This window comes from Vreelandella alkaliphila (genome assembly GCF_016107625.1).
Classification (GTDB): domain Bacteria; phylum Pseudomonadota; class Gammaproteobacteria; order Pseudomonadales; family Halomonadaceae; genus Vreelandella; species Vreelandella alkaliphila.
On the sequence record NZ_JABASV010000010.1, the window covers coordinates 1 to 56,407 of the forward strand.

General features: G+C 52.5%; 55 protein-coding genes, 3 tRNA genes and 1 rRNA gene (1 of these 59 cut by a window edge). 31 read left to right on the top strand and 28 right to left on the bottom strand.

All coding sequences use genetic code 11. The features are described from left to right. The first annotated feature begins 158 nt into the window (after window positions 1–158). A 5S ribosomal RNA gene (rrf, locus tag JFC11_RS14700) occupies window positions 159–274 on the top strand. 128 nt (window positions 275–402) lie between these two features. Here rrf and hisC read toward each other — a convergent pair. After that, window positions 403–1,464, bottom strand: coding sequence for a histidinol-phosphate transaminase (gene hisC / locus JFC11_RS14705; RefSeq protein WP_198349852.1), 1,062 nt, complete (start codon window positions 1,462–1,464; stop codon window positions 403–405). 164 nt (window positions 1,465–1,628) lie between these two features. Between hisC and JFC11_RS14710 the strand changes: the two genes are divergently transcribed. From JFC11_RS14710 to mnmH, 4 genes are all read left to right on the top strand, one after another. Beyond that, window positions 1,629–2,078: a copper resistance protein NlpE N-terminal domain-containing protein gene (locus JFC11_RS14710; protein ID WP_038478315.1), complete on the top strand. Its 450-nt coding sequence runs from the start codon at window positions 1,629–1,631 to the stop codon at window positions 2,076–2,078. Window positions 2,079–2,187: 109 nt separating this feature from the next. Then, window positions 2,188–3,558, top strand: a complete 1,371-nt coding sequence (radA, locus tag JFC11_RS14715; protein WP_038478312.1) for a DNA repair protein RadA — start codon at window positions 2,188–2,190, stop codon at window positions 3,556–3,558. A gap of 45 nt (window positions 3,559–3,603) precedes the next feature. Continuing rightward, a complete protein-coding gene (gene selD, locus JFC11_RS14720) occupies window positions 3,604–4,641 on the top strand; it encodes a selenide, water dikinase SelD (protein ID WP_095604463.1) in 1,038 nt (345 codons plus the stop codon). Next, complete coding sequence (gene mnmH / locus JFC11_RS14725; protein ID WP_198349853.1) at window positions 4,638–5,726, top strand: tRNA 2-selenouridine(34) synthase MnmH; 1,089 nt, start codon at window positions 4,638–4,640, stop codon at window positions 5,724–5,726. The genes selD and mnmH overlap by 4 nt, the downstream gene beginning before the upstream one ends. Before the next feature lie 22 nt (window positions 5,727–5,748). Here the strand turns inward: mnmH and JFC11_RS14730 are convergent, their stop codons facing one another. Next, a complete protein-coding gene (locus JFC11_RS14730) occupies window positions 5,749–6,441 on the bottom strand; it encodes a type 1 glutamine amidotransferase (protein WP_038478303.1) in 693 nt (230 codons plus the stop codon). A 112-nt stretch (window positions 6,442–6,553) separates the two neighbouring features. On the opposite strand from JFC11_RS14730, the gene JFC11_RS14735 reads away from it, so the two are divergent. Beyond that, window positions 6,554–7,156 (top strand): YjaG family protein, encoded by a 603-nt coding sequence (locus JFC11_RS14735; protein WP_038478301.1) that lies wholly within the window; start codon window positions 6,554–6,556, stop codon window positions 7,154–7,156. Window positions 7,157–7,169: 13 nt separating this feature from the next. On the opposite strand, the gene JFC11_RS14740 is transcribed toward JFC11_RS14735, so the two are convergent. The 5 genes from JFC11_RS14740 to hisB are packed head-to-tail and all read right to left on the bottom strand — an operon-like array spanning window position 7,170 to window position 10,550. Then, window positions 7,170–7,676, bottom strand: coding sequence for a hypothetical protein (locus tag JFC11_RS14740; RefSeq protein WP_051626361.1), 507 nt, complete (start codon window positions 7,674–7,676; stop codon window positions 7,170–7,172). A gap of 58 nt (window positions 7,677–7,734) precedes the next feature. Beyond that, complete coding sequence (gene hisF / locus JFC11_RS14745; RefSeq protein ID WP_038478299.1) at window positions 7,735–8,508, bottom strand: imidazole glycerol phosphate synthase subunit HisF; 774 nt, start codon at window positions 8,506–8,508, stop codon at window positions 7,735–7,737. Continuing rightward, a complete protein-coding gene (gene hisA / locus JFC11_RS14750) occupies window positions 8,505–9,251 on the bottom strand; it encodes a 1-(5-phosphoribosyl)-5-[(5-phosphoribosylamino)methylideneamino]imidazole-4-carboxamide isomerase (RefSeq protein WP_095604466.1) in 747 nt (248 codons plus the stop codon). Before hisA ends, hisF begins: the two co-directional genes overlap by 4 nt. Before the next feature lie 11 nt (window positions 9,252–9,262). Then, window positions 9,263–9,904, bottom strand: a complete 642-nt coding sequence (gene hisH, locus JFC11_RS14755; protein ID WP_038478294.1) for an imidazole glycerol phosphate synthase subunit HisH — start codon at window positions 9,902–9,904, stop codon at window positions 9,263–9,265. Window positions 9,905–9,956: 52 nt separating this feature from the next. Beyond that, on the bottom strand, window positions 9,957–10,550 hold the full coding sequence (hisB, locus tag JFC11_RS14760; protein WP_095604467.1) for an imidazoleglycerol-phosphate dehydratase HisB: 594 nt from the start codon (window positions 10,548–10,550) through the stop codon (window positions 9,957–9,959). Window positions 10,551–10,756: 206 nt separating this feature from the next. Between hisB and JFC11_RS14765 the strand changes: the two genes are divergently transcribed. The 7 genes from JFC11_RS14765 to JFC11_RS14795 all read left to right on the top strand — a co-directional run bounded on the left by JFC11_RS14765 (window position 10,757) and on the right by JFC11_RS14795 (window position 15,652). Continuing rightward, window positions 10,757–11,242: an acetyl-CoA sensor PanZ family protein gene (locus tag JFC11_RS14765; protein ID WP_120386330.1), complete on the top strand. Its 486-nt coding sequence runs from the start codon at window positions 10,757–10,759 to the stop codon at window positions 11,240–11,242. Then, entirely contained in the window at window positions 11,239–13,572 is a 2,334-nt protein-coding gene (locus JFC11_RS14770) for an AsmA family protein (RefSeq protein ID WP_198349854.1), read from the top strand. The genes JFC11_RS14765 and JFC11_RS14770 overlap by 4 nt, the downstream gene beginning before the upstream one ends. A gap of 143 nt (window positions 13,573–13,715) precedes the next feature. Further along, window positions 13,716–14,843, top strand: coding sequence for an A/G-specific adenine glycosylase (gene mutY / locus JFC11_RS14775; protein ID WP_198349855.1), 1,128 nt, complete (start codon window positions 13,716–13,718; stop codon window positions 14,841–14,843). Between the two features lie 55 nt (window positions 14,844–14,898). Next, entirely contained in the window at window positions 14,899–15,174 is a 276-nt protein-coding gene (locus JFC11_RS14780; RefSeq protein ID WP_083007102.1) for an oxidative damage protection protein, read from the top strand. A 174-nt stretch (window positions 15,175–15,348) separates the two neighbouring features. Continuing rightward, window positions 15,349–15,424, top strand: a tRNA-Phe gene (locus JFC11_RS14785). A gap of 5 nt (window positions 15,425–15,429) precedes the next feature. Next, window positions 15,430–15,504: transfer RNA gene (locus JFC11_RS14790), tRNA-Gln, on the top strand. A 72-nt stretch (window positions 15,505–15,576) separates the two neighbouring features. Further along, a tRNA-Thr gene (locus JFC11_RS14795) sits at window positions 15,577–15,652 on the top strand. Window positions 15,653–15,841: 189 nt separating this feature from the next. Here JFC11_RS14795 and JFC11_RS14800 read toward each other — a convergent pair. Together JFC11_RS14800 and JFC11_RS14805 are read right to left on the bottom strand one after the other, a co-directional pair. Next, window positions 15,842–16,705: an MBL fold metallo-hydrolase gene (locus JFC11_RS14800; protein WP_198349856.1), complete on the bottom strand. Its 864-nt coding sequence runs from the start codon at window positions 16,703–16,705 to the stop codon at window positions 15,842–15,844. Between the two features lie 104 nt (window positions 16,706–16,809). Further along, window positions 16,810–17,448 (bottom strand): DsbA family protein, encoded by a 639-nt coding sequence (locus JFC11_RS14805; RefSeq protein ID WP_038478275.1) that lies wholly within the window; start codon window positions 17,446–17,448, stop codon window positions 16,810–16,812. A gap of 77 nt (window positions 17,449–17,525) precedes the next feature. Here JFC11_RS14805 and JFC11_RS14810 point away from each other — a divergent pair, with 77 nt between their 5' ends. Beyond that, on the top strand, window positions 17,526–18,485 hold the full coding sequence (locus JFC11_RS14810; protein WP_198349857.1) for a LysR family transcriptional regulator: 960 nt from the start codon (window positions 17,526–17,528) through the stop codon (window positions 18,483–18,485). Between the two features lie 20 nt (window positions 18,486–18,505). Here the strand turns inward: JFC11_RS14810 and JFC11_RS14815 are convergent, their stop codons facing one another. Continuing rightward, window positions 18,506–18,955 (bottom strand): META domain-containing protein, encoded by a 450-nt coding sequence (locus JFC11_RS14815; RefSeq protein WP_038478271.1) that lies wholly within the window; start codon window positions 18,953–18,955, stop codon window positions 18,506–18,508. A 501-nt stretch (window positions 18,956–19,456) separates the two neighbouring features. On the opposite strand from JFC11_RS14815, the gene JFC11_RS14820 reads away from it, so the two are divergent. The 3 genes from JFC11_RS14820 (at window position 19,457) to JFC11_RS14830 (ending at window position 22,229) form a co-directional block, all read left to right on the top strand. Beyond that, the gene (locus tag JFC11_RS14820) at window positions 19,457–20,263 is read left to right on the top strand and encodes a Crp/Fnr family transcriptional regulator (RefSeq protein ID WP_198349858.1); all 807 of its coding nucleotides are present in this window, start codon (window positions 19,457–19,459) and stop codon (window positions 20,261–20,263) included. Between the two features lie 187 nt (window positions 20,264–20,450). Continuing rightward, the gene (gene thpD / locus JFC11_RS14825) at window positions 20,451–21,434 is read left to right on the top strand and encodes an ectoine hydroxylase (protein ID WP_198349859.1); all 984 of its coding nucleotides are present in this window, start codon (window positions 20,451–20,453) and stop codon (window positions 21,432–21,434) included. Window positions 21,435–21,563: 129 nt separating this feature from the next. Further along, complete coding sequence (locus JFC11_RS14830) at window positions 21,564–22,229, top strand: fumarylacetoacetate hydrolase family protein (RefSeq protein WP_038478261.1); 666 nt, start codon at window positions 21,564–21,566, stop codon at window positions 22,227–22,229. 146 nt (window positions 22,230–22,375) lie between these two features. Here JFC11_RS14830 and speA read toward each other — a convergent pair whose 3' ends face one another. Both speA and JFC11_RS14840 read right to left on the bottom strand, forming a co-directional pair. Continuing rightward, entirely contained in the window at window positions 22,376–24,295 is a 1,920-nt protein-coding gene (gene speA, locus JFC11_RS14835) for a biosynthetic arginine decarboxylase (protein WP_198349860.1), read from the bottom strand. Then, window positions 24,295–25,251 carry a homoserine kinase gene (locus JFC11_RS14840; protein WP_038486264.1) on the bottom strand — a complete coding sequence of 319 codons (957 nt, stop codon included), beginning with the start codon at window positions 25,249–25,251 and terminating at the stop codon, window positions 24,295–24,297. Before JFC11_RS14840 ends, speA begins: the two co-directional genes overlap by 1 nt. 173 nt (window positions 25,252–25,424) lie before the next feature. Between JFC11_RS14840 and polA the strand changes: the two genes are divergently transcribed. Beyond that, complete coding sequence (polA, locus tag JFC11_RS14845) at window positions 25,425–28,199, top strand: DNA polymerase I (protein ID WP_198349861.1); 2,775 nt, start codon at window positions 25,425–25,427, stop codon at window positions 28,197–28,199. A 167-nt stretch (window positions 28,200–28,366) separates the two neighbouring features. Here polA and JFC11_RS14850 read toward each other — a convergent pair whose 3' ends face one another. Next, window positions 28,367–29,392 carry a Fe(3+) ABC transporter substrate-binding protein gene (locus JFC11_RS14850; protein ID WP_198349862.1) on the bottom strand — a complete coding sequence of 342 codons (1,026 nt, stop codon included), beginning with the start codon at window positions 29,390–29,392 and terminating at the stop codon, window positions 28,367–28,369. A gap of 224 nt (window positions 29,393–29,616) precedes the next feature. On the opposite strand from JFC11_RS14850, the gene JFC11_RS14855 reads away from it, so the two are divergent. Then, window positions 29,617–30,714: an ABC transporter ATP-binding protein gene (locus JFC11_RS14855; RefSeq protein WP_038478249.1), complete on the top strand. Its 1,098-nt coding sequence runs from the start codon at window positions 29,617–29,619 to the stop codon at window positions 30,712–30,714. A 30-nt stretch (window positions 30,715–30,744) separates the two neighbouring features. Here JFC11_RS14855 and JFC11_RS14860 read toward each other — a convergent pair whose 3' ends face one another. The 4 genes from JFC11_RS14860 to dctP form a co-directional block, all read right to left on the bottom strand. Further along, window positions 30,745–32,445 (bottom strand): ABC transporter permease, encoded by a 1,701-nt coding sequence (locus tag JFC11_RS14860; RefSeq protein WP_120386339.1) that lies wholly within the window; start codon window positions 32,443–32,445, stop codon window positions 30,745–30,747. Between the two features lie 166 nt (window positions 32,446–32,611). Further along, a complete protein-coding gene (locus JFC11_RS14865; RefSeq protein ID WP_038478243.1) occupies window positions 32,612–33,943 on the bottom strand; it encodes a TRAP transporter large permease in 1,332 nt (443 codons plus the stop codon). After that, the gene (locus tag JFC11_RS14870; RefSeq protein ID WP_038478240.1) at window positions 33,940–34,443 is read right to left on the bottom strand and encodes a TRAP transporter small permease subunit; all 504 of its coding nucleotides are present in this window, start codon (window positions 34,441–34,443) and stop codon (window positions 33,940–33,942) included. Before JFC11_RS14870 ends, JFC11_RS14865 begins: the two co-directional genes overlap by 4 nt. A gap of 61 nt (window positions 34,444–34,504) precedes the next feature. After that, window positions 34,505–35,608 carry a TRAP transporter substrate-binding protein DctP gene (gene dctP, locus JFC11_RS14875; RefSeq protein ID WP_038478238.1) on the bottom strand — a complete coding sequence of 368 codons (1,104 nt, stop codon included), beginning with the start codon at window positions 35,606–35,608 and terminating at the stop codon, window positions 34,505–34,507. Between the two features lie 332 nt (window positions 35,609–35,940). Here dctP and JFC11_RS14880 point away from each other — a divergent pair, with 332 nt between their 5' ends. Continuing rightward, window positions 35,941–38,142 carry a tRNA(Met) cytidine acetyltransferase TmcA domain-containing protein gene (locus tag JFC11_RS14880; protein ID WP_120386340.1) on the top strand — a complete coding sequence of 734 codons (2,202 nt, stop codon included), beginning with the start codon at window positions 35,941–35,943 and terminating at the stop codon, window positions 38,140–38,142. A gap of 32 nt (window positions 38,143–38,174) precedes the next feature. Beyond that, a complete protein-coding gene (locus tag JFC11_RS14885) occupies window positions 38,175–39,638 on the top strand; it encodes an aminoacyl-histidine dipeptidase (RefSeq protein ID WP_198349863.1) in 1,464 nt (487 codons plus the stop codon). A 95-nt stretch (window positions 39,639–39,733) separates the two neighbouring features. Here the strand turns inward: JFC11_RS14885 and JFC11_RS14890 are convergent, their stop codons facing one another. Then, a complete protein-coding gene (locus JFC11_RS14890; RefSeq protein ID WP_009724882.1) occupies window positions 39,734–40,210 on the bottom strand; it encodes a Dps family protein in 477 nt (158 codons plus the stop codon). 282 nt (window positions 40,211–40,492) lie between these two features. Continuing rightward, window positions 40,493–41,623, bottom strand: coding sequence for a glycerate kinase (locus JFC11_RS14895; protein WP_120386342.1), 1,131 nt, complete (start codon window positions 41,621–41,623; stop codon window positions 40,493–40,495). Between the two features lie 134 nt (window positions 41,624–41,757). Here JFC11_RS14895 and JFC11_RS14900 point away from each other — a divergent pair, with 134 nt between their 5' ends. Genes JFC11_RS14900 through JFC11_RS14915 form a run of 4 tightly spaced genes read left to right on the top strand, consistent with a single transcriptional unit; the run spans window position 41,758 to window position 44,445 of the window. Beyond that, window positions 41,758–42,336, top strand: coding sequence for a hypothetical protein (locus tag JFC11_RS14900; protein ID WP_038478226.1), 579 nt, complete (start codon window positions 41,758–41,760; stop codon window positions 42,334–42,336). Continuing rightward, the gene (locus JFC11_RS14905) at window positions 42,333–42,707 is read left to right on the top strand and encodes a hypothetical protein (RefSeq protein ID WP_038478224.1); all 375 of its coding nucleotides are present in this window, start codon (window positions 42,333–42,335) and stop codon (window positions 42,705–42,707) included. Before JFC11_RS14900 ends, JFC11_RS14905 begins: the two co-directional genes overlap by 4 nt. Before the next feature lie 56 nt (window positions 42,708–42,763). Beyond that, window positions 42,764–43,399, top strand: a complete 636-nt coding sequence (locus JFC11_RS14910; RefSeq protein WP_038486261.1) for a DUF1007 family protein — start codon at window positions 42,764–42,766, stop codon at window positions 43,397–43,399. Window positions 43,400–43,458: 59 nt separating this feature from the next. After that, window positions 43,459–44,445, top strand: coding sequence for a nickel/cobalt transporter (locus tag JFC11_RS14915; protein WP_038478222.1), 987 nt, complete (start codon window positions 43,459–43,461; stop codon window positions 44,443–44,445). Between the two features lies 1 nt (window position 44,446). Here JFC11_RS14915 and JFC11_RS14920 read toward each other — a convergent pair whose 3' ends face one another. Then, a complete protein-coding gene (locus JFC11_RS14920) occupies window positions 44,447–44,866 on the bottom strand; it encodes an HIT domain-containing protein (RefSeq protein WP_120386346.1) in 420 nt (139 codons plus the stop codon). A 202-nt stretch (window positions 44,867–45,068) separates the two neighbouring features. On the opposite strand from JFC11_RS14920, the gene JFC11_RS14925 reads away from it, so the two are divergent. Together JFC11_RS14925 and JFC11_RS14930 are read left to right on the top strand one after the other, a co-directional pair. After that, entirely contained in the window at window positions 45,069–45,200 is a 132-nt protein-coding gene (locus tag JFC11_RS14925) for an entericidin A/B family lipoprotein (protein WP_038478218.1), read from the top strand. 107 nt (window positions 45,201–45,307) lie between these two features. Continuing rightward, window positions 45,308–45,676: an I78 family peptidase inhibitor gene (locus tag JFC11_RS14930; protein WP_095604490.1), complete on the top strand. Its 369-nt coding sequence runs from the start codon at window positions 45,308–45,310 to the stop codon at window positions 45,674–45,676. On the opposite strand, the gene JFC11_RS14935 is transcribed toward JFC11_RS14930, so the two are convergent. Beyond that, the gene (locus JFC11_RS14935) at window positions 45,673–46,278 is read right to left on the bottom strand and encodes a LysE family translocator (RefSeq protein WP_038478214.1); all 606 of its coding nucleotides are present in this window, start codon (window positions 46,276–46,278) and stop codon (window positions 45,673–45,675) included. The two genes, JFC11_RS14930 and JFC11_RS14935, sit on opposite strands and share 4 nt — an antisense overlap. 95 nt (window positions 46,279–46,373) lie before the next feature. Between JFC11_RS14935 and JFC11_RS14940 the strand changes: the two genes are divergently transcribed. Then, window positions 46,374–47,768: an aminotransferase-like domain-containing protein gene (locus JFC11_RS14940; RefSeq protein ID WP_198349864.1), complete on the top strand. Its 1,395-nt coding sequence runs from the start codon at window positions 46,374–46,376 to the stop codon at window positions 47,766–47,768. Window positions 47,769–47,803: 35 nt separating this feature from the next. Here JFC11_RS14940 and JFC11_RS14945 read toward each other — a convergent pair whose 3' ends face one another. The 7 genes from JFC11_RS14945 to JFC11_RS14975 all read right to left on the bottom strand — a co-directional run bounded on the left by JFC11_RS14945 (window position 47,804) and on the right by JFC11_RS14975 (window position 54,975). Then, window positions 47,804–48,808, bottom strand: coding sequence for an ion transporter (locus JFC11_RS14945; RefSeq protein WP_198349865.1), 1,005 nt, complete (start codon window positions 48,806–48,808; stop codon window positions 47,804–47,806). A 32-nt stretch (window positions 48,809–48,840) separates the two neighbouring features. Next, window positions 48,841–49,368, bottom strand: coding sequence for an acyl-CoA thioesterase (locus tag JFC11_RS14950; protein WP_038478207.1), 528 nt, complete (start codon window positions 49,366–49,368; stop codon window positions 48,841–48,843). A gap of 80 nt (window positions 49,369–49,448) precedes the next feature. Then, complete coding sequence (locus JFC11_RS14955) at window positions 49,449–50,759, bottom strand: short-chain fatty acid transporter (RefSeq protein ID WP_038478204.1); 1,311 nt, start codon at window positions 50,757–50,759, stop codon at window positions 49,449–49,451. A gap of 206 nt (window positions 50,760–50,965) precedes the next feature. Further along, entirely contained in the window at window positions 50,966–52,264 is a 1,299-nt protein-coding gene (locus JFC11_RS14960) for an MATE family efflux transporter (RefSeq protein ID WP_198349866.1), read from the bottom strand. A gap of 12 nt (window positions 52,265–52,276) precedes the next feature. Further along, a complete protein-coding gene (locus tag JFC11_RS14965; RefSeq protein ID WP_038478199.1) occupies window positions 52,277–52,525 on the bottom strand; it encodes a YfhL family 4Fe-4S dicluster ferredoxin in 249 nt (82 codons plus the stop codon). Window positions 52,526–52,597: 72 nt separating this feature from the next. Further along, window positions 52,598–53,092 carry a pantetheine-phosphate adenylyltransferase gene (coaD, locus tag JFC11_RS14970; RefSeq protein WP_038478195.1) on the bottom strand — a complete coding sequence of 165 codons (495 nt, stop codon included), beginning with the start codon at window positions 53,090–53,092 and terminating at the stop codon, window positions 52,598–52,600. Further along, the gene (locus JFC11_RS14975; protein WP_198349891.1) at window positions 53,089–54,975 is read right to left on the bottom strand and encodes a beta-ketoacyl synthase; all 1,887 of its coding nucleotides are present in this window, start codon (window positions 54,973–54,975) and stop codon (window positions 53,089–53,091) included. The genes coaD and JFC11_RS14975 overlap by 4 nt, the downstream gene beginning before the upstream one ends. A gap of 210 nt (window positions 54,976–55,185) precedes the next feature. Here JFC11_RS14975 and trmB point away from each other — a divergent pair, with 210 nt between their 5' ends. The 3 genes from trmB to dacB form a co-directional block, all read left to right on the top strand. Beyond that, complete coding sequence (gene trmB / locus JFC11_RS14980; protein ID WP_038478192.1) at window positions 55,186–55,851, top strand: tRNA (guanine(46)-N(7))-methyltransferase TrmB; 666 nt, start codon at window positions 55,186–55,188, stop codon at window positions 55,849–55,851. Further along, on the top strand, window positions 55,848–56,177 hold the full coding sequence (locus JFC11_RS14985; protein ID WP_038478189.1) for a DMT family transporter: 330 nt from the start codon (window positions 55,848–55,850) through the stop codon (window positions 56,175–56,177). Before trmB ends, JFC11_RS14985 begins: the two co-directional genes overlap by 4 nt. Window positions 56,178–56,335: 158 nt before the next feature. After that, a protein-coding gene (dacB, locus tag JFC11_RS14990) for a D-alanyl-D-alanine carboxypeptidase/D-alanyl-D-alanine endopeptidase (RefSeq protein ID WP_198349892.1) crosses the window boundary here: on the top strand, window positions 56,336–56,407 show its 5' end (the start). The gene runs 1,350 nt beyond the window's last position; only the first 72 of its 1,422 coding nucleotides appear in the window; its start codon is at window positions 56,336–56,338; its stop codon lies off the right edge, out of view.

Here is a 56,407-nt window from a genome sequence, read left to right on the forward strand (position 1 = left end):
GTGTACTAATGGCCCGTGAGGCTTGACCCTATAACACCCAAGGGGTCTGGTCGTAGTGATAATGAAAACCGGATACGCGCTTCCTGTCAGCGACAGGAGACGAGAGACGCCACAAAACATCAGTGACATGTTCAGCATGATATGCATTAAAAGTTACGCCTGACGACCATAGCACGCGTGAACCACCTGATCCCATGCCGAACTCAGAAGTGAAACCGCTTAGCGCCGATGGTAGTGTGGGGTCTCCCCATGCGAGAGTAGGTCATTGTCAGGCACTTATTTAACAAAAAACCCAGCCCATCGGCTGGGTTTTTTGTTTGCGCTATTGGTTATAGACTATTCGAAAAAATCCCCCAGGGCTGATGCCTTGGGGGATTTTTTTATGCTTTGAAAATGTGAGAATTAGCGGCAGATTGCTTCCAGTGCCTCTATTAAACTATCCATTTCATCATCTGTACCGATTGTGATGCGTAAGAAGTTGTTGAGCGCGTCAGTATTAAAGTGACGTACCAAAACTCCTCGCTCGCGGAGGCCTGCAAACAGCTGAGCGCCTTCAAAATCGTGATGCTGGGTAAGCACGAAGTTGGCCTTTGAAGGCAGTACTTCAAAACCTAGCTGCTCAAGTCGCTGACGTGTGCGCTCACGGGTCGAGATCACATTATTTCGGCAAGCGTTAAAGTGTTCTTCATCTTTCAGAGCTTCAATGCCGATGAGGCTCGCTAGGCTATCCACTGGATAGGAATTAAACGAGTCCTTGACCCGCTGGAGGCCATCAATCAGCTCAGGGGAGCCAATGGCATAGCCCAAGCGTAAACCAGCCAAGCTACGTGACTTAGAGAACGTTCCCGTGACTAGCAGGTTAGGGTAGCGCTTAACTAAGGCGACAGCGCTTTCAGCGCCGAAATCAACATAAGCCTCATCAATTAATACAACCCGGTTTGTCACGCGCTTAAGCAGAGCTTCAATGGTTTCGAGGGAGTGCGCATGCCCAGTCGGCGCGTTTGGGTTGGCAAAAATAACGCCGCTGCGCTCTGATGCACTCGCCAGGGCATCAATATCAACTTCCCACTGGGCATTTAGTGGGTGTTTGCGAAGCGTGACGCCATAAAGATTGGCGTAAACAGGATAGAAGCTATAGGTGATTGAGGGGACATCCAGCGGTGCGTCATGGCAGAAGAAGGCCTGAAACGCAAACGCGAGTACTTCATCTGACCCATTGCCGACGAAGGTTTCTGCCACGCTAACCCCATAGCTTTCAGCCAGCGCAGTACGCAATGCGTAAGAGGTAGGGTCAGGATACAAGCGCAAATGATCGGTGGCATAATTGCGCAGCGCCTTGCTCACCCCTGGCGCAGGTGGGTAAGGGTTTTCATTGGTGTTGAGTTTAATAACCTGTTCGCGGGGCTGCTCACCTGGCACATAGGGGGTAAGCTCCCGAACAGCTGGACTCCAGTATTGGCTCATGGGGGTAACCTGATTATCCTAATGTTAATACCCCATGGTCACCCGATGGCTGCCCGAGCGCAAGCATTCAAGTAAGCAAGGGGGTGGGCGTCGCACCTTGTAGCGGTTATGCTGTCATAAGCGCGCGAAAGAAATGTATGTCCAACACGATAAGGAGACACTCAATGCAATTTAGGAGTTTGCTAGCCGGCTCGGCTATGTTGGCACTGCTGGCGGGCTGTGCAGCTGGCCCGACGGGCCAGGGGGAAGATGCAGGAATGACTGCTTCTCAAGTCAATTACCAAGGTACGCTGCCTTGCCGCAACTGCGATGGTATCGACTTGGATGTGACGATGATAGGCGAAGAAATGAGTGCTCCTGAAGAGCGGACGTTCACGTTAAACGCCACTTATCGTAATCATCCACAAACACCACCAGACGAAAACTATGCAGGGAACTGGGAAGTGTTGACGGGCACGCCGTCTGATCCAGATGCTACTGTCTATGAATTAACGCCGAATGGCGATGGTCAGATTTACTACTTCCAGCGTATCAGTGAGCGCACGTTGGAGCTGATCGACCCAGAGCGTCGTCGTTTCGAGAATGGCGAGATGCTGCAGTTACAGCGTCAATAAAGTGTGAAGCGACGCTCAAAGGCGGCCATTGGCCGCCTTTTGCATTTCTAGCTATCTGATGCATAAATCTCAGTGGCGACATCAAGATATCAACAGGAGCAATAGGGCGGTGGCGAAAGCGAAGAGTGCCTTTGTATGTACCGAGTGCGGTGCAGAGTATCGGAAGTGGCAAGGCCAGTGCTCCAGCTGCCAGGAGTGGAACACGCTAAGTGAGATTCGTTTGGCCAGTGCGCGACCTGGAGGTGGTACTGCGACGGGACGAGCGGGCTATGCTGGAGACCTGTCGCGAGACGTGGTGGATCTTGGTAATGTGGATCTCAGTGAGGTTCCTCGTCTTACCTCGACCTTTGCCGAGTTTGACCGTGTGCTGGGTGGCGGCTTAGTGCCGGGTTCCGCTGTGTTACTGGGGGGGAATCCAGGCGCTGGTAAATCTACACTGCTTCTACAAACTGCCTGCAAGCTCGCCCAGCAGCGGCGTATTCTATATGTCACTGGGGAGGAGTCGCTTTCCCAAGTCGCCATGCGCGCCCACCGCTTACAGCTGCCTACTAATGGCTTGAAAATGTTGGCCGAGACCAGTGTAGAAACCATCTTGGCGGTGTCTGAACGGGAGAAGCCAGAGATTCTGGTGATTGACTCCATCCAGACTATGCATCTGGAAGATATCAGCTCTGCGCCGGGGGGCGTTGCCCAGGTACGGGAGTCTGCGGCAGCGCTGACACGCTTCGCTAAGCAAACGAACACGGTTCTTTTGCTGGTTGGACATGTGACCAAAGATGGCACGCTGGCGGGTCCTAAAGTGCTGGAGCATATGATTGATGCTTCGTTGCTATTAGAGGGCGGAGCTGATTCTCGATTTAGAACGCTCCGCGGCCAGAAAAACCGCTTCGGCGCGGTGAATGAGCTGGGTGTGTTTGCAATGCTCGAGCAAGGTCTGAAAGAGGTTAAAAACCCCAGCGCGATTTTCCTCTCACGCCAAGAAGAGCAGGCACCCGGTAGTTTGGTCATGGTGGTGTGGGAAGGCACTCGGCCCATTCTCGTGGAAGTGCAGGCATTGGTAGATGAGTCTGCCCTGGGGAATCCTCGCCGTGTTGCCGTTGGCGTCGATCAAAACCGACTTGCCATGCTGCTAGCCGTATTAAATCGCCACGGTGGTCTGTTTACCGGTGATCAAGATGTTTTCCTTAACGTGGTGGGTGGAGTGAAAGTGCTCGAAACCAGTGCTGACTTAGCGGTGCTGTTAGCCGTGGTGTCCAGTCTGCAAAATCGTGCACTGCCAAAAGAGCTAGTGGTGTTTGGCGAAGTGGGGCTTTCAGGAGAAATTCGGCCAGTGCCCAGTGGGCAAGAACGCATTGCTGAAGCGGCTAAGCACGGTTTTCTAAGGGCAATTGTTCCGCGCGGCAACGCACCTAAGCAGGCTCCGAAGGGAATGGAGGTTATTCCTGTTGATAAATTGAGCGATGCCCTGGAAGCGTTGTAGCGTAAGCTATGCTAAGGAAAAGCATTAAGACTAAGGAGATGCGCCATGAGTGCAATTCGGTTAACCCAATATAGTCACGGAGCGGGTTGCGGCTGCAAAATTGCACCAGATGTACTGGATGGGATTCTTGCTAAAGCTGGGCCTGCCGCGGGCCATAAACGACTCATTGTCGGTAACAAGGGACGCGAAGACGCAGCGGTGTATGATTTGGGTGATGGCCGCGGCATGATTGCGACCACCGACTTCTTTATGCCGATTGTCGATGACCCCTTTGATTTTGGTCGTATTGCTGCCACTAACGCGATTAGCGATGTGTATGCCATGGGTGGCACGCCGGTCATGGCATTGGGAATTTTAGGTTGGCCGCTGGATAAACTCAGCGCAGAAATCGCGGGTGATGTTGTTGCCGGTGCCCAGGCTGTTTGTCGTGAGCTAGGGGTAGCGTTAGCGGGCGGTCACTCGATCGACGCTCCTGAGCCGATGTTTGGTTTGGCGGTCAACGGGTTAGTCGATTTAGCGCATCTAAAGCTCAACAGCCAAGCAAAGCCTAATGACCTATTATTCCTAACCAAGCCACTTGGCGTAGGGCTACTAACCACAGCCGAAAAACGGGGTTTGTTAGAGGCTGGCCATCACGGCCTTGCCCGTGAAACGATGCTCAAGCCCAATCATATCGGTGTTGAGTTAGCTAAGGTGAAAGGCGTTAACGCTATGACGGATGTCACTGGGTTTGGCCTTGCTGGACACCTAGCTGAAATGTGCAGCGCAAGCGGTGTGATGGCGCAGATCGATTTTCGCCGCTTACCCCGTTTAGCAGAAGCCGAAGCCTACCGTCGGCAGGGCGCTGTCCCCGGAGGTTCGCTGCGCAATCGCGAAGCCCTTGGTAAAGCGTTGCCTGTGATGGACGATGCTCACTGGCAATGGCTGTGTGATCCTCAGACGTCAGGTGGTTTGCTGATCAGTGTCGACCCTGCCTGGGAAGATGATGTAGAGCGTATTGGTCGTGAGCACAGTCTTACCTTGGTACCGTTTGGTACCATGAAGGCAGCTCAAGGCGACGTTTTGATTGAGGTTATTGGATGACGCTAGCCACTGTTCCGGCATCATTGAACTTAATCGCGCAAACAACACCGCTGATAGATGTGCGCGCCCCGGTTGAATTTATTCAAGGCAGTTTGCCTGGCGCGGTTAACTTACCGTTAATGGTTGATGATGAGCGCCATCAAGTGGGCATTGCTTATAAACAGCACGGACAGCAGGCAGCAATCGGATTAGGTGAACGTTTAGTCAGCGGTGGCACTAAGCAAGCACGCGTTGACGCGTGGCTGGGATACGTAGCGCGTCAACCAGACGCTATTATCTACTGTTTTCGCGGAGGGCTGCGTTCGCAAATTGCACAGCAATGGCTTGCTGATGCAGGCATCAACCGGCCGCGCATTGACGGTGGCTGGAAAGCGATGCGGCAACGGCTATGTCAGCGCATTGATGAGGTTTCCAGCCAGCCGATGCTGGTCGTGGCGGGGCTGACAGGTTGCGCGAAAACGACGCTAATTAATCAATTGAGTAACGGCATTGATTTAGAGGCTTTTGCCAACCATAAAGGATCGGCTTTTGGGAGGCAGCCAGAAGAACCGACAACACAAATTGATTTTGAGCATGCCTTAGCCAAGCGCTTAATTGGGCTGACGGGAAGCTTAGTGGTAGAAGATGAGTCGCGGCAAATCGGTAATGCCAATATTCCGCTTACCTTTTGGCATGCCCTGCAACGTGCGCCGCGAATACGCATTGAGATGCCCTTGGATTGGCGTTTAGAGCAGTTGCGCCGCGACTATATCGAAGCACTTGAACAGCGCTACACTGTCCGTTACGGCCCACAAGAGGGCTGGCAACGTATGCGACTCCAATTAGCCAATGCCCTGGAGCGTTTGGCGAAACGCTTAGGCAATGCCCGATTGCAGCGTCTACAGCGATTACAAGGTATGGCTTTTGATGCCCATGCACTAGGGAATATTCAAGCCCACGAAGCATGGCTTGCGCCACTGTTGACCGAATATTACGACCCACTTTATCGCTATCATCTTGAAAAGCAGCGAGATAACCGCCCTGTGGAACTGCATGTTGGCGATTGGGAAAGCTGCTTTGAAGCCGCTAGGCAGTGGAGCGCTTAGCGGCGTTGTATTCATCTATAGATTATGCCGCTTTCAGCCATTGGGTCATCACGCGGTCTAGCAGCGGGGCTAACTGATGAAAGCGTCCAGCATTTTCTAGGATCTGTTCACTGGTTTGTATAAAGCGCCCTGCTGCGGCAGTTTTGGGCTGTGGCCATTCATCGGCATTGAGCAGTGGTGATACGCTGGAAGCCGTCGATTCGAAATGACACAGTAAACCGACGACACGCCCGGCGTCCCACGAAAAACCTTGCAGTGGTGCTGCTGCACTGCCGCCTAGCGGTAGTGCGCTTTCCGGTAAGCTAAACACGAGGCGGTGCATCATAAATGCCTCAAATTGTTCGGGTAGGTCAAAGGTGCTTTCCGGGGCAAGTGTTATTTGGTGCCAGCCAATTTCAGGGTAGGTGCCTGGTGCAATAACGGCATCCAGCGCCTCCGCTATCCACAGTGCGCCCAAGCCAATACCCAATAATGGTTTCTGCCCATCCAGATAGCGGTTAATCAGCTTGCGTTCGGCTTTAAACCAATCGGGTGGATCATTTACTAGACGTTCAGGGCCATCCAGTATAATTAGCGCGTCGCACTCACCTGGTCGTGGAGTTAGCTCGCCCGCATAAAGATGAAAAACGGTGTAACTATGGCCCATACTCTCAAGCCAGTCAGTTAGACGAGCGGGACCATGGTCAGGGCCGTGCTGTAGCAGATGAATATGCATGGTAATCTCCTCGCCGGCCGATGTTAATAACGCGATAGGGATCTCCTGCCGCGTTTGTGCGACGATAACGTATCGCGTTCATTTCACCAATATTGTGACCCAGGAAATCAGCATGGTGGCTAAACCCCTAGGATTTTACCAGCGGCTTCAACAGTTGCCGTTGCCCGCTCAGCAAGCGTTTATGGCAGCCCTGTGTGAACGTCTGCTACCTAACTACGCGCTTTATCAACAAACCACGGGGTTAGGTGACGAGCATACACTGCGTACTGTGCTGAGCCTGGTGTGGGAACGTCTGAGCGTTTCTAATGCTAGCATTGACTTTGCTCGGCAAGCGGAAAAGCTAGCTGAGTGCGAACCTCCGGAAGATGATGAGAGCTTTGGAGCGCGCCGAGCGTTAGATGCTGTTGTGTCGGTATCCGCGCTGCTGGATACGCTGCTGGGGGAGTCGCCTGAAGCCGTGTTAGATGTCAGCCGCACCTCGCGAGCGGGCGTTCGCGCTTTTATCGAGCTAACGGAAGGTGAAGAAGATGCCCAGGCGCTTGCGCTGATCATTCGCGACCATCCCTTGATGGCCGACGAAAATGATTTCCAGGACGCTGTTTTGGACGCCGTGAGTGAGCCAATTACTAAAGCCTACCTAAAAGAAATTCGTCAGCTAGGGCGTAATAACGGCATTAGTAATCTTGGTTTAACCTTAGACGAGGGCAAGGAGTAGCTGTCGAAGCTGGTTAAAACCGCAGGCCCGCCGTCACCATCATGCCGGCGGTGCCGAAGATGATGAGATCTGATTCTACGCGCCCCCATTGCACGCCAATGCTGGGTAGCAGTGCAGGCGCCGTGCCTAAATGGTTAAAGGGAATCTTGTCGCGATATTCACCTTTATAGCCGTGTAGTAGCCCGCCAGTTAGCTTGGCGCGTACGTTGATCTCTTCGGCAAATTGCCAAAGCGGGAATTCACGCCCTGCATAAAAATACCAGGTTGGTTGATCAAACGAGTTTTTAAACCATGCCGCCCCTGTTAACCAGCGGTCTGGATTATGTAGTTCAATGCTTACCAGTTTTTGCTGATTGGTATGGTCAGGGTCAGGATCGAAGTGGCGCGTTAGCAAACTGGTTTGCACCAGTGTGTGATCGAGTTCTAAGGTGGGAGGCCAATCTGGCAAAGAAAAGGCTGAGACGGTAGTGCTCAGCCAAATCCCTGCTATCCCTCCTGCCCATTGATAATAACGAGGCATGTCACTGTTCCTGAGAGAAGGGCTTTTTGCTAAGTGATTTCACTACTAAGTGGTTTCGCTAAAGGCGCATTTCGATGCCACGTTCCGCCATGTAACGTTTTGCTTCTGGTATCGTATATTCACCGAAATGGAAGATGCTTGCTGCCAATACTGCATCGGCACCACCTTTGAGTACGCCGTCTACTAAGTGATCCAAGTTTCCTACACCGCCAGAGGCAATTACCGGCACGCTGACGGCTTCAGAAATAGCATGGGTAACCCCCAGATCAAAGCCCACTTTAGTGCCGTCGCGATCCATACTGGTGAGCAATAACTCGCCAGCACCAAACTCTACCATCTTTTTGGCCCACTCGATGGCATCCAGTCCCGTTGGTCGACGCCCACCATGAGTGAATATTTCCCAGCGAGGAGGCTCGCCTTCTTTAGACACCTTCTTAGCGTCAATCGCCACCACAATACATTGGCTGCCAAAGCGCTCGGCGGCTTCGCGAACAAACTCAGGGTTGGTCACCGCGGCGGTATTGATGGAGACTTTATCAGCCCCTGCATTCAGCATCGTGCGAATATCATCGCAGCTGCGGATGCCTCCCCCCACGGTGAGGGGAATAAACACTTCACCGGCAATGCGCTCTACCATGTCGACCGTTGTGTCACGGTTTTCATGGCTGGCGGTAATGTCGAGGAAGGTGATTTCATCGGCACCCTGCTGGTTATAGCGCTGGGCAATTTCGACCGGATCGCCTGCATCACGGATGCCTACAAAGTTAACGCCTTTCACCACGCGTCCGGCATCGACATCTAAGCAAGGGATAATACGTTTCGCTAAACTCATTTGTCGCCTCCGCTAAGCTGATCGCTCAAGCGCTGAGCTTCTGCCACATCGAGGCTGCCTTCATAGATCGCGCGGCCGGTAATCGCGCCTAAAATGCCGCTGTCAGCGACATCACAAAGCGCACGAATGTCGTCTAAATTGGTGACGCCGCCGGAAGCAATCACCGGTAAGCCACCTTCGCGGGCTAGCGCAGCCGTGGCTTCTACATTGACGCCTTGCATCATGCCATCGCGGGCAATGTCGGTATAGACAATGCTGGAAACGCCGTCATTGGCAAAGCGCTTGGCGAGCTCGGTCGCCTTTAAAGTGGATACTTCCGCCCAGCCATCGGTGGCCACATAGCCATCTTTAGCATCCAGGCCAACAATAATGTGGCCTGGGAACGCACGGCACATTTCGCCCACGAAGTTCGGCTCTTTAACCGCTTTAGTGCCAATAATGACGTAAGAAACCCCGGCATTTAAATAATGCTCAATGGTTTCCGCTGAGCGGATACCACCGCCAATTTGGATGGGCAGTTTAGGGTAGGCGCGCGCAATTGCGGTGACTGCCTCGCCGTTCATCGGCTTGCCTTCAAAAGCGCCGTTTAGATCAACCAAGTGCAGGCGGCGAGCACCCGCTTCTACCCAGCGAGCGGCCATGGCAACAGGGTCATCGCCGTAGGACGTTGAATCTTCCATGCGGCCTTGCTTCAAGCGCACACACTGGCCGTCTTTGAGATCAATCGCGGGAATTACCAACATTGTGAAACCTCTCAGGGCGTCCAGGTGACAAAGTTTTCTAGCAGGCGAAGGCCCGCGCGGGAGCTTTTTTCAGGATGGAACTGCACAGCGAAGGTGGCATCACGGCCAATCGCTACATGGGCGCAAACCTTGCCGTACTGGGTAGTACCAAACACTTGGGCATCGTCGGTCGCATTAACGTAGTAGCTGTGCACAAAATAGAAGTGTTCGTTATCGTCAATGCCTGACCATAGCGGGTGATCGTGATGTTGCGCCACAAGGTTCCAGCCCATGTGCGGAACTTTTAAGCGCTGTTCGTAATCATCGCGCATATTGGCCGGAAAACGATCAACGCTGCCATGGAAAAAGCCCAGGCAATCTACGCCGCCGTTCTCTTCGCTACGCTCCATCAGCATTTGCTGGCCCACGCAAATACCCAATAGTGGTTTAGCTTGACGGGTAAGGATGTCATCGACTAGACCGCGTAGCTCGGTACGTTCCAGCTCGCCTACACAGTCCCGAATAGCCCCTTGGCCCGGGAGTACTAGGCGCGTAGCACCTAAAATACGCCGAGGGTCGCGGGTAATAATCACATTTTCGTGGGTGACATGCTCAAGCGCTTTTGCCACAGAGTGCAGGTTGCCCATTCCATAATCGATTACCGCGATGGTCATAAAGCGCTCCTTGTTATCGTTGGCGAGCTACCACTCGCTGCAATACTCGGCATTATAGGCTTCCTTTGGTAGACGGCATTTGTCCCGCCATACGCGGGTCTTCTGCCACCGCCATGCGCAGCGCGCGGCCAAACGCTTTAAATATAGTCTCAGCCTGATGGTGAGCATTAAAGCCTTTTACATTGTCAATATGCAGGGTGACGCGCGCATGGTTGACGAAGCCTTGGAAAAATTCCCAAAACAGCTGGGTATCCATACTGCCAATGGTATCGCGGGTGAAGTCGACATTCATATAGAGACCTGGACGGCCTGAGAAGTCGATAACCACACGGGACAACGCTTCATCAAGAGGAACGTAAGCATGCCCGTAGCGATAGATGCCGCGTTTATCGCCGATCGCTTGGTGAAATGCTTGGCCTAGGGTAATGCCTAGATCTTCAACTGTATGGTGATCATCGATGTGCAGATCGCCTTTTGCGTCAATGTCGAGATCCACCATCCCATGACGAGCCACTTGATCAAGCATATGGTCAAGAAACGGAACGCCGGTGTCGCTGCGGAGACGGCCTTCGCCATCAAGGTTGACGCTGACCGTAATCTGCGTTTCGTTGGTGTCACGGCTTACCGTGGCAATACGCGCTGACATGTTGCATCTCCTGCGCTGATGCGCACTCTGAGGGGGTATTGGTGGATCGTCGGGTAATGTTAACACCGCTAGATCAAAGCATAACCTGTGCCAAAAGCGACCATTATAGTGAATCGGTGCCCCCATCCGCTACAATGCGCGAAAGGTAGCCGCCTTTGCTGGCGGTAGAATAGCAGCCTTGCTGCTTTGGCAAAGAGGATTTCACCATGCCGGTGACATTGCATTACGTCGACCAGGCCCGTTGGGAAGCAGAGGAGCAGGTGCGTATTGACCTAATACGCATTTATGAAGATGCGCCCCAAGAGCGAATGCCTACACCAACGGTCGCCCCTTTTATCGAACAGCATTTAAAAGGGCAGCACTTTTTTGCCTGCGCACATTTTAACGATCGACTGCTCGGTGCGGTGGCAATAAAAGAGGCAGCTGACCGCGCGTGGTGGCTCTCCGAGCTGTGCGTGCGTAAACCCACCCGACGGCGTGGCGTAGGCGCGCGACTAATGGCACTGTTAGGAGAGCAGGCAAAACAAGAAGGACGTGTGCTGCGCATCGAAACGTCGTCGCTGCCGTTAGCAGATCGAGTACTGCTCTCAAAGCTTGGTTATCGCCCCGTAGCCCCTGGATCATCCGCACAGTCGGATGATTCCATCACCAGTGATTTTGTTGAGCTAGACCCACAAGGAAAAGGGCTATGAATCATCTACTACGTATTTTGCTGGCTGCGGTAGGTATTTTAGCGATTGTTGCCGTTGCCGCAGTGGTGTATGTCACCACTTTTCTTGACCCAGAAGATTTCAAGCCTCGGCTAACTGCGGTGGTAGAAGAACAAACTGGCCTGAATCTAGCGTTGGAAGGCCCAATCACATGGTCATTTTATCCGCGTATAGGGGTCAGTGTTGAGCAGGCAAAAGCGTGGCTGCCAGAGCAAGCTCAGGACGAGAGTGCGTTTGCCGCCATTGAGCGAGCTGAAGTTAGCGTAGCCTTTGCCCCTTTATTACGCGGCGAAATAGCGGTTGACGGCTTAACCCTAGATGGCATGCGCTTAAACCTTGAAAAGGATGAGCAGGGCGAAGGTAATTGGCAGCCGTTACTAGAGCGCCTCGCTGAGCAGGGTAACGAAACAGCGGAAACGGTACTGGCGCCTGCAAGCGCTGGCCCCAACGCAGATGCTGGTAATTTGTCGGTGGTGCTGAATATTGCCAGTGTAGAAGTGAAAAATGCTGATATTCGTTTTCGTGATGAGCAAAGCCAAGCACTTTGGCGTGTGCAGTCGCTCAATATTTCAGGCGCCAACGTCAATCCGTTACGCTCCTTCCCTTTAAAAACCATGTTCACATTAACTAAGCATAATCGCTTAGATGCAGAGGTGTTGGAGCGTACGCCCGACCTGAGCAGCGAAGTGAATCTCGAAACTCGTCTTCGTTTAGGTTTGAAAGATGAGCAGCTGGTTTTTGAAAATATCCAGTTGACGACTCGTACGAGACGCTCTGGAGAAAGTGATCCGCAGCAGCTTAGTTTGAAAGCAGCTGAAATAGTTGCCCGAATGGGTGAGCAGCAACTTACGATTCGCGAGGGTGTCGTTGACGCGGGCTTACGTCATCCAGACAATTGGCAGGGTAGCCTCGCGCTTTCGTTGGCATTTGGTTTGGAAAGTGACTGGGCGGCGCAAACTGCTCAGTTTAAAGATGCTCAGTTAACCGGGCCGGATGGACTGAGAGTCAGCGGCCATCTCAATGTCGAAAAACTTTTAGACTCTCCTCAGTACAGCGGCCAACTCACCGCAGCGCCTTTTACATTGCGGCCTTGGTTATCTCGCGCAGGCATTACTCTCAATACGGCCAATGAAAGTGCCCTGAGAGATGTGGCGATGACTAGCCCAATTGAAGGCGATATGACGAGTATTGCACTGCCGCGTCTTTCCTTAGTAGTGGACGACAGTACCTTTACAGGTAATATTTCCGCCGCGCTGGACGGTACTCGGCTCGCCTTTAATCTGGAAGGCGATCAACTGAATATTGATCATTATCTGCCTGGTCCGGAAACCGCTCAACAAGCTAGCCGAGGCATGCTGCGCAAAGCCTTCGCCCAAACCGATGGGGCACTATTACCTCAGGAATGGCTGAGCACGCTATCGCTAGAGGGGGACTTAAGCGTCGACCAGCTTGTGCTGGCTGGATTAACGTTCGATGGCACTTCGCTAAGCTTGCGCGGCGAGAATGGAGTGCACCAACTGACAGCCTTTGAGTCGCGTTTTTATGAGGGCGAGCTTAATTCGACTGGCCGTCTAGATGCGACAGCAAACGTACTGGAATGGCAGATTTCTCCACGTGTCAGTGATGTTCAGGTCGCACCGCTCATTGAAACCTTTAGCGAAGAGGCGTCACCGTTACGAGGCCGCTTCAACTTGGAAGGCGCACTGACTACCCAAGGCAATCGCCGTGATGTGCTCACCAATAATCTTAACGGCGAGCTAAGTGCACAACTGAACGACGGCGCTATTCTGCAAACGAATATCTCTCAGCAAATGTGTGAGATAGTGGCGCAGCTAGAGGGCGAAGGCACCCTGCGCGAATGGGAACCTGATACGCGCTTTGAACGGTTTGACGCGACCTTCCAAGTGCGTAATGGCGTAGTAAACAGTGACGATTTGCTTATCACCCTTCCTGGCATTGACGTACAAGGTGAAGGCGAATTCAATCTCAATACGCTGAATTTTACGACTGAGGCAAATGCTAGGCTGGTCGACACAGCAGATGCTGCCTGTAACGTGAACCCGCGTTTAGAGCAGTTGCCTCTTCCTGTTCGCTGTGAAGGCCATGTGGGCGACGATAAAACCCAGTGGTGCCGATTTGATCGTTCGGCTTTCCAAGCAGCGGTGATAGACCTACTACGTAATGAAGCAGGCAGCCGTCTTGAAGAAGAGCTTGAGGAACGGCTGGGCGATTCGCTTGATCAAATTGACGAACGCCTAGGAGAAGGTGCTGGTCAGGAACTTCGTGAGGGGATTCGTCGTCTATTTAACTGAGCATTCATGCACGTTTTGAATCGATACAATAAGTGCGCGCCGGCCTTACCGCCGGCGCTTTTTTGCGTGTTAGTTAGCCACATAATAGCAAGGCCAACTGACGGCTAATTGCAGGGTGCCGTTTTACTGTTTAAGGAAATCCTATGGCCGACATGTTTACACCGTGCCTCGCGGCGGAAGAGTTTCAACGTCGCTTGCTTACCTGGTTCGATCAGTATGGACGGCATGACCTGCCTTGGCAGTCGCCCCGAAGTGCCTACCGGGTATGGGTATCTGAAATTATGCTCCAACAAACCCAGGTCGCTACGGTCATTCCCTATTTCAAACGCTTTATGACGCGCTTTCCCACGTTAGAAGCACTGGCCAACGCACCTCAGGACGACGTGCTGCATCTTTGGACCGGGCTGGGTTACTACGCCCGTGCCCGTAATTTGCATAAAGCGGCTCAAGTGGCGTTAGCGTCCCATGGGGGAGAGCTGCCAACGGACAGTGTCGAAGCGTTAATGGCGCTGCCGGGTATAGGCCGTTCCACTGCTGGCGCGATCATCGCGCAAAGTTCTGATAAACATAGCTCTGATAAACAACGTTCTGGTCAACAGGCCGCGATTTTAGATGGCAATGTAAAACGATCGCTGACTCGCTTGCATGCCATTGCTGGCTGGCCAGGCAAGCCAGCAGTAGAGCGTTCACTATGGACACTGGCTGAGTATTTCACGCCCAATACCCGTCTTGCCGACTATACCCAAGCCATCATGGATTTCGGCGCCACGCTATGTAAGCGCAGCAAACCTGATTGCCTGATCTGTCCGTTTAACGACGTATGCCGTGCCTATGCCCAAGGTGAGCCGCAACGCTTTCCCGAATCCAAGCCTAAAAAAGCCTTGCCGACGCGTGAAACCATTATGCTGATGCTACGAGACAGGCAAGGGCGGGTGTGGTTAGAGCAACGGCCACCCAGCGGCTTGTGGGGAGGCTTATGGAGCCTGCCTCAATTTGAGCAGCATAGTGAACTGAACGATTGGCTGGCTGATCATGTGACGTCCCCCGAACGCCATGCGCCACTGCCCAGCTTTACTCATACGTTTAGTCATTTTCGGCTATTGATTACGCCTCAGCCCGTCAGTTGCGATAGGCTGAACGGCGTAAGAGAAGATGGCGTGTGGTATGACGTTGACGAACCGCCCACGCTTGGCTTGGCTGCGCCGGTTAAATCGCTGCTGAGCCAGCTGGCGCCTTTTTCCTTAGATCCAACGCCAGGGCCGTCGCGCTAACCTCACTCGCGTTATTACTTTTATATTCGCACCGTTATTCATAAAGGAGCACACCATGAGCACCACCGTTTTCTGCCGCAAGTACCAACAAGAGCTGCCCGCCCTGCCATTTCCACCATTACCAGGTAAGCAGGGACAAGAGATTCAAGCCACCGTGTCTAAGCAGGCCTGGGAAGAGTGGCAGTCGTTGCAAACGCGCTTGATTAATGAAAAGCACCTCAACATGTTAGAGCCTGAGGCGCGCGCCTATTTGATGGATCAAATGCAGCGTTTTCTAAATAACGAAGCAACGGATCAAGCTGAAGGTTACGTGCCGCCTACCCAGGCTTAAGCGTTCAGGAAGCAAGGCTGTAAGAAGTGAAACTCGGTGCAGCCCACGGATGGCGCGGCTTTTGCACGTTTTGAGCCCTGCAAAGAAGTGCCCTAAGCACGTGACTAGAAAGAAAGTTTCACGAAAGTGTTGACGAAAAGCTGAGTTTTTAGTTTAATACGCACCGTTGGCAGCGGCCAGATAGCTCAGTTGGTAGAGCAGGGGATTGAAAATCCCCGTGTCGGCGGTTCGATTCCGTCTCTGGCCACCAAACGTTGGGGTATCGCCAAGTGGTAAGGCACCGGTTTTTGGTATCGGCATTCCCAGGTTCGAATCCTGGTACCCCAGCCATTGCCAACAAGATTTCTTGTTGATTGCAAAGCTTAACAGTGAAGCAATCATATTCTCAAGAAAGCGCGAAGAGCCGACATAGCTCAGTTGGTAGAGCAACTGACTTGTAATCAGTAGGTCCCGGGTTCGACTCCTGGTGTCGGCACCAATTAAGAGTGGTTAAAATCGAAGCGTTAGAGAATTAGATCAAGCCGTCCGAAAGGGCGGCTTTTTCGTATGTGTCTATAAAGTGTCTACAGCGTGGGCACCTTCACAACTGAACCTTGCAAGTTGGGTGACCAAGCTGCCATTACAGAAAGATAGTCATCGGCCACCTCTATACTACAGGGAAAAATGACTATCCCCAGTCCATTTCCCCCATAGCTACTTTAGCGCCAATCTGTAGTGCAACGCTTAGCTTTGCATTTGGGTAGCGACGGGTCATTGCTTCAATGAGTTCATCGCTGTTATTCGCTTTGGCGAGCTCTTCTTCAAATGCTAATAGGTAGTCACGTGTATATTGAATCGCGGAAGCATCAATAGCTGCGTCAGGTTGCATGTGACCGGGTATAACGACCTTGGGAAAGCGTGCTGCCATTTCATCAAGCGCTTGTATCCAAGCCGCTCGCTGTTCAGCAGTAGGGGTGTCTGCTATCCACACATGTAGGTCTGAGAATACCAGCACACCTCCAAAAACAGCATTTAAGGAAGGAGCCCAAAGATAGCGACGATTAGGTAAACCCTCCACGTCAACAATCTGGATATCTTCACCATCGACTTGCAATAAATGGCCGTCGAAAACCTCAGGCATAACGATATCATCAAGTGACTGAGGGCCATTGTCTTGAAGTTGGGGTGACCATGTAGAGATTTTTTTCTCTACATTAGCTTCGATAGCATCAACGGTAGCTGAAGCTGCGACAATGCGAGCATCAGGGAAGGCTGCTTTTATCGCGCCAAGGCCAAAATAGTAATCAGGATCGCTTTGGCTAATGTAGACGGTGGTTAGCTGCTTACCGCTCTGTTGGACTGCCTCGGCAACGGCACGTCCGTCAGATAAGGTAAAGCCGCTGTCAATTAATACTGCCTCTGTTGCTCCCGTCACCAGTACGGGCGCTCGGAAAAAGCCATGCTCTCCAGCAGGAAAGTGCTGCCAACTTAATTGATCATCAGACGCGAGGCTCTTTTTTATGCCACTTAGGTTACCAGTGCTTATAGCCATGGATAATCCTAAGGCAGTTAATGACTTTAAAAACATACGCCGAGTAGCCATTTTTTCTTCCTTCTGCAATTTTGTTTAGAGGGTCAATTGATTAAGTTGGTGCGTTATAGCGCGCGTATCTGTTGGGCTAGCGCACTGGGGTTGGCATACAACTCATTCGTGGAAAGAGCCTTTAGGTTTTCACTCGACTGAGCGATGAACGTGGGCACTCCTCGAACGTTAAGCTTCTGCATTAGTGTTTGAGCCTGTGAAATTCGAGAACGATTGGAATGCATAAGTGTTTCACTGGCACTTGTCATTAACTCTGCCGCTTGTGTCAGCTCAAGTCCTTGTAGAATCTCAACCAACGTGACTTGAGATGTCACGTCTCGACCCTGTACGTAGCGTGCGTATTGGATTGCTTTTAAAGCCTCGAACTCATCGGCGGGTGCGGCAAGCGATACTGCCGTTAGCGCTAGCGTAGCGGCACTACTATCAAACCGCTGATGATGATCGCTTAACACGTGATCGCGATATAGTTGAGTGAATAGTTGTCCCGTTAGGCGCTCAATCCGCTGATCGTTACTCCAGGCATAGGCCGCGAATTCATGATCCATTTGCCTTCCGCCACGGCCTGTGAAAAGGCCGCTGGGTAACAGAACCACTTTTATATCGTCTGCCGCGATCACGTCTGAAACAGATGATGTTGCGCCATAGCACCAGCCACACAAAGGATCGAATAGGTAATACAAAGTGTTATTCATAGTCGAGTCTCTCTATACATGATTGACTCGCATGCTAAAGAGATTGTATTGACGGATAAATACATACGAAGCATATTATGCGTATGGAAAAAGCATACAGTCGAAGTGGAAGTAAACTAGGCGGATTTAATAACTTGCGGCGCTTAGCGTATTTTTCTGCTGTGGTTGAAACGGGGTCTTTTACGGCCGCCGCAGAGCGTCTGGGTATCACCAAGGCGGTGGTTAGCCAGCAGGTGGCACGTCTTGAACAAGAATTTAGAACCTCTCTCCTTACGCGTACGACGCGATCGGTACAAGTTACCTCCGCTGGAAAAGTGTTTTACCAACGCTGTGCCTTGATTCTCCGTGAAGCTGAAGATGCTTTTGATGAGTTAGGCGAAATAGCCCAGGAGCCGACAGGCACATTACGGTTGACCGCCCCTTTCGATTACGGTGTCACCTTTGTGGTGCCTGCGATTGCTGCATATACCCAGCAATATCCCGATTGCCGGGTCGATGCAACGCTGCGGGATCAAAAAGTCGATCTGATGGCTGAGGATATCGAACTGGCTATCCGTGTTGGTTGGCTAACAGAGGCAAGCGTGCAGGCAAGGAAAATAGGCTCTTTTCAGCAACTGCTCGTTGCATCGCCAAGCCTTGAAAAAGAGGTGGCGCAGCTCTCTCAGCCGGAAGAGTTATTGAAATTCCCGTTCATTGCTAATAAAGCGCTGCCCCATCCATTGCAGTGGGAGTTTTCACTCAGTAAGGGTGAACGCAGAACCATCCACGTGCGCGCCTCAATCTTTCTTGATGCGACACTCGCGGTACGCGAAGCGTTGTACGCTGGTGCAGGAATCTCGGTATTGCCGGATTATGTCATTGCAGGCGACATAGCCGCCGGACGCCTTATACATATTTTACCCCAGTGGAGTTTGCCCTCCGGCGGCATACATGTCGTTTTCCCATTAGCACGTTTTCGTCCTGCGAAAGTGCGTGCATTTGTCGACATACTTGCGCATAGAGAGCAGCAGCGACAAGAGGGCGCTTTCATTAAGTGAGTTTGCCTCCAAACCGATGGCTAATAAAGATGCACGGCCTCAAATACTGCCACTGGTTTGCCATTGGCATTGTTAAGTGACAAGGAACCACCGTCTACTTGCCAAGTGTCTACGTTATTAAGTGTGCTTAGCATTGCCTGCTCGTTACGCATTTGAGTGTCGGGGCAGGCCATCATCGTGGTACCAACTTGTTCAAATGCTATTTGCTTACCATCAACACGGTAACTGCCAATCAAGGTATTGCAGCCAGTTGAGCCAGCAAGCCGTGTATCTTCTTCATGGAGCACAAGGTGAGGCTCGCGAAAGTTCTCAGCGGTGATGATGGGTTGCCCTTCAAGCGTGACCAGTTTCCAGTACGTATTGGTTAGCGTTTCGTCAGGCTTGGCTGCTTGATGAGGCGCTGAGTGTGATTGGCACCCGCTAGCTAACAGGATAATAAGAGTAGATGCGATAAGGGAAAATTTTTTCATAAAGCGTTTCTCTAGGTTTGCGTCATAAAATAATAATCGGATTGATAATGTTTTGCTACCTTGGTTTATGGCCGATATTTTTTTGCTAACCTGAATCTGTTCCTTTTTTAATGTTTTATATAAATAGTAAACCTCATGTTTTATGTGCCCTTGCTTGATTATTTTTTTCTGCCTAATCTACTGGTTTAATGAGACCATGAGAGGCGGCATGCGATGTGAAGATAATACGATGGAAAAATATTATTAATTTCGTTTCTATTTTCTCAATTGATAATAGGGGTCTAATGTAAGAGTGTTATCTATTATTAGTGTTTTATGGTTGTTTTTTAACAAATGTCAATTCTTTATTTTTAATACGCTCCGCGTTTCTGTTATAAAAGTACCTTGTTTGTTAATTCAGTATTGACTATATTTTCTGTCGGAAAAAGTATTTAATATTTATTTGCTTGTACTTTTATACCGAGGTGCACAATTTTTGTCTAGCTACAATGGAGTGTAGAGATGAAAGGGCTTACTGTGGATCGAGTTCCCCCAGCGAACGATATAAGTCGTAAGAGTAAGCTTGGAAGCTTGGGTAATATTAATGCGGCATGTATTAATATATCGCAGGTGCTGGGTCTATATGGCGAAATGGGAGAAAGGTCTCTCAATATGCTGTCAACAATGCCTCAGAAGCCTATGGAGCTAAAGAAAAGTCAGCGGTTTTTCGCTGTAAGTGACGGTCGTTCCGATATTTTTGTTATAAAAGAGGGGTGGGCAAGTCTAGCTCATTCAACGAATACAAGTGGGCAGGGTATTTGTAATATTTTTATGCCTGGCGATATTATTGGTATGCGTGAAAGTTTTTTTGAATGCCATGATTTAATTATCTTTCCTATTACTAATTGTGAACTTATAAAATTTTCTGGTGATTATCTTCATGCGCTTTGTAAAGAAAATGAGGAGATTAGAAAGGCAATTACGTCTTATGTCATGGTGAATGACAATGTTACGATAGAACGCCTTAGAAGTTGTACGCATCATCAGTCAATAGAAAGAGTTGCACACTTTTTACTTGAAATTTACGCACGTTTCAAATTTAAGGGGCTTTTAGAAGGCGATGTTTTTGATTTTCCTGTTACACAAGAAATTGTTGGGGAGCTTTTAGGTATGACGAGTGTTCATGTGAGTCGCTGTATGACGGCGCTTGAACAGAAAAAAATTATTCGTAAAAATCGGAGTAGTATCAAGCTGTTAAAGCCAGATGAAATGGCAGAAAATACTGGTTTTGATAGTGATTTTATTTATGGGAATATTTGTCTGGGTTAGTTTTTAAAAGTTATTGCTAGTTATTTTTTTAGAGGGGTTAAAGAAATTTCATAACACACGTTGTGAATTAAGGTATATAGGTTGAAATGGCTAAGTGTTTAGCTATCCTGTTGGCTGTGTTATGTGAAAGTGAAAGCCGCTACATGTTTTATCGATCTGAAATTTAATCATACAAGGAGTGGATTAGATGACAGTCAGCAACAACTCTCTCAAAACGATTACTGTCTATAAGCAATATAATGAAATGTTAGATATGCCGTCGGCGCAACGTACAGCGGGGAAAGATGAGTACCCAACGCGCCTAGCGGCAGCCCCAGCTTCGCTAACTCAGCCGCGTCGCGATGCGGTGGTTAAAGGTTGGAACTTATCAGGGCCGCTATCCCCAGAGCAGCTTGATGAGTTTGAGCGCAAAGGTTTTTTGTTTATTCCAAGCCTCATTTCAGGTGAAGAGCTAGAGGCACTTCGCCATGAAATGAGATTATTGATGAGTAATAATGCTTATCGCGATCAAGAATTCAGCGTTACTGAGCCAGAAAGCCACGATATTCGTTCGTTATTTGCCGTGCATAGGCTTTCTGAGCGATTAGGTCAACTGGCCAATGACAAACGCTTAGCGGGTGCAGCCCGGCAGATCATTGGCGCTAATCCTTACGTGCACCAGTCACGGATTAATTATAAGCCAGGCTTTGCGGGTAAAGGGTTCAATTGGCACTCTGATTTCGAGACGTGGCACGCGGAAGATGGTATGCCGAATATGCATGCTGTTAGCGCTTCACTAATCTTGACCGATAACCATGAATTTAATGGTCCGCTTATGCTGATTCCAGGCTCCCATTTAGAATTTGTGCCCTGCTTGGGGGAAACACCGGAGGATAACCACAAAAGCTCGCTTAAAGCACAGGAGATTGGCGTACCCAGCCAAGAAGCGCTGACTCAGTTAGTAGCAAAATATGGCATTGAAGCGCCGAAGGGTAGGGCTGGTGGCCTGTTGCTATTTGATTGCAACACGTTGCATGCATCTAATGCCAATTTGTCGCCTGACCCCCGCAGCAACGTGTTCTTTGTATTTAATCGTCCGGATAATCGCTGTGTTGCACCGTTTGCTGCTCCCAAGCAGCGCCCTAGCTTTTTGGCGCATGGGCCCGAGGATCGCTGGACCCCCGACGCATAATCTAACGTATCGCTAGTAGTATGTATAAAATGCTATAGAAGAGGTTGTGGAACATACGCATAGCTGGGGTAGACTGTTGCGCCTGTCGTTGCGAATGCGGCACGCATAATGAGAAGGAGAGGACCCGCCATGTGTTTTGTTCCCCAGTTTACCGATGGTCAGGAGTTTCCCCACGCGTTGGGCAAAATCGTCTGCGTTGGCCGCAACTATGCCGACCATGCCAAAGAACTGGATAATCCGGTCCCCAGTGAGCCACTGTTATTTATGAAGCCCGCCACCAGTGTGGTGGACTTGACTAAACCTCTTGATCCGCCGTTTTCACGGGGTGATGTACATTATGAAGTCGAACTTGCGCTTTTGGTTGGAGAGACACTGACTCACGCTACTCAAGATGAAGCAGAGCGTGCCATTGTGGGTATTGGCCTGGCGATGGATTTAACGCTGCGAGATGTGCAAACCAAGCTGAAAGAGAAAGGGCACCCGTGGGAAATAGCAAAAGCATTTGATGGTGCTTGCCCACTATCACCGTTTTTGCCGCTAAGCCGCATCCCCAATTGGAACGCGCTGGTGTTCACCCTTGAGATTGATGGTGAAGAGCGTCAACACGGAGAAGGTGCCGATATGATCTTCGCGATCCCGACGTTGGTGGCAGAGATGAGTCGTCACTTCACGCTAGAGCCGGGTGACGTCATTTTGACAGGCACACCTGCGGGTGTGGGCGAATTGCCCCGTGGAGCTTCGCTGCGTTTAACGTTGACCGGCGGGTTAGAAATCACCACTAGCGTAGTAGAGTAGTTGGATGGCGATGACGCCAAAACCAACAATAGGTAAGCGTTAGCAGTTATGCGAAAAGCCACTGACGATGTCAGTGGCTTTTTCGTTGGCCTATTCTAAAAGCACTATTTTATAAGCACGGTTCTATAAACACAGTTCTATAAGCACTATTCTAAATAGGTGTAGCCATCCAGGCCTTCGCTCAGGCTAGCGGCAAACTTTGCCTGCTCTTGGGTCGAAAAGCCGCTAGTGATTAGTTGCTCGGTGAGCTTTTGCTTAAGCACTCGAGCATCAAAATTCACGTAGGCTAAAACATCGGCCACCGTATCGCCTGCCTGTAGGTTAGAAAGGACCCACTCGCCATCTTCACCCAGTGCGGCATCGACTGAGTCGGTATCGCCGAACAGGTTGTGCAAGTCGCCGAGAATTTCCTGATAGGCACCTACCAGGAAGAAGCCTAGCCAACGCTCGTCGTCGCTCGCCCACTCGGGCAGCGGTAGTGTGCTTTCCACGCCTTGGCCATCCACGTAGCTATCAATGCGGCCATCTGAATCGCAGGTAATATCCTGAATGACTGCGCGACGAGTGGGGGGTTGGTCTAACCCGCTCAACGGCAGAACAGGGAATATCTGTTCGATTCCCCAAACGTCAGGCACCGACTGGAATAATGAGAAATTGACAAACAGCTTGTCGGCTAGCTTTTCGGCCAGTTCGTCCATAATTTCCCGGTGCGCGCGATTACGGGTATCGAGTTGACCGCGTAGGCGTGCACAGGCTGCCATATAAAGTCGTTCACCTTCGGCACGGGCATTGATATCACTTAAGCCCATTACGAAACGGTCTTGCAGCTCACTAACCGCCTGCAGAAGATCATGCCAGGCTTCCACCAAAACACGGGGCTCCTGGCTTTCGGCTAACTGCTCAAAAACCCGCCATAGGGCTTCCACCTGGAGGTCTTCCTGAGAAGAGCGCTCTGGAGGCGAATCGTTAACGCGCTCTTCGCCAATTACGTTGGTGATCAACACGGCATGATGAGCCGTTAGCGCACGGCCTGACTCGCTGATCAGATGAGGCTGGGGAAGGTCAGCCTCCTGACACAGCTGCGCAAAGGCGCTAACGACGTTACGTGCATACTCCTGCATGGAGTAGTTGGCTGAGCAGTAGCTACGTGAGCGGGTGCCTTCGTAGTCGATTCCTAGACCGCCACCCACATCGACGGTATCAATCGGTGCCCCTAGGCTCATCAGGTTTTGGTAAAAACGGGCGCATTCCCGCAGACCGCGCTGAATGTCGCGAATATTGGCAATTTGCGAGCCGAGATGAAAGTGCACTAACTGTAGGCTCTCTAACGCATTTTGAGCGCGCAAGGTCGCGACTACGTCAAGAATTTGACTGGCAGTCAGACCAAACTTCGACTTCTCGCCGCCGGTATTTTGCCATTTACCCTTACCCACTGAGGCAAGCCGTGCCCGCAAACCAATACGCGGGGTGACTTCCAACTCACGCGCCTCTTCTAATATAAGCTCTAGCTCAGACAGCTTCTCAACGACCAGGTAAACGCGATGCCCCAGCTTTTCACCCAGCAGCGCTAGGCGAACGTACTCGCGGTCTTTATAACCATTGCAGACGATCAGCGAGGAGCCGCCATCAGACAGCGCCAGCACTGCCAGCAGCTCCGGTTTACTGCCTGCTTCTAAGCCTACGCGACCATTGCCTCGCTCGGAGGTGGCGAGGATCTCTTCCACCACGCGGCGCTGCTGATTCACTTTGATCGGATAAACGGCTGTGTAGCCGCCCTGATAGTCGATGTCCTGCATCGCGATATCAAACGCACCGCACAGCTGTTCTACGCGGTCGTGCAGAATGTCGCTAAACCTTACCAGTACCGGCAACCGCAGACCCGCAGTCTGCAACTGACGCACAAGCCCGCTAAGTGGCAATGCTGGGCCTTCTGCGTCGCTACCTAGCGGACGAACCAAGGCTTGCCCGTGGTCGTTCACATCAAAGTAGCCACTGCCCCATTGGTCAATATTCCATGTGCGTCGGGCGCGTAAGGCCTGGGCGCTGGTGGTCACCGATTCGATCATCAAGAAACCTCTGGGAGCGGTAGTGCGCCAAATGCAATGCGCGCTTTTAAAATGGTTCGGAAACGCTCAGGGTCATGAGGCGTTAGGTCATGGGCAGGTGGGTCAACATAGACAACCAGCAGGCGCGATAGCCAATATCGCAATGCCGTCATGCGCAACATGGTTGGCCATAATTCACGTTCATCTGCGGTGAGAGGGCGACGTGCTTGGTAAGCGCTCAGAATGGCTTCATAACGCTCAGCATTCAGCGTGCCATCCTCATTGGTTGCCCAGTCGTTAATGACGATGGCGAGATCAAATAGCAAATCGCCGGTACAACCGTTGTAAAAATCGATAACACCGCCTAATTGGTCGCCCTCAAACAGCGTGTTGTCACGGAATAAGTCGCCGTGAAGCGCTCCTTGCGGTAGCTCGCCGTGCTGGCTAAAGGCACCTTCGAAGTCATCGACTTCATTTTTCATCAGCGTTTGGTCGTCAGGGCTAATATACGTTAGCACCTTGTGATGCACTGCTCGCAGCCAGTGAAGGTCGCGCGGGTTTGGCCGATGGCCAGGAAAACGCTGGGAGACAACATGCAAATGCCCCAACGTATTGCCCAGCGCTTGGCATTGGGCAAGGTTAGGGGCGCTAGGATGCTTGCCTGGTAGGCGTGGAAACAGTAAGGCAGGCTTGCCTGCCAAACTGTGTAGCGCAATCCCTTCGCGGTCGTGAATAGTACCGGGCACCGGCAGACGGTGCTCATCCAGGTAATCCAACAACTCGACAAAAAACGGCAGCTCTTCATGTTCGCCCTGTTCAAACAGGGTTAACACCAGCTCACGACGATCGGTGGTCACAAAAAACGTCGAGTTTTCTGTGCCACCGGCAACGCCGTGTAGCGAAACGAAGCTGCCTACATCAAATTTTTCCAAAAACGCGGCGACCTGAACGTCGCTCAGCGGAGTAAATACAGCCATGAGAATCTCGCCCAGGTTGCTAAGCCCATTATTGTAGCGGCTTGCAGGGTCAGTTGGCAGCGTTGTGTGAGTTTGAAATACGTTATTCGTAACGGTTGTTTCTGCAGCCATTGCCGTGAACGCGTATCATAGCTAATAGACTTCTTACTGTGTTGCTAACAATGGAATTGGTTATGGCCCGTGCCCCAATCGTGCTTGTCGATGGCTCATCGTACCTATATCGCGCTTTTCACGCGCTGCCACCGTTAACGACCTCCAACGGCCAGCCTACGGGGGCCGTGAAAGGCGTATTAAATATGCTCAAGCGGTTGATCAAAGACTACCCAGAAAGCCCAATGGCGGTGGTGTTTGATGCACCAGGAAAAACCTTTCGCGATGAGATGTACAGCGACTATAAAGCTCATCGGCCGCCCATGCCGGATGACCTGCGCAGCCAAATTAAGCCGCTGCACGCTTGTGTAAAAGCGCTAGGCTTACCGCTGCTGTGCATTGAGGGCGTTGAAGCCGACGATGTGATTGGTACCCTGGCCCATCATGCCACCCAGGCTGGCCGTGATGCGGTGATCTCAACTGGCGATAAAGATATGGCGCAGTTGGTGAATGACCACATCACACTGGTCAATACCATGAAAGAAGAAACCCTCGATGAAGCGGGTGTCAAAGAGAAATTTGGGCTGCCGCCCTCGCTGATCATTGATTTTCTGGCCTTGATGGGTGACAAGGTTGATAACATTCCCGGCGTGCCGGGGGTGGGCGAAAAGACTGCCATAGGTCTGTTGCAAGGCATGGAAGGTGGTTTAGAGACAATTTATGGTGATCTTGAGCGCGTCAAGACACTTAGCTTTCGTGGTGCGAAAACGTTACCGAAGAAGCTGGAAGAGCACCGTGACCAGGCCTTTCTCTCTTATCAGTTAGCAACCATTAAGACCGACTGCGAACTGCCCGTGGGGCTGGATGACTTGGATATTGCGCATCCCGACCGCGAGGCGCTGGTAGAACTCTATAAAGAAATGGAGTTCAAGCAATGGTTGGCTGAGCTACTGGCAGGTACCGATGAGGGCGTCGATGATGTAAAAGGGGGCGAGCCTGCGCCTGATAACGCTGCTAATGACGTGACTGATAGCGCCGCGGCTTCCAGCCAGCGAAACGACCATGTCATCGTTGAGCAAGCTGAGTTTGATGCGTGGCTAGCGCGACTGAAAAAAGCCGAGCGCTTTTGCTTCGACTTAGAAACGACCAGCCTGAATTATATGGACGCCGATATTGTCGGCGTTGGCCTGGCACTGGAGGCTGGTGAAGCGGCCTATATTCCACTGGCCCATGACTATCTGGATGCGCCCGCACAGCTTGATCGTCAACAGGTCCTGCAGGCATTAAAGCCGCTGCTGGAAGATCCTGAAAAAACCAAAGTTGGCCAGAACCTTAAGTACGATATTTCCGTGCTGGCAAACTATGATATTCGCGTAGTGGGGCCGCTGGCCGACACTATGCTAGCCTCGTACGTGTTGAATTCCACCGCCACGCGTCACGACATGGATTCGCTGGCACTGAAGTATTTGGGCGAAAAAACCATCTCTTTCGAAGAGATCGCTGGAAAGGGTGCCAAGCAGCTCACGTTTAACCAGATTGCCCTAGAGCAAGCGGTTCCTTATGCCTGTGAAGATGTAGATATCACGCTACGGCTGCAAGAAATACTGCGTCCTCAGGTGGAGCGGGAAGGGCGTTTAGCGGACGTGCTGGATCATCTTGAACTGCCGCTGATTAACGTGTTGTCGCGGATTGAACGCAATGGTGTCGCACTGGATGCCGAACGTCTGCACGAGCAAAGCCAGCAGCTAGAGCGCCGTATTCGTGAGCTTGAAAGCGAGGCATTCGAGTTAGCCGGTCGTGAGTTTAATCTCGGTTCGCCCAAACAGCTGGGGCAGATTCTGTTCGAAGAGCAGAAAATTCCGGTGATCAAGAAAACTCCCAAAGGCGCACCTTCGACAGCAGAGGCGGTGCTAGAGGAGTTGGCGCTGGATTACCCCTTGCCCAAGGTGATTATGCAGCACCGGGGGCTGGCGAAGCTAAAATCCACCTATACCGATAAGCTACCGCGCCTGCTCAATAAAACCACTGGCCGAGTGCATACCAGCTATCACCAAGCGGTGACGGCGACAGGGCGTCTCTCGTCGTCCGACCCGAATCTGCAAAACATCCCGATTCGCACAGAAGAGGGGCGTAAAATCCGTCAAGCGTTTGTGGCACGCCCAGGCTATCGCATTGTGGCGGCAGACTACTCGCAAATTGAGCTGCGTATTATGGCGCACCTCTCAGAAGATAAAGGGCTTTTAGAGGCGTTTGCGGAAGGGCGCGATATCCACACTGCGACCGCTGCCGAAGTGTTTGGTACTGCGCTTGAAAAGGTCTCTGCCGACCAGCGGCGCAGCGCTAAAGCGATCAACTTTGGCCTAATTTACGGCATGAGCGCTTGGGGCTTATCACGCCAGCTGCATATTGATCGCAATCAGGCGCAAACCTACATCGACCGCTATTTTGACCGTTATCCTGGCGTTGCTCGCTATATGGATCGTATTCGCACCCAGGCCGCAGAAGATGGCTTTGTGGAAACCGTGCTAGGGCGGCGCTTGTATCTACCAGAGATCCACTCGCAAAACCGCAACCGCCGCCAGGGCGCTGAGCGCACCGCCATTAACGCGCCTATGCAGGGCACGGCAGCGGATATCATCAAGCAGGCGATGATTGATGTCGATGCATGGCTTGCTGAAGGGGAGTTTGACGCCCTCATGGTTATGCAGGTGCACGATGAGCTAGTGTTTGAGGTGGCCGAAGGGCAAGTTGAGGCGTTTATTGAGCAAGTTCAGGCGCGTATGCAAGCCGCTGCCACGCTTAGCGTGCCGCTGATTGTTGAAGCCGAAAGCGGCGCCAACTGGGATGAAGCCCACTAGTATTAACCACTAGCATGAAGCCCGCTAGGCTAAGGCCTCTAGGCTAAGTAAGGCTTAAATGACGTTACGGGGTCGTGACCGACAGCCCAATAAAAAACACCTGCAGCTGAGCTGCAGGTGTTTTTTTAGTTATGCTTGCGGCTCATGAGTCCTAAGAGCCGCAGAGCTTAACGCCAGCTTACGCGATCGAAAATACGAATCGCTTCTGGGTTATTTTCACCCAGGATGCTGATGTTGATATCGTCTTTGGCGAAATCACCCCAAGATTCAAGCACCGGGTTTTTCTTGATGCCTTCCACGACGGGGAACTCGTAGTTACGGTCAGCCAGTACTTCCTGAGCTTCGTCAGAGGCTAAGAACTCCAGGAAGCGAATGCCGTTTTCTGGGTTTTGCGCGTTAGCCACTAAGCCAGCGCCGCCAACGTTAACGTGGGTGCCACGATCATCCTGGTTGGGGAAAATCATCCCCACTTTGCGCGCGGCTTCGCGGTCGGCATCTTCATCGGAATGCAGTAAACGAACGTAGTAGTAGTGGTTCGCAACTGCTAAGTCGCACTCACCACTCGCAACGCCAAGAATCTGATCGGTATCACCGCCTTCTGGGGCGCGCGCCATATTATTCACAACACCTTGAGCCCACTCTTCCGCGCCTTCTTCACCGTGATGCTCAATCAGTGAGGCGAGTAGCGACTGGTTGTAAATGTTGTTGGAAGAGCGAATGCATACTTGGCCTTCAAACTGCGGATCGGCCAGGTCTTCATAGGAGGTGATTTGGCTGGGGTCAAAGTTCTCACGGTTGTAGAAAATAACCCGTGCGCGCTGGCTAAAGCCAAACCACAGGCCGTCAGGGTGGCGCATTGATTCTGGCAGGCGCTCGTTAAGCACGTCAGAGTCTACGCTTTGAAAAAGGCCGTCTTGCTCGGCGCGCCATAGGCGGCCTGCATCAACGGTAAGCATTACGTCAGCAGGGCTAGCAATGCCTTCACGCTGCATGCGCTCCATCAACTGGTCGGAGTCGCCTTCCAGTACATTAACTTCGATGCCGGTCTCTTCAGTGAACGCTTTGTAGAGAATCTCATCAGAGTCGTAATGGCGGGCGGAGTAAATGTTGACCTCGTTAGCGAGCGCGCTACCTGCAAAAGCAGAACCTCCCATGATGGCAGCTACGGTAGCCGTAAGACGTGCTTTTTTCATAACAAATACCCTGAATGTTTATGATAATAAGTTGCATTAGCGACGTGACGTATTGAAACGCTTCTCTTGGTTGACGTCAAGTTAAATGCTAATGAAACGCATCTGCTGTTTGGCAAGAAACGTGCATCTCTACTCAATAGAAAATAGAATGCAAATAACTTTCAACCGTGTTCGCAGCGGCATGCGTTTATCATGTCGCGGGTGGACGAGACAATGGTGAAATAATGACGGCAACTGTGTCACTTTCCGATGTGTCGGCGCCTGCATCAGCACTGTCGCTTCGTGGTATTCAGCACACGTTTGCGGCTAATAAAGTGGTGAAAGGCATTGATCTTGATATCGCTCCAGGCGAGGTTGTGTGTTTACTGGGCCCTTCTGGTTGCGGCAAAACCACACTGCTTCGGATTGCTGCGGGCTTAGAGGTCGTGCAGGAAGGCTCGGTTAGTCTTGATGGTTTATCCATTGCGGCACCCGGTAAGCGTCATGTGCCACCGGAAAAGCGCAATGTTGGGCTTGCTTTCCAAGACTCAGCCTTGTTCCCACACCTTAGCGTGCTGGAAAATGTTACCTTCGGTCTGAAAAATTTGCCCTCTAGCCAGCGCCGAGAGCGTGCGCTGGAACTGCTGGCTCAACTCGGCATGGCCGACTACGCCGAGAGCTATCCGCATATGTTGTCAGGTGGGCAGCAGCAGCGCGTTGCGCTGGCGCGAGCGCTGGCGCCCACGCCTAAATTAATGTTACTGGATGAACCCTTTTCTAGCCTGGATGCGCGGCTACGTGATCGCATCCGAGACGATACGCTGCACGTGTTGAAAAAACTCGGCTCAGCGACCCTGCTAGTGACCCACGACCCTGAAGAAGCCATGTTTATGGCAGACCGTATCGCGCTAATGCGGGATGGCGAAATCGTGCAGACTGGCACCCCCCGTGAGCTTTATTGCGCGCCAGTGGCTCCCTTTGTGGTGACGTTTTTTGGCGAGGTGAATGAGTTAAGCGGCATTGTTAAAGGGGGCTTTGTCGCTACGCCAGTTGGGCCGGTAGATGCCAGCTGGTTGCCAGAAGGCAGTAACGTTCAGGTGATGATTCGCCCCGAAGCACTGCGTATCAAAGAGCGTGACTTGCCCGTAGAATCGCATAGCCACAGCCATGTGGTCATGGCTAAGCTGCTAGGGCGTTCCAGCCTTATTCACTTATGTGCGCATGGAGAAGATGGTCAGGAAGCCCACCTTCACGCCCGTGTGCCAGGCGTGTTTTTACCCCAGGAGGGCCAGCCGATTGATATCGACTTGGATCACTCCCAGGTATTTATCTTTCCGCGTTAATTTTCGTTGTTCAGCGCTTGCTCGCGTCTACTACTCAGCTTGGCTACCAGGGCGCGCCCGGCGCATTGCCAAGCTGAGTAAAATCACCGGTAAGATGCCCACTACCACAATGGTCAGAGAGGCTGTTGAAGCTTCAGCTAAGCGTTCATCTGAGGCGAGGCTGTGAGCGCGTACTGCCAGCGTGTCAAAGTTGAAGGGGCGCAAGATGATCGTGGCAGGTAACTCTTTCATCACATCGACAAATACCAGAATCCCGGCTGCTAGAAGACTGCTACGCATCAGCGGCGTATGAATATGGCGTAGCGTGCCGCCAGCGGTTTGGCCCAAGGTGCGGGATGCGGCATCCATGCTGGGGGTTACTTTGCCAAGGCTCGCTTCTACCGCGTTAAACGAGACGGCCAAAAAGCGTACTACATAAGCGTAAATCAAAATAAATGCTGAGCCGCTAAACACTAGACCAATGATTTTTCCGTAGTGTTCGTGAAGCCACATGTTCAGCGAGTTATCCAGCCAAGCAAACGGAATCAGGATGCCTACGGCAACCACCGAGCCAGGAATGGCATAGCCCATTGCGGCGATACGTGTGAAAAATCGTGCGCTTGGTGAATTGTTGAGCCTAACCCCGTAGCTCAGGAGTACGGCTAACCCTACCGCAATCAATGCGGCAACGGTCGCGAGGCTCAGGCTATTCATAGCAAAGCCAATAAACCGTGTGCCGAACAAGCTATCGCCCGTTTTAATGGCCATATTGAGCAAAATACCGCTGGGCAATAAAAAGCCGATAATAATGGGCAGCAAACACGCCAGGGTAGCCCCGAGTGCATGCCAGCCACGCAACTGATATTCCGGTAGTTGCTGATAGCGGTTGGTTGTATGGAAGTAGCGCCGTTTACCCCGCGAATAGCGCTCTAGAAGAACCAATACAATGACGAAGGTCAGCAGGCAAGCGGCTAGCTGAGCGGCAGCTACAGGTTCACCTAAGCCAAACCATGTGCGATAGATCCCCGTGGTAAACGTATCTACTCCAAAAAACTGCACCGCGCCAAATTCGTTAAGCGTCTCCATCAGTACCAGTGAAACGCCGCCTACTAATGCCGGGCGGGCGAGGGGCAACGCCACGCTGGCAAACAAGCGCCAGGGGCCACGCCCCAGAGTGCGGCCTACATCTAATACACATACCGACTGCTCAAGAAAAGAAGCTCTAGCTAACAGATACACATACGGGTAAAGCACAAAGGTAATCAGGGTTGCCGCGCCGCCTAGTGAGCGCACATTGGGGAAATAGTAATCGCCCACTCGCCAGTCAAACCATTCACGCAACAAGCTTTGTAGCGGTCCTGCTACTTGGAAAAAGTCTGTATAGGCGTAGGCAATGACATACGTTGGTACCGCCAGGGGTAACAGCAGCGCCCATTCAAATATGCGCTTGCCTGGGAAACGGCACATCACCACCAGCCACGCAGTCCCGGCGCCTGTAATCAGAGTGCCAATGCCAACCCATAGCACCAGCCAGAACGTATTAGAGAGGTAGCGTGGTAATACGGTGCTTGCAAGGTGCTGCCAAACGCCTTCTGTCGGCACAAAAATATGGCTTAGGACCACAATAATAGGCAGTGCGACAACAAGGGCGATCAAAAAAAGCGCGATTGACCAAGGGTTGAGCGATAGTGAAATGCGTGACGCAAAACCTGAAAGCAGGGCCGATGGTGAGCGGCGAGCTGGCGTAGACACGTCGTTGTCTCCTTGGATGAGGGGCAGCTTGGCTCGTCAATGCGAAAAAATAGCGGCTGCAAATAGTATCACTTGCGTTAGGCTACTGCAGCCAACATTGTGGCTATCAAAAAAATCCCCCCGCAAGGCGGGGGGAAGTTGTGCGTTTTGCATTAGTAGCTTGGTATCACTGGTAGCCCACCAGCACACTAGGTAGTCCCGTAATCAAACTAGGGAAAATAGCCATTAGTATGCAGGCGAAAAGGATGATGGCCACAAATGGCACGACGGCTTTATATAAGTCGACGATTTCGACCCCTGGTGGAGCCACCCCTTTCAAATAGAACAGCGCATAACCAAAGGGCGGCGTTAAGAAGGAGGTTTGTAACACTACCGCCACCATGACGACGAACCACAGTACATCCACGCCCATCTGCGAAATGATTGGCAGCATGATAGGGAAGCTAAGCAACACAATGCCAGTCCAATCAAGGAACATGCCGAGAATGAATACCAGGAACAGCATTAATAGCAGGGCACCAACGGTGCCACCCGGCATGGCCAGTACAAAATCACTGATCACGGTCATCCCGCCACCAATCGAGAATACCCCAGTGAACGCCGTGGCCCCGACGAGCACTAACATCACCATCGTTGTGGTTTTGCCAGCTTCAATCAGCGTGTTGTAACAGGTTGATAGCTTTCGGTCGCCGAAGATTAAAAACAGTAGGAAAGCGATAAAAACACCAATGGCGGATGCCTCAGTCGCCGTCGCCACACCGGTAAACAGTGCCCCCAGTACGCCGAGAATTAACGACATTGGCGGGACAACATACTTGCCCAGCATGATCAGTAGCTGTTTTGTGCTGACTTCAGCGCGCTCTTCTGCAGGTACTTTAGGTCCGTAGCTAGGTTTGAGCCAGCAGATTACCAGCACGTACAGGGCATACATCACCCCCAGTATCAGGCCGGGTACTAACGCGCCAGCAAAGAGTGCGCCCACTGAGACAGGCGAGTAGCTAGCCATCAAAATCAGCATAATGCTGGGGGGAATCAAAATGCCCAGACAGCCGCTAGCCATGATGACGCCAGCACTCAGCTCTTTGTTATAGCCATACTTGAGCATTGGCACTAAGGCAATCATGCCCATAACGGCGATCGACGCGCCGACAATGCCAGTGGTAGCTGCAAGTAAGACAGATACAACCACCACGGTAAGCGCTAATCCACCGCGAAGGTTCGCCAGCAGCAAGCGCATGGCATCAAACATTTTTTCGGTGACGCCTGAGTCATTAAGAAAGCGCGCCATTAGAATAAACAGTGGTATCGCCACTAGTACATAGTTGTCCATAGCGTTGCCATAGACGTTGTTAATGATGATACCCAGGGTATTAATGCCCGGCCCTAAATAAGCACCGATGACCGCCATGCCACCCAATACAAAAGCAAGCGGATGACCCATAAACAGGCCAACTAAAAGACCACCAAACATCACCAGCGTCAGTAGTTCTGCACTCATGCGGACGTCTCCTCACGCAGCTGCATAATGGCGCGCAGAACGATAGCAATCGCCTGCAACAAAATAAGCACAGCAGCGACTACGATAACGCCTTTCACCGGATACACCGGGATTGAGACCATTCCGTAGGTAGTTTCGCCACGACTGAACGAGCGCTCGAAAAAACGCCAGCCGTAGGTCAATAACAGCCAGATGAAGGGCACAAAGAATATCAAGTAGCCGAGCAGGTCTAGTACGGCCTGCTTTTTGCGTGATAGCAGGCGTTTAATAACGTCGACTTCCACGTGGGCATGGTGGCGCAATCCATAGGCGGCCATCAGCATAAAGTGGGCGCCGAACAGCATTTTGGTGACATCAAACGCCCAGTCGCTAGGGCGGCCAAAGAAGAAGCGCGACACAATGTCGTAAAGCACTATTAGAGTAATGATGGCAATTAACGGTGCAATGATGCGGCCCAGCAGCTCGTTAATTGCATCGATCGCCTTGGCAATCGCGTTCATGGAAGGTCTCCGCAGCTAAGCAATAACCGCCCCAGCAGCGCAGGGGCGGCACTTAAACGCCTTATAGGCAGGCTTCGATCTCTTCCAATGAGGGTAGGTTATCCATCGTGCGGCTCATGTTGAATGGCGCAGTAACATCACGCCATGCAGCGTACTCTTGTAGATAAGTAATCATGGAGTGATAGACCTTGGCGTGGTCGGAATTTTCACAAGCGCCACGTACAATGACATCGTTGGTAATTTCCTGGATGCGCGCCAAGTCTTCCTCTGAGAACTGGTTAATGGTGACGCCCGCATCAATAAACTTCTGGGTTGCTTCGGTAGATTCACGCTCCGACCAGGAAAGTGACCAAGCCATGGTGGCTTCAGCAGCTGTTTTAAGCTTAGCCTGGGTTTCTTCAGACAGGGCATCCCAAGCGTCTTTGTTAATCATAACGCCGAAAACGCTTGCCGACTGGTGCCAGCCAGGTGTTGCCCAGTATTCAGCAACTTCAGCAAAACCAGCGTTAAAATCAACGCCTGGAGTCGAGAACTCACCTGCATCAATTACGCCGCGTTCAATCGCTTGATACACTTCACCACCGGCCAGAGTGACCTGTGAACCGCCTAACTCTTCGAGTACTCGGCCCTGGTCGCGTCCCGATAGGCGCAAACGCTTGCCTTCAAGATCTGCGATGCTCTCAATCGGGGTGCGGCCCATGAAACCAGATTCGTTGTTGGTAATGCCGTAGGGCAAATACACCATGTTGTACTGGCCATAAATTTCTTGATAGAGCTCAAAGCCGCCCCACTGTTGAATCCAGTTCAAGTAATCCACGCCGTTAAACAGGCTGGTAGTGGTGGCCAGAGGAGAGAACGCTGGGTTCAAGCCTGCCCAGTAGCCTGGCCAATCGCCAGAAGCTTGGATAGCGCCGGTTTCTGTAGCGTCGAACACTTCAGTGCCAGGCATTAGCGTGCCGCCTGCACGGAAGTTAATTTGTACTTCGTCACCTGCAAGTTGGTTTACAAGCTCTGCCCAGTGCTGATCAATCTTAATCAGGTCAAGGTTTTCGGGCCAGGTAGTGGTCATTGTCCACTGCTCTTGCGCTTGAGCCGTGGAGGTAAGCGCGGCGAAAGCGACACCAGCGGCGAGGCTGGTTAGTGCGAATTTAGTCATCTTTTTCATTGTATGTTTCCTGGTACTTTGGCGGTTGGCGTTATTAGTGTTTATTACCTGAAAGCAGGAAAGTACAGCGAGTATGGCTTACGTTTACGTAAGGTAAACGCCGCAAGGCTGCATCGCTAAGCTAGCACACTCCCCCCGCTGCAGCGCAATATCAGTAACTCAAGGAATTTAACGTCGTATAAGATGTTTCTTTGAAAAATTTAGATCATTAAAAACAATTATTTGTATATTTTTTAGTAACTTTCTTAACCTTATGGTTAGCTCTAAGAGCGTTGAAAATTACGCTGATCTACAACCAAAGTTGTAAATAAAAGACAATCTCAGGAGTTGCTATGCGAGCAGGCTGTCGCGTTGACAAACCCAACGCTGTCATTAAGCAAGCATCAGCCTTGGTTCATCATGCCACCCGCTTGCAGCGCCGTCGTTGGCGGGCGCTGGTATGGCTATATGGGTCGCCTGATAAGGCCCGCCAGCAGGCGCAACTGTTGTGGGAAGAGCAAATGTGGCAGGCACCGCTGTGGGTGGGCGCTGAGCATGAAACGCCAGTGGCGCCATGTTTACCAGCCAGTAAAGCTCGCACACGGCTAGGTGCGGAGCATCAGCTAATCGTCCTAGACGCTAGTGGTAGCCAAGGATTAGATCCAGATGCGCTAGGCGCATTAGCGGGTACCGTGAGTGCTGGTGGGTTATTGGTGATTATTACGCCCAGCAACTGGGGTGAACAGCCTGATCCTGATTATGCCCGCTTTGCCGATTATCCGTGGCGTTGGGATTCGCTGAGCGCTCATTACCTTAAACGGTTAGCGTTTCAGCTGACGGGTGAGAGCACTATTGTTCGCTGGGAGGTAGACGGTAGCCTCATGCTGCCCAGGCTGTCTATTCGAGACTCGCGTGCGGCTCCGTTTGACGACGCAGACTGTTTGACGGCTGATCAGGCTCGTGCAGTGAATGCGCTAGTAAAACTAAAGCGTCGCCGGCCATTGGTTATTACCGCGGATCGTGGGCGGGGTAAAAGCGCTGCATTGGGGATTGCTTGCGCTCGCCTGCTACAAAAAAGCGTGACGCAACTGGTGGTGACTGCACCTCGACTCAGTTCAGTGGAAAGCTTGTTTGCGCGCGTAGTAGCGCTATGTCCGGAAGGTCAACGCCTCAGCTCAGCGCGGTTTGAACTGCCGAGCGGTAGCTCGCTGTGTTTCCTTGCGCCTGATGCGCTTAACGAACAGGTTGATCAGGCAAGACTCGGCGGTAGCGGCAGCTATTTACTCGTCGACGAGGCAGCGGCCATTCCTGCGGCAATGTTAGCTCACTGGCTTGCTGCATTTCCACGTATCGCGTTTGCAACTACTGTGCATGGCTATGAAGGGTCAGGGCGCGGTTTTGCACTACGTTTTCGCGAGGTGCTCAATCGAACAGCTCCTCAATGGCGAGAGTTACCGTTAGATACCCCTGTTCGCTGGTCAGTGGGAGATCCTTTAGAAGCGACTATCCAAGCGTTGCTGCTGCTCAATGCTCCGCTACCTGAGGCTCAGTTGCCTGAGGCACACGCCAGTACTCATTGTCAGGCTGCCTCTATGGTGTTGACTCAGACGCAGTTAGCCAAGCAGCGTGAGTTGTTAGCGAAATTGTTTGGCTTGCTGGTGCAGTCCCACTATCGCACCACGCCTAGTGACTTGCGCCAACTATTAGATGGTCCTGGTACCGCCATTCGCACAATCATCGCATCAAAAGAGCCGCAGGCCGTTTTGGTGACCCGTGAAGAGGGTGGCTTTAATGCCGCACTTGCTGAGCAAGTGGCTCGTGGTGAGCGACGCCCTCAAGGCCATCTACTGGCCCAGTCGTTGGCGGCTCACAGTGGCAGTCGTGAGGCGTTAACCTCTCGCTGGCGGCGAGTAGCTCGCATTGCTGCTCATCCAGAGCGGCGGCGTGAAGGGTTAGGGCGCCGGTTGTTAGAAGAGGATATAGCTAACGCTCGTCAGCAGGGTATCGCGCTTTACGGGGCTACCTTTGGTGCCGAAGCATCGTTGCTGCGTTTTTGGCTGGCGCTCGGGTTTGCGCCTGTTCGTTTAGGCATCTCTCGAGAAACGGCTACCGGCGAGTACGCGATTATGGTGGCGCGCGCGCTGACCAGCGAAGGGCACGCAGTGCTGACGACGCTGCGTGATACCTTTGCGGCCTCATTGATAACGCTATTGGCCTTTGAGCTAGCGACACTGCCCGCGCCGATCGTCGCGTTACTGTTGCCGTCCTTGCCTCGTTTGCCGCTTAGCAACGCTGAGATTCAGGCGGTGGACGATGTGGCGTATGCGCACCGCGACCCTGCCTTGGCAAGGACGTCGCTTCAGGCGCTGGCCAGAGAGGCTAGCCATTGGCCGTTAGGGCAAGAGGCGCAAATAGCCCACCAGCAGTTGATTACCTGGGCCTTCCAAAACCAGCCGTTAGCAAAGGCACACGGTGAGTCAGTGCGGCTGATTCGTCGCGCGACTCAACAAATTATTGAACAGCGCACGCTTTTCCCCAGTAGCCCGGAGGGGTAAAGTAAACTGGTTATCGATAATGAAGAGTTTCCATGAACGTACATCTAGAAGCCCTCGAGCCACGTTTAGTGTGGCAGCACTTTCGCACACTATGTAATACGCCGCGTCCCTCTGGTCATGAGGCCGCGCTGGTGGCGACGCTGGAGGCCTGGGCAGATTCCCAGGGGCTACCCCACGACCGTGATGAGTTTGGCAACTTGCGCATTTGCAAGCCAGCCACGCCCGGCTGTGAAAGCGCGCCAGGCATCGTGCTGCAGGGCCATCTAGATATGGTGGCGCAAGCTAACGCAGGCCATGACCACGATTTTACCCGCGACCCTATTCAGACGTATGAAAAAGACGGCTGGCTATTTGCTGATGGCACCACACTAGGTGCTGATAATGGCCTTGGTGTCGCCGCTATTCTGGCCGTATTGGAAGACCCTGCGCTTACGCATGGCCCGTTAGAAGCACTGTTTACGCTAGAGGAAGAGACCTCTATGGGGGGCGCGCTCAATCTTGCTGAAAATTGGCTGGAAGGGTCATTGCTGCTCAATTTAGACAGTGAAGATCGCGGCCAAGTTTATATCGGCTGTGCGGGAGGCGCTGACGTAGTAGTGAATGCGCAGCTCCCCAGCACGGCGCTGCAAGACAATGAGCAGGTGGTTTCGCTGGCGCTGACGGGGCTAAAAGGCGGCCACTCGGGGATGGATATTGATAAACCCCTGGGCAACGCGAACCGCTTGCTAGTCCGCGTGCTGTGGGCATTGGAAGCCTTTGGTGCGCGGCTGATTAATTACCATGGCGGCACACTACGTAATGCCATCCCCCGCGAGGCGTTTGCGCAAATTGCCCTGCCTACTGATGAGCTTGACGCCGCGTTGGCGATGGTGGAAACGCTTGCTGATACGCTAAAAGCTGAATTGGGCAGTGGCGATAGCAATATGGCGCTTACTGCTGAGCGTGTGGAGCGGGCTGACGCTGAACCACTAACGCGGGACGCCAGTGCGATGCTGCTGGCTGCGCTGCACGCGGCCCCCTGTGGAGTCGAACGCATGAGTGCTGATGTGCCGGGGGTAGTGGAAACCTCGAACAATTTAGGTGTATTAAGCGTGGAAAACGGACGTTTCCACCTTTGTGCACTGGTGCGTTCACTGCATGACAGTGCCACTGACGCGATGGCGGGACGTTTTCAGGCGCTGTTTGGCCTGATGGGCGCTAGGGTAAAAGTGGAAAATGGCTATCCAGGCTGGGTGCCTAATCCACAAAGCCCCTTGCTTGCTACCTTTAATGCTCGGCATGCTGCATTAATGGGCCGTGAACCCGAGGTCAAGGTGATTCATGCCGGCCTTGAATGCGGCATCCTGGGAAGTAAATACCCACAGCTAGACATGATTTCGTTTGGCCCGCTGATTCGCGGTGCGCATTCGCCAGCCGAACGAGTGGAAATTGCCTCGGTGGCGGAGTTCTGGGAGATGCTACGCGATTTCATTGAAACCTTGGCGAACTCTCGCTAGACAAATCGCCATAAAAAACGGCACCCGTATAGGGTGCCGTTTTGGTTAGTGCCTACCCCCTGTCTACGTTAGCCATCAGCGAGGTAAACATCGTGTTATTTGCTCAAGTAAGCGTTGAGCATCCATACGGTTTTTTCCTGCTCGCGAATATAGTCACCGGCTTGTGCAGCGGTGCCTTCATCGTCAGCGTCCGACGCAATTGCCAGCAATTCCCGCTGTAATTCAATCAGTGTTTGATAACCGGTGAGTACGCCTTTCACGCAGGTTTGACCATCATGAACGTCTTTATCTTCTTCAATACGCGAAATTTTTACATAGTCGCTATACGCATGAATAGGCTTGTGGCCTAACGTCAAAATACGTTCTGCCACTTCATCTACTTTGGTAAGCAAGTCGGTATAAAACTCTTCAAATTTCGCGTGTAGCTCAAAGAAGTCGCTACCTCGTACGTTCCAGTGGTAGCCACGAACGTTCATATAGAAAATCTGATAATTGGCCAGCAGGTGATTAAGTTTCTCAGCGAGTTGGCTTGCGCTGCCTTCGTGTAAGCCAATGCTATTTGTATCACTCATGTAGTGCTCCTCCATGGTTGTAACCGCTCTGAAAACAGTACGGTCATCAAATCGTTTGATTTAGCTTAAGACGCTTAGCGAGCGTTGCAAAACAAGTTTTTTGCATCGCGGCAATAGCGTCATAACATTACCTTGGCGGTGAGCTGGCGGCGGCTGACTCATCGCTTACGCAACATAGTACAGGTCTGATATGTCGTCGAATGTGTGCCTAATAAAAGAGATGTAGGCGCCTAGCGTGTTTTTCAAGGGGGCGTGTTTTTACGCGTTGGCTGGCTGACCCATTTATCGAGCGAGCCAAAGCCTTGCAATGCTCTCACAGCGGTCAGCGAGTAGCTCAGCGGTGCGTGGTAAAGCATCTTCAAGTGTCATCGGGCCGTCGGCAAGGGCAAACGCAGCGGTAACGCCTTCTCCTCGGCAGGCTTGCCACCCTTCACCCAGGCTACCGGCCAGTACGATGACCGGCTTGCCGTGGCGTTTAGCGGTACGGGCAACGCCAATAGGCGTTTTACCCGAAAGGCTTTGACCATCTAAGCGACCTTCTCCGGTAATCACTAGGTCAATGTTAGGAAGCAGGCTGGGTAGCTTAGTTTGCTGCATCATTATCTCAATGCCGGGCGTGAGGGTGGCGTTCAGAAAGCAGCGAGCGGCAAATCCCATACCACCCGCAGCCCCCGCGCCGGCTAATTCTTTTTCATCGCGACCCAGTACCTGGGCGCTTAGTTCGGCAAAATGGCCAATCGCGCGATCAAGCGTGGCGACATCGTCAGGTGATGCGCCTTTTTGCGGGCCAAAGACAGCGCTCGCCCCACGTGATCCTAGCAGCGGGTTATCTACATCCACGGCGGCTTCAACTTCTAAGCTGTTTAAACGAGGGTCAAGCGTGGAAAGGTCTAACGTTGCAAGCTGCTGGAGTGCTGCGCCACCGGGGGGAAGCGAGTCGCCGTGCTTATCTAATAACTTGGCTCCCAGTGCTTGGAGCATGCCTGCGCCTGCATCGTTGGTGGCACTGCCACCTAAAAAAAGCAGCGCCTTCGTGGCGCCAGCATCAAGCGCCGCATGAAATAACTCTCCGACCCCGTAAGTGGTGGTATGCAGGGCATTACGTTGATGAGGGGATAGATGCTGCAGCCCACTGGCTTCTGCTAGTTCGATAAACGCGGTACGCTGCTCGCTAAGCCAACCCCAGGATGCTTGACGCGGCCGCCCCAAGGCATCTTGTACCGTTAGTTGACGTCGCTCGGCATGGGTGGCAGCTATAAGCGCATCCAAGCTGCCTTCGCCGCCATCAGCAAGCGGGCAAAGGTGGATCGTGGCGGTTGGCGCAGCCCGTTGAATACCATCGGCCATGGCGCTTGCTGCTTGTTCAGCGCTAAGTGCATCTTTAAAACTATCGGGGCAAAGCAGAACATTCATCGCACAACCTCCCTAACGTGTTGTCATAATTGTTTATCGTGATTTTTTATCATTTATCTTAATGAATGGCTGCTGGCGAGCTTAGCGCGGCGTTCGATGACACACCAGCCGCATCTGAGGCGAGAGGATCACTCATGAAGGCAATACTACCGATTAGCATGACGTGCTTGTTGATACTGACAGGCTGCCAAGCAGTGCCAGAGCGTCTTCCTCAAGCGGAGCCAGCGCCTTCTGCAGCCTGCTACTTTCCCACTGGGCCGTCTGGCCAAACCGCACCGCCATTGGAGGTGGTGACGCAAAGTATTGACGTATTGGAAGCATGGGGGTTTGAGCTTGAAGCTACCGACACCGATTTAGGCTTGGTGACCGCTAGTCGACAGCGAGATTTGATTGGCTACTACGACCCTTATGATAACGACTTTGGGTATGGGCGAAGCATGCGGGTCTTTGGTGGTTTTGGTTTGGGGCGTGGTGGTTCCAGCATTGGTCTGGGGATTGGTAGTGGATTTGGAGGCGGTTTCCACCATCAACCTGTCGAAGTAGAGCGAGTATCGCTACTGGCACGCGATGGGCATATTCGGCTTTCCCGAGATATTCGGCGCTTTGACCACTTAGGGGATCTGCGTGAATCTTACAGCGCTAGCAATGATGATTTTTGTCAACGTTTTCAAACTGCGTTTGAGCAAACGGTAGCTACCCCGAGGGCGTTATGAAATCACTACGTAAGCACTTTTTAACGGCCACCGCAGTACTCATGATTATTATGCTGGCAGGCTGTGCCTCTACGCAGCCACTAGAGCCGCGAGAACTACGTTACAGCGCTTCCCCAGAGCAAGCGTTCCGCGAAGCCATTGAGTTAATGATGGAGCAAGGCTATGTCGTTCGGCACGCTGATTTAGCGCTAGGGCGCGCAGATGCAACGTTAGCCCGCTGGCCAGAGTATCGCTTGCAACTGCAGGTAAGTGAGGTACCTGGTGGCAGCCGTGTCAGCCTGTCGGCGTTACGTGGGAATCAGCCGCTGCCACCGTATGTATTAGATCCCTGGCTGGTTGAGCTGCAACATAAATTAGGAGAGTTGCCGTGACAGGCGTATTCCTCCCGCTAGGTAGCTCACTGAATAAACTCCGCAGTTGCTGGGTAGTGCTGGTAATAGGCGTTTGTAGCACGCTAAACAGTAGCCTTGTGTTGGCCCACCCCCATGGTTGGATTGATCTCAGCGTGAGGGTGATAACAAACGATGAGGGGATCGCAACAGGGCTTCATCAAACATGGCGAATGGATCCCTTTTACAGTTTGGTGGTGTTCGAAGAGTTACAGCAGGTTCAAGGCAGCAACTTGCAAGAGGGACTTGACCAGCTAGGCAGCGACATCCGTAATAACCTGTCGCAGCAGCACTACTTTACGGAGGTTCGTGTGAATGGCGAGCCGCAAGTGCTGGGTGAGGTGTCTGAATACACGGCGTTGGAGCGTGATGGTCGCTTAACCTTTATGTTTATTCTGCCGTTAGCAACGCCTCAGCCATTGGCCGGGCGAATGCTGGAGTATCAGGTCTTTGACCCAACCTACTATATCGAAGTGGTGCACGAAGAAGAGGACGGGGCACCCTCTGAGCAGGCGCTGATTCTCTATGGTGAGCCCGACTGCCGTTTAAGCGTGCTACCTGCTGACCCTGATCCCGAGCTCGTTATGCAAGCAGCGCTGTTAGATGTGGATGAAACGGGAGAGTCAGGATTGGGCCGCCATTTTGCAGAAACGGGGCGGATTGAATGCGACTAGCGGAAAACCTGGAAGGTCGTGTATAAAGTGTTACTTTATAACTTTCCGGCGGAGGGGCAATGCCTTTAACGCGGCAACAACTGTTATGGGGAGCGCTTACCGTGTCGGGGGCGCTGCTGTTGGTCTTCATCGTACAGGCTAATTTGCAGGGGGTAAGCCTTCAATTGCTGGCTTGGCAGCGAGATTTACATCGCACCCTGACGCTTGCTATTACCGAACTCTCTCGTACGCCTTCTACCAACACTTGGCTAACGCTGCTAGGGGTAAGTTTTGCTTATGGCGTTTTTCATGCTGCGGGGCCTGGGCATGGCAAAGCGGTATTAGCGACGTACTTAGCGTCTCACGGTGGTGCCACCCGTCGCGCTTTGGGGCTCTCTTTTGCGGCAGCTCTGCTGCAGGGGGGGACGGCGATTGCCATGGTGGCAGTGCTCGTACATGGGCTAGGCTGGGTGACCCGTCAGGCGATGGGCAGTGTGGTTTGGGTAGAGCAAGCCAGCTTTATATTAGTGGCACTGTTAGGTGGTTGGTTATGCTGGCGGGCGATAAAACAATTGCGTCAAGCTTACTCAGTCCACGCTGGTGATGCTGCTGGTCACAGTCACAGCCATGATCATTCCCACTGCTGCGGTGGGGCTCATCATATCGAGCCTCAACAAGCGCTCGACTGGCGCACAGCGCTGATGACCGTTGGTGCGATTGGAATGCGTCCGTGCACTGGGGCAGTGCTTATGCTGGGGGCTGCTAGCCTGCTTGGGCAGTTTTACGTCGGTGTCGCTTCGGTGCTTGCCATGTCGCTTGGTACCGGTATTACCGTTTCTGTGCTGGCGCTGGCAAGCATTGTGGCTCGGGGCTGGGCGGCTAAGCGGTTGCAGCAACAGAGCAGCCGACAGGTGGTCGAGAAAGCGGCTGGTTGGGCGGCGCTTGCCGGCGGTGCTCTCATTGTTGCACTAGGCGTATCACTTTCTATGGCTGGCGCCGCCCAGCCTGCCAGTGGTCCATTACTTAGTGAGCCACCATCCAGACAGGGCTCTTTGCTGGGGAATTAAGCTAAAGCTTTAATCCTTCAATTTGGGCCAGCAGCTGTTCGCGGCGATTGCCCTGAAGGGGTAGCTCATAAGGCTCTGGGCTACCATTTCCCCATACCGGCGCTGGCCAACTGGCATCATCTGTATAGCGCACCACCAAATGAATATGCAGCTGGCTGACCACATTACCTAAGGTGGCAATATTGAGCTTATCACCGTGAAATAGCTCCTTCATTGCCGTTCCTAACGCGATCGTTTCACGCCACAGCTGGGCTTGTTCATCCTGGCTTAGTTCAAACACTTCGCTGACCGAGCCACGCCTTGGTACCAGAACTACCCAAGGGTAGCGTGCATCGTTCATTAGCAGCGCACGACACAGGGGAAGGTCGGCGAGTGGTAAGGTATCCGCTTCTAGCCGTGGGTCAAGTTCAAACGTTTTCAAGTAAGTGCTCCTTTAGATAATGAAAATTATCATAGCAGCTGCGGATACACCTTGCTCCTTACCCAAGGACTTGCCAAGGGCTTGGGAAGGGGAGGTCAAAACAGGCGAAATTATTAAAATCTGTTACTCTGAAAGCACTCCCATACGGCAAGGCTGCCGTCGGAGCTTCCCGATGTTGAATGATTTGTTAAGGAGAACACAGATGAAAAAACTATTAGGTATTAGCTTTATTCTGTTGATGACGGCGGGCGCTCTAGCGGGCTGCAATACCATTGCAGGTGCAGGACAAGACGTTCAAGAGGGTGGCCAGGCGGTTCAGGATGCGGCGAGTTAATACGCTTTATTTCCACTGCTTCTTGGCGTGAATGAGCGGGTTAGGCATAGTTGTCTAGCCCGTTTTGCATTCAGGGTAGTTATTTGCCAACACAAGGAAGCGCCATAATGAATCACCCAACACGCTGTGCGAAGAAGAAAGTGAGCCGCTTAGCTGCATTACTCGCGTCAGTATTGCCAGTCTCGGTCTTATTGGTGGCATGTGCAGGCTCACCCGATAATGTCTCCGCTCCAGCGCCACCTACTGTAGGTCAGACTTCTAGCGTGACGAACACCACATGCGATGCTGACGCGGTCCAGTATGCTATCGGCTCTCCTTTTGATGAAGCCAATGTGCCCACGCTACAAAGTGAGAGCGGTGCCAAGCAGGTCCGCGTGCTTAGGCCTAACAGCGCCGCCACCATGGACTACCGAGAAGATCGCTTAAATATTCTTCTTGAAAGTAATGACATGATTGAAGCGCTGCGCTGCGGCTAGCGTAAGATCAGTACGACACAGGCGGCCGTTAACAGCCCCATGGTGATATTAAATAACCGCCATGCTTTATCACTTTTGATCCACTGCCCAATCGCGCTGCCAAACGCTGCCCACAGGGCAATGCACGGCAGCGCGACCAATTCCGCGAAACCTGCTAACACTAGTGCGTTGACCACGGGTTGGCCATTTTCGGGAAGAAACCCTGCCATCAACGCCAGCCCCATTACCCACGCTTTGGGGTTGGCGAATTGAAACATCGCGGCTTGGAAAAAGGTTAACGGCACCCCGTGTTGAGTTCCGTTGAGATTCGGAGGTGGCGCAGTGGCTATCTTCCAAGCTAAATACAACAAATAGGCGCTACCCACCCAGCGGAGTGTCGTTTGCACCATAGGAAAGCGTTCAAACAATACGCCTAGCCCCAGCGCGATACCGGAAAACAGCAGGAAACAGCCGCCTAAAATGCCCCATATATGAGGCATGGTTCTGCGAAAACCAAAATTCGCCCCAGAGGCGGTCAGCATAATATTGTTTGGCCCAGGGGTAAGCGTCATCGACATCATATAAAGCGCAGCCGGGCCAAGCAGTAGCCATTCGTTGTTCATTTTGTATCCATACAATTTTGTGGTTTAAATTGTTTTTTGATCGCTTTTGTAAGCATAATGGCGGGTAAATTTACGTCAAAGGTTTTATTGTCACCATGACAATTTGGGTGCCATCACTTGAGTGTTTTTCTGGGCCACGCTATCGCGCGATTGCGCAGTCCATTGGCGCAGCCATCTCGGCCGGCGAACTTGCCCCAGGCGAACGTTTACCACCTCAGCGGCGCTTAGCGGATGCGTTGGGGGTAACCGTAGGCACCGTTACTCGGGGGTATGCTGAGGCAGAGCACCACGGCTGGGTAACCGCTCGAGTAGGCAGTGGAACCTTCGTCAAACAATCTGAACCAAGAACCGTTTTTGATATGGCGTGGCAGCCGAGTGATGACAGCGATGTCATTGATTTAAGCTTAAGTTTGCCACCGCCTCATCCGCTTCGTTTGCAGGCGTTCAGTGCTGCATTAAAGGCTATGAGCGAATCACCTTCTGCAGTGACACGAGGAGTTTCCTATCTTGATGCGAGGGGAGCCGAAGGTCACCGCGAGAGGTTGGCAGGGTGGCTAGCGCAGCTAGGTATGTCGCTGGATGCGGATGAGCTACTGATTACTCAGGGAGGGCAGCATGGCATTAGTCTGGTGCTGAGTACGTTGCTGCGCCCTGGTGAACTGATGGCGACCGATGCCTTGACCTATCCAGGTGCAATTAGCGCTGCCCAGCAAGCACACCTAAAAATGGTCGGCATTGCCTTTGACGAATCGGGGATGTGTATGGAGGCGCTGGAGGCCCAGTGCGCCCGCCAGCCACCCAGGTTAATCTATGTGACACCCGATCAGAATAACCCTACTGGGGCTTGTCTCAGCGAGGCGCGGCGAGAGCAATTGGTGGCGCTCGCCAGACGCTATGACAGTTGGCTACTGGAAGATGGTGTGCAGTATTTGCCTGCTGAGCAGCGCGGCACACCGCTGTATCAGTTAGCACCAGAGCGAACGCTGTTTGTCTTCAGTACCGCAAAGGTATTAGCGGGTGGGCTGCGTATCGGAGTCTTGCGGACGCCTGATAAGCTGCTTGAACGCCTAGCTGCTGGGTTAAGAGCGCAGAGTTGGATGGTGCCGCCGCTGATGATTGATATTGCCTGTTATTGGATCGCTCAGCCCGAGGCAGCTTCGCTGCTTGCATGGCAAACCGAGGAGCTGGCCGCGCGACAGCAACTAGTGACAGAGGTGCTTTCCGATTACACGCTGGGTCGAAGTCACAACGGCAGCAATGTTTGGCTTACGCTGCCGGAAGGGAGTCGTGCCATCGAACTGTGTGAACGCTTGCAGCTGGAAGGCGTTAAAGTTTCAAGTGCGGAGCCTTTTTGCGTGGGAAGTACGCCAGCGCCCCAGGCCATTAGGATTTGTATTGGCGCTGCTGCTGACAGGCAGACATTAACCCAGGCACTGAACGTAATTAAGCAGTGCCTGGCTCAGCCGCCGTTAGCGACCGTTACCGTATAGCAGGGCTATTAATAGCCTTGCTATTGGTAACAAAGCTACTCATAACGGTCCTTCCATCCTTGATGGCGTACCTGCTCTTTGAGCATTTCGAGAATGTCGTAAAGCACTTGTTCGGTGACATGCGCGCTTGTTTCATCCACGGTTAGCCAGCTGTTGAAGCCCGTTTCAGCTGTACGCTCAACCAGTTGACGAAACTCTGTTGAGTGAATGCCCTGAGCGAGTTCATCCACTAGCCGCTGGGCAACTCCGCTAAGTGACGCCTGCATAGCGTTTGAAGCCGTGTGCCCCATGGGAAGGCGGTGTAGTTTTTGAATTTCTGGGCTTTCCCGCAGTGTTCGGTTAACTAAGTCATCAATCGCCGCCATGATAGCGATGCGGTTTTGTTGATAGGCTTGTCCCACCGTTGTTTCTAACCGCTGAGCAATTTCATGAATTAGCTGAGCCTTGCGAGGTAGGATAACGCGATCAATAACCCGCTCTGTTAGTGAATCGCTAGCGACAATTTGCTCTTGTACATTACCTAGTAAGCGCAGTGCAATGCGGTCGGAAAGCTCTTCTAGCAGGATGTCGTAATACTTGGCAAAAAAGCGGTAGCTGTCCCAGCTGGTCACATCAATCAAGCGCAGCCGATGCAGTCGGTTTAATAGCGATACCACGCGCAGCACGCGCAATAAGCGGAATCCGCTGAGGGGAATGCAGCCCAATACGTCGTACCAGTTAACAAACGGGTAGAAAAACCAGCGGTGATAGCGCCGCTCGGCAATTGCTACCGTCCAGCCCAGCAGCACATCCGCTATAAAAATACCCACGAAAAATAAGTCGATGGTAATAAAACGGCTGTGGATCACTGTGTCGTAAAAAGCGTGAAAGCCGGGTGTGAGGCTGGCAATGGTGTCGTTAATCGGCCCAATCAGAAATAACGAGTCAAGCAGTAACAGGCTAAGGTTGATGATAACCGCGGCGAGAATAAAAAAATCCCAGCCGATATGCGCATACTCAACGGTTTTAGGTAGGTGTGGGTAGCGCTCCCTGGCGGGCATGAGGGCTCCTTGCTCTGGGGTGTGGGTTAGCGTTAAGAGTGCTGCTGATGGTGGTTTTTATGAGTTAGCAACTCTTCCTGCTCTGCCTGCTTACGCAGTTTTTTGCGTAGCGCGGCTTTTTCGAATCTCAGTTTCTGTAGCGACGTTTCCAACGCTAGCGGTGGCACTAACGCCGGCTTGCCGTCTGAATCTACTGCCACCATGGTGAGATAACAGCTATTGGTGTGACGAATCAGCTTCTCACGTATATCTTCGGCCACTACCTTAACCCCGATCTCCATAGAAGAGCGCCCCACATGATTGACGCTGGCAAGAAAGGTTACCAGCTCGCCGACGTGGATCGGCTGTTTAAACAGCACCTGATCGACGGAAAGCGTGACGACATAATGACCAGAGTAGCGGCTGGCACAAGCGTAGGCCACTTCATCGAGCTTTTTAAGAATAGCACCACCATGTACTTTCCCGCTGAAGTTCGCCATATCGGGAGTCATAAGAACCGTCATAGAGAGTTCATGCTGGCCGGGTAGGGCGCTATTTTCTGAGTTCGATGTTGCAGACATGGTAGAACCTTATAAGTTGAAAATGCCCGCCCATGAGTGGGCGGGCATGATAGTGAAAGGAGCCTTTAAAGGTATAGAGCTTAGAACCAGACTAAGCCAACAGAGATGATAATGCCGGTAATCAATAGCTGAACTAGGCAGAAGCCCATGATGTCCTTGGCCTTCAAACCCGCAATCGCCAGTACCGGTAGAGCCCAGAAAGGTTGCAGCAGGTTGGTCCAGGCATCGCCCCAGGCCACTGCCATGGCAATACGTGGAATATCAGCACCCAGCGCTTCTGCGGCAGGTAGCATGACTGGGGCTTGAACAGCCCATTGGCCACCGCCGGAAGGCACGAACAGGTTCACTATGCCGGCACTTAGGAAGGACCAGAATGGCAGCGACGTAGCGGTGGCGAAAGAGACTAACCACTCAGACATGCTCTGAGCCAATCCCGACTGCACCATTATGGCCATAATACCCGCGTAGAAGGGGAACTGAATGACGATGCCAGCGCCGCCTTTTATGGCTTCGTTCAAACTGTTGAGCAGGTTGCGCGGTGTACGATGCAGCACAATAGCTAAGAATAGGAACAGGAAATTAACGACGTTCAGGTTCAAGCCACCACTACGGAGCAGAAAATGGTCGAGCAGGAACAACAGCCCCGGAACGCCCACTAGCAGGGCGAGAGGCATACTGTTTTCGAGCTTTTCGGCTGGGCGGGTAATACGGCCTTGCTGTTCGGGTTCATCGTTTAGCAGTTTGGGATCCACATACACGCTGTCTTTTTCGTCCGGCAGCATGAAGCGGTTAACCAGCGGTACGGCGATAAACAGACAAATAACAATCGCAAGGTTAAAGAAGGCAAAAATGGTTGAGCCGGTACCGATAACGCCGATTTGATCAGCGGAGAAGTGGCCTTCAGTAGCAATAGTCAACGGAATTGAACCAGCAAGACCGCCATGCCATACCACGAACCCAGAGTAAGCGCTGGCAACCAGAAGCCGATAGTCCACTCGTACCAAACGAGCGAGCTCTTTGGCAAAAAGCGCCCCAACAACCAAGCCAAACCCCCAGTTAATCCAACTAGCCGCGAGCGAAACGAGCGTGACTAAAATGATCGCGCCACCAGGGCTTTTCGCAGTGCTAGCAATTTTCTGCAGAATTCGTTTGACCGGTGGTGAGCTTGCCAGCATGAAACCCGTGACGAGTACCAGCAGCATTTGCATTGAGAAGGTGAGTAGTCCCCAAAAACCATCTCCCCACATGCGCAGCACGGCAAGCGGTGTTTGGCGCTCAACGGCGATGGCAGCCACGGAAGCAATTAACGTGAGCAGCAGAACAAAGATATAGGGGTCTGGCAAATAGCGCTCGACCAGCTTAACTGCCGGTTTTGATATGAGTTTTAACATGAGTGCTCTCTTTATTCGTTATTAAGATATGCGTGGCTAATATACGGCGGTACACCGTATTTTTCATCCATTGTTAGGTGCTTTCTCAAGTGCTGGCTCTGATATTCACTATTACGGTAGACCAGTTGGCAGCAGCTAAGCGTGGTGGGCTTCAACGGTGGGAGGGCACTATGAGTTTAGCGGTGTGGATTTCAGCACTATGGGCTTTAGCCCTGAGGGCGCCAGTGGCGTTGACGGTAGCGGTAGTAGTAGGCGATCAGTACCGCCGAGCGCGTGAACATAAAGAGCGTAAAGGCTAACCACAGGCCATGGTTACCAAGCCCTTGGGATAGCCACCAAGTTGGTAGGTAAACCGCTAAACCGATAAAAATGCTGTTGCGCATTTCGCGCACAGCGGTGGTGCCGATAAAAACGCCATCTAATAAATAGCTCCATACGGCTATCAATGGCATCACGACCATCCAAGGCAGGTAACTAGCGGCGGTGGCACGAACCTCTGCCAGACCTGTCAGCAGGGCAACTAAATAATTTCCGCCCAGTGCGAAGGCAAAGGTGGCTACAGTGGCTGTCCAGAACGAGAATTGTGCTGTCGCCCGAACCGTCGCTGCAAACTCCCGCCAGTCACGCCGTCCAAACGCGCGGCCTACCAGCGATTCCGCTGCGTGGGCGAAGCCATCAAGTGCGTAGCTAGTGAGCATAATAAATTGCAATAGCACGGCATTTGCGGCTAACACCGTGTCGCCCTGGCGTGCCCCTTGAGCGGTAAAAAAGGCCATTGCAAACAGCAACCCTAAGGTGCGCACAAACAAATTGGCGTTAACATTAAACAGGGCTGAGTAGGCAGACACTACCAAAAGTCGCTGCCGTTGAAAGCAGCCTTCCAAGTGGCCAAGCTGGCGCACTACTAAGTAGCCGCCAAAGGTTAGCGCACTGTAATCGGCAATCACGCTGGCCAGGGCGACGCCGCCGCTGGTCATTCCTAGCCCTACGACAAACCAAAGATCGAGCACGATATTGACGCTATTGGTTAGCACTAAAATCATCAGCGTAACGCGGGCGTTTTGTTGGCCCAAAAACCAGCCGAGGACGGCGTAGTTCGCCAGCACTGCTGGGGCTGACCAGAGGCGTATTTCGGCATACTCGCGTGCCAGTGGCGTCGCCGCTTCACTGCCGTCTAACAGCCATAGGCCGAGCGAAATCAGCGGCGAGCCAAAGATAATCAGTAGCGCGCCGATAACGGCCGCCATAATGAGTGACTGACCCAGCAAATTGCGCACATCGCTATGTGCTTCGCGCCCGATTGCCTGGGCAACCAAACCCGTGGTGCCCATGCGTAGAAAGCCAAACCCCCAATAGAGGAAGCTAAACAGCGTCGCTCCGAGGGTTACCGCCGCTAGGTAGCGAGAATCGGGCAGGTGCCCGACCACAGCAGTATCGACTAGCCCTAGTAAGGGAACTGTTATATTTGAGAGAATGATTGGCCAGGCAAGAGTCCAGATACGCACGTTTCAGAGAGCCTAAGCAGCAGTAATGATGCGGTACTTCTCCATGAGTTTCTCGTGGGTTTCGGGACGCTCTGGGTCGAGAGGAATGCAGTCCACGGGACACACTTGCTGGCACTGTGGCTCATCAAAGTGACCGACACATTCCGTGCATAAGTTGGGGTCAATAACGTAAATCTCTTCGCCAGGAGAGATGGCGTCATTGGGGCATTCAGGTTCGCAGACGTCGCAGTTAATGCATTCGTCGGTGATCATCAGGGCCATGGGCGTACCTCACGAATGGCTTTTCGCCCAGGTAGTTATATACCTGAGCGTTTTACTCAACAATGTCGATCGCTAGATAGTGTAGTGCTTACGCAGCGCCTCTGCGACCTGCGGGTGAACGAGCGGTGAAATATCGCCGCCCAGTTTGGCGATTTCTCGCACGATGGTCGACGAAATATAGGAGTTTTCCACCGCTGGGGTGAGAAATACGCTCTCAAGCTCAGGGTTTTGCGCTCGATTCATATTGGCCAGCTGTAGCTCGTACTCGAAATCCGAGACAGCCCGCAGGCCACGTAGAATAATAGTGGCACCCTGTTCATGCATCATAGTGGTCAGAAGTGTTGAAAAGCCGATGACCTCTACGTTCGGTAGTGAAGCACACACCGTTTTGGCCAGCGCGATACGGGTTTCTAGCTCAAGACTAGGCTGCTTGCCAGGGCTCGCCGCGACGGCAATGACCACCTTATCGAACATCCGTGCGCCGCGTTCGATAAGATCAAAGTGGCCGTTGGTGATAGGGTCAAAGGTCCCGGGATAGACGGCAACATTCACACGTTGATCGCTCATTCGGGTGTCTCCTGCTCGTCAAGCTGACCAAAAGGGTTGTCCGCCGTTAGCGAAACGGCGTGATCATAGCCCGGGATATGAATGCGGTCGGCATGGATCTCAAGCTCAGGGCCTTCTAGAACGGCTTCACCAAACTGATAACGAGGCGCATAGTGCCCATGATCAGCGTCTGCTAAATAAGCGGCGGCATTCTCGCGCACAGTTTCCCGACGTGTTTTCCAAGCGCTGATGGCAGCGCTGCCGTGGCGTTGAGTGAGCAATCGTTCGGTGACCTGAGGGGAGAGCACGACGCCAGTAGCGTTATTACCACCGAACCCTTTTGCATTAATAAAGGCAGCATCGGCGCTAAATGCCACTGGGGTAGTGGAAAAACGTAGCCGCTTTGCGTACACATCGTCCGCGACCGCGTCTAAGGTAGGAATACCTGGCAGTAACCCATGGGCAAAGCTGCCCAAAGCGCTTACCAACTGATCGCCTGCCGCAGACCCTTGGGAGTGGCCGATAAACGCTTTAATAGCGACCACTGGCCAGTTATCGATGCCATTTGCGCGGGCAATTTCATCGAAAACATGGGATTCGGTAGTACGGTTTTTAGGGGTGCTGGTGCCATGGGCATGCAGGAAGGTACGCTCTTTTAGCGCTTTCTCACCTAGCATATCTTTTACCAAAGCGGCTGCCTTGCCTAGGGTGATGTAGTTACCAATGCCGGGTGCGGAAATAGAGCGCTTAAAGCCATCAGCGTTAACGAATACATCAGGCACTGAACCTAGAATATTCGCCCCTAACTCAAGCGCTAACGCGTCGTCCATTAACAGCACGAACTGGCTCGCTTCCGCCATGGTGAAGCCACAGTTGCGTGCGAACGGGCGACAGGCGCGCTGGTAGTCAGCGTCGGTAAGTAGCGCTAAAGAATCCAGTGCTTTCAGGCTGGCATCATCGGCCAGTGCGCCCATCGCGCGGAAGCCTTCGATGATTTCGGGGGTAATCGGCGCATCTGCGGTGCCTACCATAACGACCCGGCAACGCCCTGTGCGAATATCATCAATACCTAGGCGCAGGTTATATAAAAAGCTTGCGCAGGCACCTAAGGCAGCACCCGTACTTCCCACGCTGCCTAATACGTAGGCATTGAGGAAGTCGGCGGGCATTTGCCCGTAACCCAGCGGCATCTGCTTAGATGTGGCGCGTTGGCCACTAACCAGGCTCTTTAGCAGGCCGCCCCAACCTTGGTCATCTAATTGGCCAATAGAGTTGCCCGCATATACAGCAATATGGTCAGGGTCAAGCCGCTGGCGAATTGTTTCCCAAGCGAGCCCGCTAGCACCTAGGCAGTCACTAGCACTAAAGACTGCCATCGACAGCCCGCGCGGATGATGCACGCTACGGTAAAGGCTAGCGGGGTCGAAGCCACTCGGCAGTTGGGCTGCTGCACGCACCTTGGGCTCTAAAGCGTCAGGCAGCAGAGCACTAAAGTTCCCCGCGGGCACGGTGACGGCGACTACCTTCGCGTCGATGTCCTCCACCTGCCATCCTTCCGGCAGCTGTTCGGGCAACTGACGGCGGCGCAATGTAAACCGCACCGGTTCAGACAGCGTCATTTCTGCCCGTCGGTTGGCTGGCAAGCCCGGGGCGAGAAAACGTGGATCTTCGTTGCGCCGAATCAATGTGTGGTTAAGCACATGATCGCGCAAGGTTTGAGCAGGGGAGTCAATGGGCTGGCCGGCGCTATCCTGCCAGCCGTTAGCGGAATGCTCGGCAAGGCGCATAAGCGCTGCCAAGCCTTCCAGTGTTTGGCGCTGCTGGTCAGCTGGAAGAGCATCAAGCACGGTGCGGCGGAAGGCCTGGTGGCCCGAGGTTCTGCCGGCGGGATTGATGCCGCCCATGCCGACAATCACCGGTAAGTGTGACAAGCCGGGTTCCTCGTGGTGCGGTGGTTTTTAGTAATAGCTATTGTCAGAGGCATAGCAAAAAAGTGCTGCTCATCTGCGCTTAATAATACTCTCGAACGTGATCATAGCACCGGGCGTGCAACGGCGTCATGCCGCGTGCGCGGTAGACTGATAGAATCACGTTTTTTTTAAGCAGGGAATGGCATGCAGCATACTTCACGACCCGTGGTTTCCAATCAGCCCGGCCCGCATCACGATGTAGCGCGCCGGGTAGCACGTGCCTTGGAAAACCCACTGCGAAAGCCAATCGCTGCGCATACGCAAAAGGCTTTTGAAGACGCGCATACGTGGCTTCAAAAGCAGCAAGCGCCGTTAATCCTAGATGCTGGCTGTGGTGTGGGGCTTTCGACACGCCGTTTGGCAGAACAGTTTCCAGCGCATGCGGTGATCGGCGTCGATCGAAGCGAAGATCGGCTAAGTCGAGACCATGGAGAATTGCCTGCTAATGCACTGTTGGTGCGGGCTGACCTTGTTGATTTCTGGCGACTAGCTGAACAGGAAAAATGGGCGCCCGAGCGGCATTTTCTGCTTTACCCCAATCCTTATCCAAAAGCTGCGCATTTAAAAATGCGCTGGCATGGGCATCCTGTTTTCCCCACACTGCTAGCCCTTGGCGGGCATTTAGAAGTGCGCTCCAATTGGCAGTTGTATGTTGAAGAGTTTGCTTTGGCAACCGCCCTGGTAACGGGAAAGCAGGCAACGATTGCCGCGTTGGTACCTAACGGCAGCTATCTAACACCTTTTGAAGCAAAATATGATCAAAGCGGCCAAACGCTTTGGCAGTTGCAGATTAAATTGGAGCGGGCATGACGTTTGTATATTTAGTGCTAGCGATTGTTGCCGAGGTTATCGCCACTAGCGCCCTCAAGTCGTCAATGGGATTCACACGACCGTTTCCAAGCATCATGGTCGTTGTGGGCTACGGTGTGGCATTTTATCTGTTGAGCTTGGTGTTGCGGACATTGCCGGTCGGTATTGCTTATGCCATCTGGGCAGGTCTGGGAATCGTGTTGGTCACGCTGGTGGGCATTGTAGTTTTCGGTGAGAAACCTGATTTACCTGCCGTTATCGGCATTAGTTTGATCGTGGCTGGGGTAGTCATACTTCAAGTCTTTTCAAAAATGAACGTGCATTGAGGAACGTAAGCGTGACGTGCTCAGATACTAGGTCTTCAAATATTGGGTCTTCAGATATTAAGTGTTCAGAAGTTGGCTATTCTGCGGTGGCATTCTCAGCGTTTAATCATTCTGTTAAATCATCCCTACGCCGCTGGCATCGGGCGTTGGTGACCAGTGTGGTAGGTGCCGCCATATGCGCAAGCCCTGCACTGTATGCCGACTTCAGCCAGCTTGGTCAGTTAGAAAGC

Coding starts and splice junctions, on each gene's coding strand:
- JFC11_RS14985 (WP_038478189.1), top strand. CDS start 55,848: ATGACGTTTGTATATTTAGTGCTAGCGATTGTTGCCGAGGTTATCGCC.
- JFC11_RS14730 (WP_038478303.1), bottom strand. CDS start 6,441: ATGCATATTCATCTGCTACAGCACGGCCCTGACCATGGTCCCGCTCGT.
- hisH (WP_038478294.1), bottom strand. CDS start 9,904: ATGACCATCGCGGTAATCGATTATGGAATGGGCAACCTGCACTCTGTG.
- hisC (WP_198349852.1), bottom strand. CDS start 1,464: ATGAGCCAATACTGGAGTCCAGCTGTTCGGGAGCTTACCCCCTATGTG.
- JFC11_RS14780 (WP_083007102.1), top strand. CDS start 14,899: ATGAGCACCACCGTTTTCTGCCGCAAGTACCAACAAGAGCTGCCCGCC.
- thpD (WP_198349859.1), top strand. CDS start 20,451: ATGACAGTCAGCAACAACTCTCTCAAAACGATTACTGTCTATAAGCAA.
- JFC11_RS14935 (WP_038478214.1), bottom strand. CDS start 46,278: ATGAACAACGAATGGCTACTGCTTGGCCCGGCTGCGCTTTATATGATG.
- coaD (WP_038478195.1), bottom strand. CDS start 53,092: ATGAGCGATCAACGTGTGAATGTTGCCGTCTATCCCGGGACCTTTGAC.
- hisA (WP_095604466.1), bottom strand. CDS start 9,251: ATGTTGGTAATTCCCGCGATTGATCTCAAAGACGGCCAGTGTGTGCGC.
- JFC11_RS14840 (WP_038486264.1), bottom strand. CDS start 25,251: ATGGCTGTATTTACTCCGCTGAGCGACGTTCAGGTCGCCGCGTTTTTG.
- dctP (WP_038478238.1), bottom strand. CDS start 35,608: ATGAAAAAGATGACTAAATTCGCACTAACCAGCCTCGCCGCTGGTGTC.
- JFC11_RS14710 (WP_038478315.1), top strand. CDS start 1,629: ATGCAATTTAGGAGTTTGCTAGCCGGCTCGGCTATGTTGGCACTGCTG.
- JFC11_RS14810 (WP_198349857.1), top strand. CDS start 17,526: ATGCGTATGGAAAAAGCATACAGTCGAAGTGGAAGTAAACTAGGCGGA.
- JFC11_RS14900 (WP_038478226.1), top strand. CDS start 41,758: ATGAAGGCAATACTACCGATTAGCATGACGTGCTTGTTGATACTGACA.
- JFC11_RS14880 (WP_120386340.1), top strand. CDS start 35,941: ATGCGAGCAGGCTGTCGCGTTGACAAACCCAACGCTGTCATTAAGCAA.
- JFC11_RS14850 (WP_198349862.1), bottom strand. CDS start 29,392: ATGAAAAAAGCACGTCTTACGGCTACCGTAGCTGCCATCATGGGAGGT.
- JFC11_RS14965 (WP_038478199.1), bottom strand. CDS start 52,525: ATGGCCCTGATGATCACCGACGAATGCATTAACTGCGACGTCTGCGAA.
- JFC11_RS14975 (WP_198349891.1), bottom strand. CDS start 54,975: ATGGGCGGCATCAATCCCGCCGGCAGAACCTCGGGCCACCAGGCCTTC.
- JFC11_RS14830 (WP_038478261.1), top strand. CDS start 21,564: ATGTGTTTTGTTCCCCAGTTTACCGATGGTCAGGAGTTTCCCCACGCG.
- JFC11_RS14815 (WP_038478271.1), bottom strand. CDS start 18,955: ATGAAAAAATTTTCCCTTATCGCATCTACTCTTATTATCCTGTTAGCT.
- hisB (WP_095604467.1), bottom strand. CDS start 10,550: ATGTCAGCGCGTATTGCCACGGTAAGCCGTGACACCAACGAAACGCAG.
- JFC11_RS14770 (WP_198349854.1), top strand. CDS start 11,239: ATGAATCATCTACTACGTATTTTGCTGGCTGCGGTAGGTATTTTAGCG.
- JFC11_RS14945 (WP_198349865.1), bottom strand. CDS start 48,808: ATGCCCGCCAGGGAGCGCTACCCACACCTACCTAAAACCGTTGAGTAT.
- JFC11_RS14905 (WP_038478224.1), top strand. CDS start 42,333: ATGAAATCACTACGTAAGCACTTTTTAACGGCCACCGCAGTACTCATG.
- trmB (WP_038478192.1), top strand. CDS start 55,186: ATGCAGCATACTTCACGACCCGTGGTTTCCAATCAGCCCGGCCCGCAT.
- JFC11_RS14870 (WP_038478240.1), bottom strand. CDS start 34,443: ATGAACGCGATTGCCAAGGCGATCGATGCAATTAACGAGCTGCTGGGC.
- JFC11_RS14955 (WP_038478204.1), bottom strand. CDS start 50,759: ATGTTAAAACTCATATCAAAACCGGCAGTTAAGCTGGTCGAGCGCTAT.
- JFC11_RS14930 (WP_095604490.1), top strand. CDS start 45,308: ATGAATCACCCAACACGCTGTGCGAAGAAGAAAGTGAGCCGCTTAGCT.
- JFC11_RS14895 (WP_120386342.1), bottom strand. CDS start 41,623: ATGAATGTTCTGCTTTGCCCCGATAGTTTTAAAGATGCACTTAGCGCT.
- JFC11_RS14735 (WP_038478301.1), top strand. CDS start 6,554: ATGGTGGCTAAACCCCTAGGATTTTACCAGCGGCTTCAACAGTTGCCG.
- JFC11_RS14740 (WP_051626361.1), bottom strand. CDS start 7,676: ATGCCTCGTTATTATCAATGGGCAGGAGGGATAGCAGGGATTTGGCTG.
- mutY (WP_198349855.1), top strand. CDS start 13,716: ATGGCCGACATGTTTACACCGTGCCTCGCGGCGGAAGAGTTTCAACGT.
- JFC11_RS14915 (WP_038478222.1), top strand. CDS start 43,459: ATGCCTTTAACGCGGCAACAACTGTTATGGGGAGCGCTTACCGTGTCG.
- JFC11_RS14950 (WP_038478207.1), bottom strand. CDS start 49,368: ATGTCTGCAACATCGAACTCAGAAAATAGCGCCCTACCCGGCCAGCAT.
- JFC11_RS14805 (WP_038478275.1), bottom strand. CDS start 17,448: ATGAATAACACTTTGTATTACCTATTCGATCCTTTGTGTGGCTGGTGC.
- JFC11_RS14865 (WP_038478243.1), bottom strand. CDS start 33,943: ATGAGTGCAGAACTACTGACGCTGGTGATGTTTGGTGGTCTTTTAGTT.
- JFC11_RS14925 (WP_038478218.1), top strand. CDS start 45,069: ATGAAAAAACTATTAGGTATTAGCTTTATTCTGTTGATGACGGCGGGC.
- JFC11_RS14800 (WP_198349856.1), bottom strand. CDS start 16,705: ATGGCTATAAGCACTGGTAACCTAAGTGGCATAAAAAAGAGCCTCGCG.
- selD (WP_095604463.1), top strand. CDS start 3,604: ATGAGTGCAATTCGGTTAACCCAATATAGTCACGGAGCGGGTTGCGGC.
- mnmH (WP_198349853.1), top strand. CDS start 4,638: ATGACGCTAGCCACTGTTCCGGCATCATTGAACTTAATCGCGCAAACA.
- polA (WP_198349861.1), top strand. CDS start 25,425: ATGGCCCGTGCCCCAATCGTGCTTGTCGATGGCTCATCGTACCTATAT.
- speA (WP_198349860.1), bottom strand. CDS start 24,295: ATGATCGAATCGGTGACCACCAGCGCCCAGGCCTTACGCGCCCGACGC.
- hisF (WP_038478299.1), bottom strand. CDS start 8,508: ATGAGTTTAGCGAAACGTATTATCCCTTGCTTAGATGTCGATGCCGGA.
- JFC11_RS14855 (WP_038478249.1), top strand. CDS start 29,617: ATGACGGCAACTGTGTCACTTTCCGATGTGTCGGCGCCTGCATCAGCA.
- JFC11_RS14890 (WP_009724882.1), bottom strand. CDS start 40,210: ATGAGTGATACAAATAGCATTGGCTTACACGAAGGCAGCGCAAGCCAA.
- JFC11_RS14940 (WP_198349864.1), top strand. CDS start 46,374: ATGACAATTTGGGTGCCATCACTTGAGTGTTTTTCTGGGCCACGCTAT.
- JFC11_RS14765 (WP_120386330.1), top strand. CDS start 10,757: ATGCCGGTGACATTGCATTACGTCGACCAGGCCCGTTGGGAAGCAGAG.
- JFC11_RS14885 (WP_198349863.1), top strand. CDS start 38,175: ATGAACGTACATCTAGAAGCCCTCGAGCCACGTTTAGTGTGGCAGCAC.
- JFC11_RS14820 (WP_198349858.1), top strand. CDS start 19,457: ATGAAAGGGCTTACTGTGGATCGAGTTCCCCCAGCGAACGATATAAGT.